At 73.6% G+C, this 42865-nt stretch carries 34 protein-coding genes and 1 pseudogene; 12 read left to right on the forward strand and 23 right to left on the reverse strand.

Annotated features, from left to right (window positions below; translation table 11 throughout):
• The first annotated feature begins 347 nt into the window (after positions 1-347).
• On the forward strand, positions 348-782 hold the full coding sequence (locus tag ABZ805_RS21755; protein ID WP_358443191.1) for an Rv3235 family protein: 435 nt from the start codon (positions 348-350) through the stop codon (positions 780-782).
• A gap of 77 nt (positions 783-859) precedes the next feature.
• On the opposite strand, the gene secA is transcribed toward ABZ805_RS21755, so the two are convergent.
• From secA to ABZ805_RS21790, 7 genes are all read right to left on the reverse strand, one after another.
• The gene (gene secA / locus ABZ805_RS21760) at positions 860-3772 is read right to left on the reverse strand and encodes a preprotein translocase subunit SecA (RefSeq protein WP_358443194.1); all 2913 of its coding nucleotides are present in this window, start codon (positions 3770-3772) and stop codon (positions 860-862) included.
• Between the two features lie 215 nt (positions 3773-3987).
• Positions 3988-4695, reverse strand: coding sequence for a ribosome-associated translation inhibitor RaiA (gene raiA / locus ABZ805_RS21765; RefSeq protein WP_358443197.1), 708 nt, complete (start codon positions 4693-4695; stop codon positions 3988-3990).
• Positions 4696-5161: 466 nt separating this feature from the next.
• Positions 5162-6034: a ComF family protein gene (locus ABZ805_RS21770; protein ID WP_358443200.1), complete on the reverse strand. Its 873-nt coding sequence runs from the start codon at positions 6032-6034 to the stop codon at positions 5162-5164.
• A gap of 387 nt (positions 6035-6421) precedes the next feature.
• Positions 6422-8140 (reverse strand): LpqB family beta-propeller domain-containing protein, encoded by a 1719-nt coding sequence (locus tag ABZ805_RS21775; protein ID WP_358443203.1) that lies wholly within the window; start codon positions 8138-8140, stop codon positions 6422-6424.
• Positions 8137-9999 carry an MtrAB system histidine kinase MtrB gene (gene mtrB, locus ABZ805_RS21780; RefSeq protein ID WP_358443273.1) on the reverse strand — a complete coding sequence of 621 codons (1863 nt, stop codon included), beginning with the start codon at positions 9997-9999 and terminating at the stop codon, positions 8137-8139. Before mtrB ends, ABZ805_RS21775 begins: the two co-directional genes overlap by 4 nt.
• A gap of 58 nt (positions 10000-10057) precedes the next feature.
• Complete coding sequence (mtrA, locus tag ABZ805_RS21785; RefSeq protein WP_224959260.1) at positions 10058-10735, reverse strand: MtrAB system response regulator MtrA; 678 nt, start codon at positions 10733-10735, stop codon at positions 10058-10060.
• 151 nt (positions 10736-10886) lie between these two features.
• Positions 10887-11525 carry a dTMP kinase gene (locus tag ABZ805_RS21790; protein WP_358443207.1) on the reverse strand — a complete coding sequence of 213 codons (639 nt, stop codon included), beginning with the start codon at positions 11523-11525 and terminating at the stop codon, positions 10887-10889.
• 99 nt (positions 11526-11624) lie between these two features.
• Here ABZ805_RS21790 and ABZ805_RS21795 point away from each other — a divergent pair, with 99 nt between their 5' ends.
• From ABZ805_RS21795 to ABZ805_RS21805, 3 genes are all read left to right on the forward strand, one after another.
• A complete protein-coding gene (locus ABZ805_RS21795; protein ID WP_358443210.1) occupies positions 11625-12287 on the forward strand; it encodes a Crp/Fnr family transcriptional regulator in 663 nt (220 codons plus the stop codon).
• A gap of 115 nt (positions 12288-12402) precedes the next feature.
• Complete coding sequence (locus tag ABZ805_RS21800) at positions 12403-13242, forward strand: hypothetical protein (RefSeq protein ID WP_358443212.1); 840 nt, start codon at positions 12403-12405, stop codon at positions 13240-13242.
• A gap of 332 nt (positions 13243-13574) precedes the next feature.
• On the forward strand, positions 13575-16214 hold the full coding sequence (locus ABZ805_RS21805) for a hypothetical protein (protein ID WP_358443215.1): 2640 nt from the start codon (positions 13575-13577) through the stop codon (positions 16212-16214).
• Positions 16215-16426: 212 nt separating this feature from the next.
• Here the strand turns inward: ABZ805_RS21805 and ABZ805_RS21810 are convergent, their stop codons facing one another.
• The 9 genes from ABZ805_RS21810 to ABZ805_RS21850 form a co-directional block, all read right to left on the reverse strand.
• Complete coding sequence (locus ABZ805_RS21810; RefSeq protein ID WP_358443218.1) at positions 16427-16741, reverse strand: transcriptional regulator; 315 nt, start codon at positions 16739-16741, stop codon at positions 16427-16429.
• Entirely contained in the window at positions 16738-17241 is a 504-nt protein-coding gene (locus ABZ805_RS21815) for a hypothetical protein (protein WP_358443221.1), read from the reverse strand. The genes ABZ805_RS21810 and ABZ805_RS21815 overlap by 4 nt, the downstream gene beginning before the upstream one ends.
• A 121-nt stretch (positions 17242-17362) precedes the next feature.
• Positions 17363-18874 carry an amino acid permease gene (locus ABZ805_RS21820; protein ID WP_358443223.1) on the reverse strand — a complete coding sequence of 504 codons (1512 nt, stop codon included), beginning with the start codon at positions 18872-18874 and terminating at the stop codon, positions 17363-17365.
• A 281-nt stretch (positions 18875-19155) separates the two neighbouring features.
• Positions 19156-20166 carry a cation diffusion facilitator family transporter gene (locus tag ABZ805_RS21825; protein ID WP_358443225.1) on the reverse strand — a complete coding sequence of 337 codons (1011 nt, stop codon included), beginning with the start codon at positions 20164-20166 and terminating at the stop codon, positions 19156-19158.
• Positions 20167-20255: 89 nt separating this feature from the next.
• Positions 20256-21494, reverse strand: coding sequence for a mannose-6-phosphate isomerase, class I (manA, locus tag ABZ805_RS21830; RefSeq protein ID WP_358443228.1), 1239 nt, complete (start codon positions 21492-21494; stop codon positions 20256-20258).
• A 149-nt stretch (positions 21495-21643) separates the two neighbouring features.
• Entirely contained in the window at positions 21644-22717 is a 1074-nt protein-coding gene (locus ABZ805_RS21835; protein ID WP_358443231.1) for a hypothetical protein, read from the reverse strand.
• Between the two features lie 6 nt (positions 22718-22723).
• A complete protein-coding gene (locus tag ABZ805_RS21840; RefSeq protein WP_358443234.1) occupies positions 22724-22939 on the reverse strand; it encodes a Trm112 family protein in 216 nt (71 codons plus the stop codon).
• A 52-nt stretch (positions 22940-22991) separates the two neighbouring features.
• Positions 22992-24341 carry a phosphomannomutase/phosphoglucomutase gene (locus tag ABZ805_RS21845; RefSeq protein WP_358443236.1) on the reverse strand — a complete coding sequence of 450 codons (1350 nt, stop codon included), beginning with the start codon at positions 24339-24341 and terminating at the stop codon, positions 22992-22994.
• A 116-nt stretch (positions 24342-24457) separates the two neighbouring features.
• Complete coding sequence (locus ABZ805_RS21850; protein WP_358443275.1) at positions 24458-24808, reverse strand: DUF3499 domain-containing protein; 351 nt, start codon at positions 24806-24808, stop codon at positions 24458-24460.
• 253 nt (positions 24809-25061) lie between these two features.
• Here ABZ805_RS21850 and ABZ805_RS21855 point away from each other — a divergent pair, with 253 nt between their 5' ends.
• Entirely contained in the window at positions 25062-25535 is a 474-nt protein-coding gene (locus tag ABZ805_RS21855) for a metallopeptidase family protein (protein ID WP_184482313.1), read from the forward strand.
• Between the two features lie 66 nt (positions 25536-25601).
• On the opposite strand, the gene ABZ805_RS21860 is transcribed toward ABZ805_RS21855, so the two are convergent.
• Together ABZ805_RS21860 and ABZ805_RS21865 are read right to left on the reverse strand one after the other, a co-directional pair.
• Positions 25602-29285: a glycosyltransferase gene (locus ABZ805_RS21860; protein ID WP_358443240.1), complete on the reverse strand. Its 3684-nt coding sequence runs from the start codon at positions 29283-29285 to the stop codon at positions 25602-25604.
• Positions 29286-29475: 190 nt separating this feature from the next.
• Positions 29476-29808 (reverse strand): WhiB family transcriptional regulator, encoded by a 333-nt coding sequence (locus ABZ805_RS21865; protein ID WP_358443277.1) that lies wholly within the window; start codon positions 29806-29808, stop codon positions 29476-29478.
• A 567-nt stretch (positions 29809-30375) separates the two neighbouring features.
• Between ABZ805_RS21865 and ABZ805_RS21870 the strand changes: the two genes are divergently transcribed.
• The 4 genes from ABZ805_RS21870 (at position 30376) to ABZ805_RS21885 (ending at position 34158) form a co-directional block, all read left to right on the forward strand.
• Entirely contained in the window at positions 30376-31116 is a 741-nt protein-coding gene (locus ABZ805_RS21870) for a site-2 protease family protein (protein WP_358443243.1), read from the forward strand.
• 70 nt (positions 31117-31186) lie between these two features.
• The gene (cofD, locus tag ABZ805_RS21875; RefSeq protein WP_358443246.1) at positions 31187-32194 is read left to right on the forward strand and encodes a 2-phospho-L-lactate transferase; all 1008 of its coding nucleotides are present in this window, start codon (positions 31187-31189) and stop codon (positions 32192-32194) included.
• On the forward strand, positions 32191-33534 hold the full coding sequence (locus ABZ805_RS21880; RefSeq protein WP_358443248.1) for a coenzyme F420-0:L-glutamate ligase: 1344 nt from the start codon (positions 32191-32193) through the stop codon (positions 33532-33534). Before cofD ends, ABZ805_RS21880 begins: the two co-directional genes overlap by 4 nt.
• Before the next feature lie 63 nt (positions 33535-33597).
• The gene (locus ABZ805_RS21885) at positions 33598-34158 is read left to right on the forward strand and encodes an NUDIX domain-containing protein (protein WP_358443250.1); all 561 of its coding nucleotides are present in this window, start codon (positions 33598-33600) and stop codon (positions 34156-34158) included.
• Here ABZ805_RS21885 and ABZ805_RS21890 read toward each other — a convergent pair.
• Complete coding sequence (locus ABZ805_RS21890; RefSeq protein WP_358443253.1) at positions 34143-35045, reverse strand: DNA-3-methyladenine glycosylase 2 family protein; 903 nt, start codon at positions 35043-35045, stop codon at positions 34143-34145. The genes ABZ805_RS21885 and ABZ805_RS21890 overlap by 16 nt on opposite strands.
• Before the next feature lie 4 nt (positions 35046-35049).
• Positions 35050-36156, reverse strand: coding sequence for an NDP-sugar synthase (locus tag ABZ805_RS21895; RefSeq protein WP_358443256.1), 1107 nt, complete (start codon positions 36154-36156; stop codon positions 35050-35052).
• Between the two features lie 665 nt (positions 36157-36821).
• Between ABZ805_RS21895 and ABZ805_RS21900 the strand changes: the two are divergent.
• A pseudogene (locus tag ABZ805_RS21900) lies at positions 36822-37010 on the forward strand (hypothetical protein); the annotation flags it as partial.
• Between the two features lie 515 nt (positions 37011-37525).
• On the opposite strand, the gene ABZ805_RS21905 reads toward ABZ805_RS21900, so the two are convergent.
• Genes ABZ805_RS21905 through ABZ805_RS21915 form a run of 3 tightly spaced genes read right to left on the reverse strand, consistent with a single transcriptional unit; the run spans position 37526 to position 40756 of the window.
• Entirely contained in the window at positions 37526-38401 is an 876-nt protein-coding gene (locus tag ABZ805_RS21905; protein WP_358443258.1) for a glycosyltransferase family 2 protein, read from the reverse strand.
• 53 nt (positions 38402-38454) lie between these two features.
• Complete coding sequence (locus ABZ805_RS21910) at positions 38455-39606, reverse strand: glycosyltransferase family 1 protein (RefSeq protein ID WP_358443260.1); 1152 nt, start codon at positions 39604-39606, stop codon at positions 38455-38457.
• Positions 39607-39655: 49 nt separating this feature from the next.
• Positions 39656-40756, reverse strand: a complete 1101-nt coding sequence (locus tag ABZ805_RS21915) for a glycosyltransferase family 1 protein (RefSeq protein ID WP_358443263.1) — start codon at positions 40754-40756, stop codon at positions 39656-39658.
• 127 nt (positions 40757-40883) lie between these two features.
• Between ABZ805_RS21915 and ABZ805_RS21920 the strand changes: the two genes are divergently transcribed.
• Entirely contained in the window at positions 40884-41912 is a 1029-nt protein-coding gene (locus tag ABZ805_RS21920; protein ID WP_358443266.1) for a glycosyltransferase family 2 protein, read from the forward strand.
• Between the two features lie 335 nt (positions 41913-42247).
• On the forward strand, positions 42248-42865 hold a 618-nt coding region (locus tag ABZ805_RS21925; RefSeq protein WP_358443270.1), incomplete at its 3' end, for a glycosyltransferase family 2 protein.

Raw genomic sequence — 42865 nt, forward strand, 5'->3', positions numbered from 1 at the left:
ACATCCGCCACCGGCCTGCCGTTTAGAGTTGATTCATCAGGTCGCTCACTCTACCAGTCACCTGGAAGCCCGTTTCGCAACCCCCGCCGCACCCGGCCCGATTCGTTTTCGGCCCGTTCCGTGCTGGCAGAAAGAAATCTACAGGACGCCCACAGGGCCCTGAACACCACCCCCCTCTTAATGCGAAATCGCAGGTCACGGTGGATGAACGCCGGGTGTCGCCCGTTCGACCGGTCCTCACACCTTCGGGGCGATCTCGCCGGATCGCGACCGCGATCCGGGTCCGCGCCCCTCTTCCCCACGAGATCGGGCCGATCCGTCGCCGACCACCCCGTCCTGGAGAAGACATGACCGCCGCTGCCCCGCCACTCGATTCCCGTCCGACCGAGATCTCGGCGCTCCCGAGTTCCGGACCTCATTCGCCCGGCCCGTCGCGCACCGAGCTCGCCAACCCCGCGGGCGCGCCCGCCGACCGCAGTTCCGGGGCGCTCGCGAGCAGGCTCGGCGGACCGGTGGTGGACGTGCTGCTCGGGCGGCGGCCGTTGAGCCAGATCAAATCCCGGCTCTCCCCCGCCGTGCACGCCCTGTTCACGTCCACGTCGGTGCGCGAGATCCTCGGCGACTCCCGGACCAGGCTCACCTCGCTGCACGCGTGCGCGGTCCGATCGGACCTCGTCGAGGGCTGCGCGGTCCTCGCCTCCCGCGGCCGCTCTCGTGCGGTCGTGCTGCGCTGGGAGCGGGGTGGGGCGGGATGGCTGTGCACCTTCCTGGCCGTCGTCTGACCTCCGGGCCGGAACGCGACGGCGCCCCGCACTCGACGAGGAGTGCGGGGCGCCGCGGTGGTGCTGCGCGCGGAACGTCAGTTCCGCTTGTTCTTCTTGGCCTCTTCCCGGGCCGCGGCACGGCGCTCGCGCCGGGTACCGCCGTTGGCGTCCTCACCGCCGCCGTGCTCGGTGCTGGTGCGCACCTCGCCGGACTCGCTGGGGCCGGAGTAGTTCAGCCGCGGACGCTGCTGCGGTGCGCCGAAGCCCTGCCCGCCGAACGCGTTCTGCGTGCCGTCGCCACCGACCGTGCCACCACCGAGCTGGCTCATCGCGGGCCCGGCGGCCCTGGCGCGCTTCGACCGCGGCTGCGCGGCCTCACCGGTCGACTGGGCGGCGGCCTGCGGTGCGCGCTGCTCGCGCGGGATCGCGGGCTGCACGTCCGTCGGGAAGTCGGACCCGTCGGAACGGCTCACCGAGACCGGCACCGACGGCTCCTCCGTGACGGGTTCCGGTTCGGCGGCCTCCACCTGCACGTTGAACAAGAAGCTGATCGACTCCTCCTTCAACGCCTCCAGCATCGCGTGGAACATGTCGAAGCCTTCCCGCCGGTACTCCACCAGCGGGTCGCGCTGCGCCATCGCACGCAGGCCGATGCCTTCCTTGAGGTAGTCCATCTCGTAGAGGTGCTCGCGCCACTTGCGGTCCAGCACGCTCAGCACGACCCGGCGCTCCAGCTCCCGGGTGGCGCCGGCGCCGACCTTGCCGTCGACCTCGGCCTCGCGCCGGTCGTAGGCGTCCCAGGCGTCGTTGAGGACCGATTCCTGGAGCAGCTCCTTGCTGACGTCCTCCTCGGACTCGACCAGCTCCTCCCAGTCCAGCCGGACCGGGTACAGCGCCTTCAGCGCCGTCCAGAGCTTTTCGAAGTCCCAGTCCTCGGCGTAGCCCTCGGCGGTGGCGCCGTTGACGTAGGCCGCGGTCACGTCCTTGATCATGAGGCAGACCTGCTCGCGGAGGTCCTCGCCCTCCAGCACCCGGCGGCGCTCGGCGTAGATCACCGTGCGCTGCTGGTTCATGACCTCGTCGTACTTGAGGACGTTCTTGCGGATCTCCATGTTCTGCTGCTCGACCTGGGTCTGAGCACTGCGGATGGCCTTGGTGACCATGCCGTTCTCGATCGGCACGTCGTCCGGCACCTTCAGCCGGGTCATCACCGTCTCGACCATGGCCGCGTTGAACCGGCGCATCAGCTCGTCGCCGAGCGACAGGTAGAAGCGCGATTCACCGGGGTCGCCCTGGCGGCCGGAACGACCGCGGAGCTGGTTGTCGATGCGGCGGGACTCGTGCCGCTCGGTGCCCAGCACGTACAGGCCGCCCGCGGCGCGGACCTCTTCGGCCTCGGCCTTCACCTGGGCCTTGACCCGCTCGACGACACCGGGCCACTCCGCCTCGTACTGCTCGCGGTGCTGCACCGGGTCCAGTCCGTGGCGCCGCAGCTCGGCGTCGGCGATGTGGTCGACGTTGCCGCCGAGCACGATGTCGGTACCGCGGCCGGCCATGTTCGTGGCGACCGTGACCGCACCCTTGCGCCCCGCCTCGGCGACGATGCCCGCCTCCGACTCGTGGTGCTTGGCGTTGAGCACGCTGTGCGGCACGCCCTTCTTCGTCAGCAGCTTCGCCAGGTGCTCGGAGCGCTCGACGCTGGTGGTGCCGACCAGCACCGGCTGCCCGGTGCGGTGCTTCTCCTCGATGTCCTCGGCGACGGCCTCGAACTTGGCGGCTTCGCTCTTGTAGACCAGGTCGGGCTGGTCCTTGCGGGCCATCGGCTCGTTCGTCGGGATGCTGACGACGCCGAGCTTGTAGGTGCCCTGGAACTCGGCGGCCTCCGTCTGGGCCGTACCGGTCATGCCGGCCAGCTTCTCGTAGAGGCGGAAGTAGTTCTGCAGCGTGATCGTGGCCAGCGTCTGGTTCTCGGCCTTGATCTCGACGCCTTCCTTGGCCTCGATCGCCTGGTGCATGCCCTCGTTGTAGCGGCGACCGTGCAGGATGCGGCCGGTGAACTCGTCGACGATGGTGACTTCGCCGTCGCGGACGATGTAGTCCTTGTCGCGCTTGTAGAGCTCCTTGGCCTTGAGCGCGTTGTTCAGGTAGCCGACCAGCGGGGTGTTCGCCGCCTCGTAGAGGTTCTCGATCCCGAGCTGGTCCTCGATGATCGTGACGCCGTCCTCGGTGACGCCGACGGTGCGCTTGCGCTCGTCGACCTCGTAGTGGACGTCCTTCTGCAGCATCGGCGAGAGCCGCGCGAACTCCTGGTACCACCGCGAGGACTGGTCCGCGGGGCCGGAGATGATCAGCGGCGTGCGGGCCTCGTCGATGAGGATCGAGTCGACCTCGTCGACGATGGAGAAGAAGTGCCCGCGCTGCACGCAGTCGGACAGGCTCCACGCCATGTTGTCGCGCAGGTAGTCGAAGCCGAACTCGTTGTTCGTGCCGTAGGTGATGTCCGCTTCGTAGGCGGCGCGGCGCTGCTCCGGGGTCATGTCGGCGGTGATCGCGCCGACCTCGAGCCCGAGGAAGCGGTGCACGCGGCCCATCCAGTCGGAGTCGCGCTTCGCGAGGTAGTCGTTGACGGTGACGACGTGGACGCCCTTGCCCGCGATGGCGTTCAGGTACGCGGGCAGAACACAGGTCAGGGTCTTGCCCTCACCGGTGCGCATCTCGGCGATCTGGCCGAGGTGCAGGGCCGCGCCACCCATGAGCTGGACGTCGTAGTGCCGCTGACCGAGGGTGCGGTGCGCGCCCTCGCGCGCCACCGTGAACGCCTCGGGCAGCAGTTCGTCCAGGGTCTCGCCGTCGTTGTAGCGGCGCTTGAACTCGTCGGTCTTGGCCCGCAGTTCTGCGTCGGAGAGCGCGAGCACTTCGTCTTCGAGCTCGTTGATGTGCTTCGCGATGGCGCGGAGGCGCTTGAGCGTCTTGCCCTCGCCGGCGCGGAGCAGTCGGGACAGGACCATCCGGTCGACCTCACTAGCTGATCGTGATGCGCCCGTCAAGGACGCCTTGTGGTCATCGTATTAGAGCCGGGACGCCCGGTGGGCGATTCCCGAGGAGCGATCGGTCGGTGCCGGGCCCCGGACGGCGACCGTCCCCCGCGCACACGGTACGCGGGGGACGGTCGGCGGGGTCGGGCGCTGGCGCAGACTCGCCGGACGCCCGGTCGATCAGTGCGTCAGGCTGCCAGCCGGATCACCCCGTAGTCGAATCCGCGGCGCCGGTACACCACGCTCGCGCAACCGGTGTCGGCGTCGGAGAACAGGTAGAAGTCGTGGCCGACCAGTTCCATCTCGTAGAGGGCTTGGTCGACGGTCATGGGAACTGCGGTGTGCTCCTTCTCCCGGGCGATCCGTCCCGGCTCGTAGCCGTCGTCGGAGCTGCCGCGCGGCTGGGGAACCCCACGTCCGGTGCCGGTCGCGCCGGTGCCCGCGGGGAGGTCGATGTCCACGTCGGCGTCCACTGCGTCCTCCGCGGGGGCTTCGAGCAGTCCGACGGCGCTGGTCGCGCCCGCCGCTGCGACGGTCTTGGAGGTGTTCGCCGAGGTCGCCTCGGCGACGGAGGTGGACTTGTGCCTGCCGTAGTGGACCTTTCTGCGGTCGTGCATGCGGCGGAGCCGGTTCTCCAGCTTGCTCGTCGCCGAGTCGAGCGCGGCGTAGAAATCCCCTGCGCACGCTTCGGCCCGCACTGCGGGGCCGCGGCTCTTCAGGGTGATCTCGACGCGCTGGCAGCTCTTCGCCTGTCGCGGATTGCGTTCGTGGAAGAGCTCCACGTCCGCCCGAATGGTCTTCCTGTCGTAGCGCTCCAGCCGGGTCAGCTTCTCGGCGATGTGCTCCCGGTAGTGCTCGGGAACCTCAACGTTGCGACCCTTGACGACGATGTCCATTCACGACCTCCGTTCCTCGCGTACATCCCGTGGACGTGTCCGCACGGAGGCGCCGGTGCAGCGGTGTTCTCAGCTCGCTTCCGGCGCCAGGGACATGGGGTTCTCACTCCTTCCCGAAAGCCCGGGTACGACTGAATGCAGGCACGTTAGCTAACTTCGCCAACGGGAAACAGCCCCCGAGATGGGCGACGTCAAGCCGCCACCGAGCGTGATGTGCGGGGCTGAGCGGGCGACGCGCGAGGCTCGCGCAGCGCGTTTCCTCGGCGTGTCCCACCCCACAGGTCTCACTCGTTCGGGGGAAGCAAGATCGACTGGCGATCACGTGCCGCAACGGGCGCGTGTCGCGGTCCGCGCCGGTCGAGAGGACCGCCACCGGATTCTGCCGACTGCTCATACCCCCTGAACGAACGAAGGCCCCGGTGGAGTTCCGCTCGGATGTCGGGCCGTCGGACAACGCACGATCGGGTCAACCTGCGGTCGCGGCCAGCACCAGCACCGCCGTGACGGGGATGCCGTGGCCGGCGAGCGCGCCCACCGAGCTCGCGATCGTGGCGCCGGTGGTGAGCACGTCGTCGATCAGCAGCACCGGGGCGGCGGCGGGAGGTGCGCGGTCCGGCCGCACGGCTGCGCGGCCCGCCAGGTCGCGCAGCCGTTCGTGCGGGCTGCGGCCGGCCGAGTCGCGGGTGCCCGGGCTGGTGGTCAGGCAGTCGGCGACGGTCGCGGCGGTGCCGTCCGCGGCGAGCGCGGCGGCGGTCCGGCGCGCGACCCGGGTCATGTGGGCGCCGCCCCTGCGGCGGGAGGTGATCGGTCGGGACGGGGCGGGCACCAGGTGCCAGCGCGCTGCTTCGGACGCCTGGGCCAGGTCGGCTGACGGGGGGCCGGCTGACGACGGATCAGCGGACGGCGAGTCAGCAGACAGCGGATCAGCAGACAGCGGATCAGCAGACGGCAGACCGGCTGCCGTCGGATCGGCCCGGGCCGCGGCGGACGCGAGTTCCGGTTCCCACCCGGTGATCCCGCGGAGGCCCTCGGCGAGCGCGCGGCCGAAGGGTTCGGCGAGGTCGCGGCGTCCGGCGACCTTGTAGTCGATGATGGCGCGGCGCACCGGGCCGCGGTACCGGCCGAGCGCGAACACCGGGGGCAGCACGACGCGATCGCCCGGCGGCGCGGGCAGTGCCCGCACCACCCTGCGCAGCCCGCCCAGCTCCCGCCCGCAATCCGCGCACCACCCGGTACCGGGCCGCGCGCACCCCGCGCACCGCAACGGCAGCACCAGATCCACCAGCCCGCCCACCGCGGCGGCGACGCCCCCGCCGACCCTCCCCCACGTTCCCGGCATGCCCCGGATCCTGCGCCCTCCCCCGATCCGACACACCGGCGCGAGTCGGCCGGACCGGCGGATCTCGTCAGCGGGGAAGCGCCGAGCAGTGACCGGCCGAGCGACCGGACCGCCCGACGGGTGCTCGGCCACCTTCACGCGAGGAGACGGCGTCGTCGGGGCGGAGCCGGGCGAGAACGATCCCGCGGCGAGCACGCCGCCGAAGTCCGGCCCCGCGCAGAGCAGGGGGCCGAGGCAGCACCGGGAAGAGCGGCACCAGCCGGGCATCGCCCGAGGAAGCGGGGTAAACAGCCGGGGAAGCGCGGTGCCACCCGAGTTAGAAGGGCGCCACCCGGGAACGCGCGGCGTCAGCCGGGGAAGAACGGCATCACCCGGGAAAGAGGGGCGTCAGCCGGGGAAGAGCGGGATCGAGTTACCGCCTATCTGGCCTGGTAGCAGGCTCCACACCGCCTTCGGCTCCCCCGCCTCCCACAGCCAGCTCTGGTCGGCGACGACGACGCGCTTGCCGGGTCCGACGGTGACCGCGTTGATCGGCTGGGTGAGGTTCGCGGAGGCGTACCCGGTCCACTTGAACCCGTCGACGGAGACCTCCATGACCGGCGAGGACCCGTCGGTGGTGGCGACGAGGGACCGGTCGGTGAGCCAGTCGACGTGGGTGACGTCGAAGCCGCGGTCGGCGCCGAGGACCACGGGGTTGCGCAGCGCGACGCGGCCGTCCTCGTCGACGACGCCTGCGACGACGAGGTTGCCGTCGACGACGCCGACGGCCCGGGTCCCGTCGTGCGAGAGGCGCAGTTCCTTGATCTCGCGGCCTGCGGCGAATTCGGCGACGTCGACGGGCCGGACGGTCCAGGTGCCGTTCTCGTCGATCGCGCGGAACACGTCGCGGCCGTTGACGACGGTCCACACCTCGTTGTCGTCGCGCCAGCTCGGCCGGGACATGAAGCTGCCGGTGAGCGGGACGCCGGGCAGGTCCGAGGAGGCGTAGGCGCCGATCCGCAGGTCGACCTGCCCGGTGGGGTTGCGGGTGACGGCGGCGAGCCTGCTGCCGTCGATGGACTGCGCGGCTTGGAGCACTTCGAGCGCGCCGGAGCCCGCGGGTCCGGGGATGGGCCGGGTGTTCTCGTCGAGCACGTGCAGCCGTTCGCCGATGATGACGAGCCCGGGGGTGCCGGGGCGCAGCGCGTTGTCGCTCTCGTGGGAGGCGACGTCGGCGGGTTGCAGGTCCGGCTTGTCGGGCAGCAGCGCGACACCGTCCTCCTGGAGGCGGACGCGGGCCTTGCTGACGCTCTGCAGGGACAGCACGACTTGCGCGGCGATCATGCGGCGGGCTTCGAGGTCGGGTTCGCCGAGTTCGCCGAGGTTGACGACCAGCGCCCCGTCGTCGGCTTCGGTGGCGTTGGTCTTCAGGTTCGCGCCGGCCGGGAGCCTGCTGGCCATCGCCTTCTTGAAGCCCTCGGACGGGCCGCCGATGAGCAGTTCGACGACGCGCCGCGGGAGCGTGCTGTCCGGCTGCGATCCGATCCACCGCAGGTCGGGGACGACGCCGGTGCCGTCGTGGTCGGCGAAGTAGATCGGCACCGGCATGAAGTCGTTCTCGAAGGAGGTGCGGCTGATGACCATGTCGGACGGGGGCGCGGTGATCAGCCACCGCCCGTCGCGGCCGCGCTGCACGGGGACGCGCACTTCGAAGGACCCGGTTTCGGGCACGAAGGAGGAGTCGGCGCGCAGCCGTCCGACGCGGTCGGCTTGCAGGCTGACGACGCGGTCCCCCTCGGGCTGGCCGGGGGCGGGCGGCACCGGGATGGTGTCGATGTTGTCGACGATGAGCACGGAGCTGGCCGGTTCCCAGCGCCGTTCGGCTTCCGGGGTGAGGTGGCTGCGGGCGAAGGCGAAGCCGGTCTCCCTGGTGGAGCCGGAGTCGACGAAGCTGCGCACGATGTCGACGGCGTCGGTGGCGCGCGGCGGTTCGGGCGCGGTGGTGCGGGAGACGCCGTGGTCGACGAGCGGCGGCACGGCCATCGGGTCGGATCGTTCCGGGATGGAGGCGCAGGCGGCGAGCGGCAGCACCGCCAGGGCGAGCACGACGAGCCTGCGACTGATCATCTCGGGTCCTCCCTGCCTCGGCGGGCGGTCTGGTCGCCGCGCTCGTGCTCGGCCTTGGCCTGGTCGACTCGGGCTTGAGCGTCTCCGGCCCGGTCGGAACGGGCCTGTTCGAGGCGTGCCCGGTCGGCGCGGGCCCGGTCCAGCCGAAGGTGGTCGGCGCGGGCCGCGGGCTCGACCGGTTCGGACAGCCGGGCCGGTCCGGTATCGCGGACGGCGGGTTCCCCGTCGGGTTCGCCGTCGGCATGCGCGTCGACGGTGCGGGCGAGCAGCGCGCCGGGGGCGGCGATGCGCCGTCCGGACGGCAGCGCCAGCGGGCTCTCGGTGAAGTCGCGGCCGGGTTCGCGGGGCAGGGTGAGCCGGAAGCAGGAGCCGGAACCCGGTTCTCCCCACGCGTCGAGCAGGCCGCCGTGCAGCCGGGCGTCCTCGGAGCTGATGGACAGGCCGAGCCCGGTGCCGCCGGTGCGCCGGTTGCGGGACGGGTCGGCGCGCCAGAACCGGGTGAACACGAGTTCCGCTTCTCCGGGGCGGAGGCCGACGCCGTAGTCGCGGACGCTGACCGCGACGGCGTCCTGCCCCGCGCCGAACCGCACTTCGACGGGCCCGCCCTCGGCGTGGTCGATGGCGTTGGCGATGAGGTTGCGCACGATCCGTTCGACGCGGCGCGCGTCGGCGACGAGGTCGAGGTCGACGGCGGGCACTTCGACCCGCAGCGGGACGCCGCTGGTCTCGGCGATGCCGCGGACCGAGTCGACGGCGCGCTGCACGATGGCGGGCAGGTCGAGCGGTTCGGCGGCGAGTTCGGCGACGCCCGCGTCGAGCCGGGAGATCTCCAGCAGGTCGGCGAGCAGCGATTCGAACCGGTCGAGTTCGTCGACGAGGAGTTCGGTGGAGCGGGCCAGCCCGGGCGGGAACTGCTCGCGGGAGGCGTGCAGCACGTCGGCGGCCATCCGCACGGTGGTGAGCGGGGTGCGCAGTTCGTGCGAGACGTCGGAGGTGAAGCGGCGTTGCAGCTGCCCGAACTCCTCCAGCTGCTTGATCTGCTGCCGGAGGCTGTCGGCCATCTCGTTGAAGGATTCGGCGAGCCGGGCCACGTCGTCCTCGCCGATCACCCGCATCCGCTGGTCGAGGTCGCCGTCGGCGAGCCGCGCGGCGTTCTCGGCGGCCTGCCGCACCGGGCGCACCACTTGGCGGGTGACGAGGTTGGTGATGGCGCCGAGCAGCACCACCAGCACGAGCCCGCCGACGAGCAGCGTGCTCTGCACGACGTTGAGGGTGTCCTTCTCGGAGGTCAGCGGGAACAGCAGGTAGGCCTGCAGGGACCGGGTGGAGCTGTCCACCGGGGTGCCGACGACGAGCATGGTCACCGGTTCGGGGCCGCGCTGCACGGTGGTGATCTGCTTGGCGAGCTCGCCTTGCTCGACGAACCGGCGCAGTTCCTTCGGCACGTCGTCGATGGGGCCCGCGGAGGGCTGCGCTTCGGATTCGGCGTCGGAGCCGTCGACGAGCACCGGGTCGAAGGCGCCCGCGGAGGCCTCGGTGCTGGGCCGTCCCGAGTTGGGCGTGGTGAGCCGGTTGAGCGCTTGTTCGAGCTGCTGGGAGACGTCGTCGGAGTTGGGGTCGACGGCGGTCAGCTCGCGTTCCAGCACGGGCAGGCTGTAGCGCACCTGCGAGATCGCGGCGTCTTCCTTCGCGGTCATCAGCTGGTAGGTGATCTGCGTCTGCAGCACCATCCCGAGCACGCAGATGACCACGGAGGACAGCGCGAGGGTGCTGACGACGACCCGCAGCTGCATGGACCGGCGCCACACGCGTTCGAAGCGCTGCCAGCGCTCGCGGACCTCGACGCGGGCGCGCGACAGCCACCGGTGCGGCACACCGCCCCGGCTCGCCCACCCGCTCAACGCGCCGGTCTCCGGATCACGGGGGGCCGGCCTTGTACCCGACGCCGCGGACCGTCAGCACCACCTCGGGCCGTTCCGGGTCGCGCTCCACCTTGGACCGCAGCCGCTGCACGTGGACGTTGACCAGGCGGGTGTCGGCGGCGTGCCGGTAGCCCCAGACCTGTTCGAGCAGCACTTCGCGGGTGAACACCTGGCGCGGTTTGCGGGCCAGCGCGACCAGCAGGTCGAACTCGAGGGGCGTGAGCGCGATGGGCACGCCGTCGCGGGTGACCTCGTGGCCGGGGACGTCGATGCTGAGGTCGCCGATGGCGAGGACCTCGGCCGGTTCGGCGTCGGTGCGGCGCAGCCGGGCGCGCAGCCGGGCGACGAGCTCCTTCGGCTTGAAGGGCTTGACGACGTAGTCGTCGGCGCCGGATTCGAGTCCGAGCACCACGTCGACGGTGTCGCTCTTCGCGGTGAGCATGACGATGGGCACCACGGATTCGGTGCGGATCGCCTTGCACACGTCGATGCCGTTCATGCCGGGCAGCATGAGGTCGAGCAGCACCAGGTCGGGTTTCAGTTCGCGCAGCGCGGGCATGGCCTTGGTGCCGTCGCTGACCACGGCTGTCTCGAAACCTTCGCCCCGCAGGACGATGGTCAGCATTTCGGCCAGGGCCGGATCGTCGTCCACCACGAGCACGCGCGCCTTCATGCCCCACATGGTTGCACTTCTCACTCCCGGGTCGTGCAGCACCCGCCGATCGTCACCGCAGGTCGTCGCGCCTGCACCGAACGCGGATCGAGGTGTACCGCCGAACGGGGGAGTCGATCGGCGGCGCGTGCGGCGCGGAGCGCGGTGCAGGTCAGCCGGTGATGCGGGCGGCGATCGCGTCGTGGTCGGGGCGGGCGGAGCCGTCGACGACCAGCCACGGCGACCACCAGCCGGCGGCGGCGAGCCGCGCGTACAGCTCGCCGCAGCGCTGCTGCAGCGAGGAGTCCGCTTCGAACCGGTCGCGGCGGCGGGTCTCGGTGCGTTCGCGGTGCTCGGCGCGCCCGGCGGCCACGTCGGCGGGCACCTGCAGCAGCAGTTGCAGGTCGGGGCGTGGCAGGCCGAACCGGTCGGCTTCGAGTTCCCGCACCCAGCGCACGAAGTCGCCGTCGACGTCCTGGTGCAGCCGGGCGGCACCGTAGGCGGCGTTGGAGGCGACGTAGCGGTCCAGCAGCACCACGTCGTGCGCGGCGAGGTCGGCGCGCAGGTCGTCGGCGGCGCCGCGCCGGTCCAGCGCGTACAGCACGGCCATGCCGTACACCGATCCGCCGAGGTCGCCGTGCTCGCCGTGCAGCGCTTCGGCGACGAGTTCGGCGTGCACGTCGGCGGTGTAGCGGGGGAAGGCGGCGTGCGCGACGCTGCTGCCGCGTTCCCGCAGCCGCGCGGTGAGCCCGTCGACGAGCGTGCGCTTGCCCGCGCCGTCCAGTCCTTCGATCACGATCAGCCGCCCCACGGCGGCGACGATACGCAGCCGAGGGCCGCGGACCGCCATTAGGGTTGACCTGGCGCGAAAACCGTCCACCTCGAATCCGGTGCCGCAGAATCGATCACCGTGGCGCTCGACGAGGACTACCGCAGCTTCCGCGATCACCTGTCCACTTCGGAGTGGGCCGACCTGCTGCGCATCGGCGGACCGTTCCGCTTCCGCCCCGGGGCGACGCTGCTCAACGAGGGCGAGGACGGCGATCACGTGTTCGTGCTGACCGCGGGGCTGTGCCGGGTGGTGGGCGCGCGGGCGGACCACGGCCAGTCGCTGCTGGCGCTGCGCGCCGCGGGCGACACCATCGGCGAGCAGTCCGGCATCGACAAGCGGCCGCGGTCGGCGAGCGTGCACGCGGTGGTGGAGTGCCGCGGGCAGCGGCTGCGCGGCCCCGAGTTCACCGCGTTCATCCGCCGCCGCAGGCTCGACGCCCAATTGACCAGCTACTTGAGCATGAAGCTGCGCTCGAACGGCTCCATGATCTCGGAGCTGTCGCGCTCCTCGGCGCGGTCGAAGGTGGCGTGGCTGCTGCACCGGTTGACCGCGACCACCGGGCAGGACGACTTCGTGCCGCTGCCGCAACGGGATCTGGCGGATCTGCTGGGGCTGGCGCGGAGTTCGGTGGCGGCGAGCCTCGCCGAGTTCCGCGCGCTGGGCCTGCTGCGGACCGAGCAGGGCGGGGTGCACGTGCTCGACCCGGCCGCGTTGCTGGACGAAATCCACCGATCCCGATAGACGTGATCGCGGTCACCCGGCGCGGTGTCCGGAATCGGACCCCGCGCTCCGCGCACCCGCCCGATGCTGATCTCAGCACCGGCCCGCGGGTGCCCCGCTCCAGGAAGGACCCGACATGCCACCCAGTCCGAACACCCGGCGCAGCAGCCAGCTCCCGCCGTACCGCGCGGTGCTCGCCGTGGACACCAAGGGCTTCAGCGAGAGCCCCAGCGCGCACCAGGAACGGCTCAGCCAGGACATCCCGGACCTGCTGGAACGCGCGCTGGAGCAGTGCGGCCTGGCCCGGCTGTGGCAGACGAAGGTGTTCCCCCACTCCACCGGCGACGGCTACTACTTCGGCGTCGACGCCATGGACACCCCGTTCCTGGTGGACCCGTTCCTCGACGAGCTCAACGAGGTGCTCGACGAGCACGACGAGGTCGTCCGCGCCCGCGACCGCGCGCTCAAGCTCCGGCTGCGCGTCAGCATCCACCTCGGGCCGGTCCCGGAGAGCGGTCTGTCCACCTCGATGAACGAGACGCACCGGCTGCTCGACGCCGAACCGGTGCGCCGCATCCTCACCGGCTCCGATCCGGACGTCACCTACGTCGCCGCGATCCTGTCCCAGCGTGTGTTCACCGACGTCGTCGAAGGCGGCTACATCAAGAAGCGCGCCTCCCAGTTCGCCGCGAACGCCGTCAAGGTCAAGAACTTCGAAGCCCACGCCTTCCTGTACACCCCGAAGAGCTCGGTGAACCGGGACCTGTTGGACGGGGTCAACGCCTGGCCCGTCGACCGCGACCGGCTCAAGCAGGAGCAGGACCGGGTGCACGGTTCGGAGCGCCCGGAGGCCGGGGACGAGGGCGGACGCGGGCAGTCGGTGCACGTGCAGAACAACTTCTCCGGCGAGAGCAGCGGCTCGGTGCTGCAGATCGGGCAGGCCCGGGACGTCAGCGGCCTGCGCAACGGGTCCTGAACACCCGCTCCGGAACACCGGCCCGGAGCGCGGGTGGAGCAGCCGCGGAGGGGTCGGCTGCTCCATCCGGCGGCCGCCGTTCACCCCCGGGGCGGGGCGGGCGGCGGCCGCTGCTCGCGCGACACGCCTGCAGCTCACCCGGACGTGCCCGGTTGCGTGCGCGCGCAAGCCCTGCACGCTCCGCTGACCTGGAATTTCGATCGAGCATCGGCGAACCGGGGACAGGCCCGGGCGAAGGCCGTCACAATCGAGTGGCCGAGGGCTCGCCACGAGTCGATCTGCGGTGGACAATCACGGGCAAGTGATCAACACCCGATGGCCAGGAGGCACAAGTGCAGATACCGGGGCCCGACACCCGCGTGGTCGAGCTGCGGGTGCACGGCATCCTCGGGACCACCGGGGACGCGCTCACCGACTCCGTGGCCTCGGTCGACGTGGCGGGTGACGGGGTGGGCCGCATCGTGCGCCCCGCCGACCGGCTGCGCCGTCCCGTGCCGGGCCCGATGCTCACCGCGGGCGACCGCACCGTCCCCCGGATCGTCGAGGGCTACGTGTGGGGCGGCATGACCTCCGGCGGCTGGGCGAAGGCCAGCTGGGCGCTGATGTTCCCGTTCGCGCTGAGCAACGTGGCGCACTGGATGCTGCCGCCGCCGCGGTCCGGCGACGCCGTCGGGGCCGTGCTGTCCCGGTTGCTGCGGGCGCTGCTGCGGGTGGGGGCGCTGCTGCTGACGATGCTGTTCGTCGCGCAGCTGGCCGTGGTGCTGCTGGACCTGCTCGCCGCGCAGTGCCTGCGCCCCGGTTCGCCGTGCCTGGACTCGGTGCCGGAGTCGCTGCGCGCCGTGCCCGCGGTGCGCGCGATGCCCGCGATGCTGCTGCTCGGGCTGGTGGTGCTGCTGATGCACCGGCTGTCCAGCGTGTCCTGGAAGGTCTCCGGTTCGTGGCGCACGTTCGGCGGGCGCACCGAGTCCTCGCCGCATTCGGCGCGAGCTCCGCTGCTGCCGGGCGCGAACGTCGTCGCCGATCCGGACACGCCCGCGCTGCGCGCGCTCCACGTGGTGGGGGCGCTGGCGGTGATCGCGGTGCTCGCGCTGGGCGGGCCGCTGACGCCGAGCCCCGATCCGCGCTGGATGCTGGCGGAACTGCTGCTGGTGCTGTCGGTGAGCGGGACGTTGCTGCTGGACGATCCGAGCGGCATGGGTTCCGGCCCGGTCGCCGCGGTGGTGCGCGGGCTGCTGAGCCGCACCGCCCGCCGCGTCGTGATCGCCACCGCCGCGGTGCTGCTGCTGGCGGTGGCGGTGTTGCCGGGTCCGCTGAACGCACCGCTGCCGGGATCCGGGGCGACGGTGGACGCGATCACCGTGGGACTGCTGCTGACCTGCCTGGCGGTGGCGGCGCTGCTGGTGCCTGCGGCGCTGCTGGCCCGGCCCGGCTGGTCGTCGGTGCCGCGCGAGCTGCGCCCGTGGGCGGGCGGCTGGATGGCGGCGCCGATGCTGATGCTGGCGTGCATGCTCGGCGCCGGTTTCGGCGCCGGCCTCGCGCTGAGCCTCCGGCAGGCGCTGGGCGGTCCGGAGCGGCTTCGGCTGCCGGACGCCTACGACGACGTGGCGCTGTTCTGGGGCAGCGCGGCGGTGCTGCTGCTGGTCGGCGGCCTCGGACTGGGCTGCTGGATGCTGGTCCGCCGCTGGTTGCCGAGCGGGGTCGAGGACGTGCCCGAGCAGGTGTCGCTGCTGCACGCGGGCAGGCAGCAGGACCAGCGCAACGCGGCCGGTTCGTGGCGGACCGCGGACGTGCAGCGGCGCTACTCGCACCACGTGCTGCTGCTGGTGGCGGCGGTGCTGACGGCGAGCACGGTGCTGGCGGTGGGCTTGCGGGCGTGGGGCTTCCCGCGCACCGAGTGGGCGGACTGGCTGCGCGCGCTGGGCGTGCTGGCGCTGGGCCTGCTCGCGGCGGGGCTGCTGCGGATGGTGCAGCTGGCGGCGAAGGAGCGGACCGCCGGGCGCTACCTGGGCATCCTGTGCGATCTCACGTTGTTCTGGCCGCGGGAGGCGCACCCGGTGGTGCCGCCGTGCTACGCGCTGAAGGTGGTGCCGGAGCTGGCGGCGCGCGCCGCCGAGCACCTCGCCGAGCCGGACACCCGGGTGGTGCTCGTCGGGCACAGCCAGGGCAGCCTGCTGGCCGCGGTGGCGACCGCGCGGCTGCTGGAGACGTTGCCGGAGGCCGATCGGGAGCGGGTCGGGCTGGTGACCGCGGGTTCCCAGCTGCAGTGGGCGTATCCGCGGGCGTTCCCCGGGGTGGTGCCGCACGGGTCGCTGCGCGATCTCGCGGGGTCGCTCAACGGGCGCTGGCGGTCGCTGTGCCGCGGCACCGATCCGCTCGGTGGCGCGGTGACCACCTGGAACCGGCAGGTGTTCGACGGGATGCTGATCGGCGTCGGGCTGCGCCCGGACGGGACGCAGGGCCCGCTGCCGCCCGCGACGCGGGGGCCGACGGGCGCGCTGGTCCTCGGCGGGGACCACTGGCTGCCGGACCCGCAGCGCGGGCCGTTCTCGTTCCGCCGCTGGGTGCCCGGCGTGCTCGGGCACACGGACTACAGCGGGGACCCGGAGTGGGATCGCGCGGTCGCGATGGCGGCCGGGCTGGAGATCCCGGTGCGGGGCGCCACGTTGCCGCTGCGCACGCCGACCGCGGTGGCGCAGCAGACCGCTGATCCGCTGGGCGCCCTGACCGAACCGCGGCGCACCGAACCGGAGCCCACCGCCGACGCCGAGCTCGGCGAGGACGAGTCGGCATCCGTGTCGGACCTGCTGGGCTGGGACCCGGACGAGGTGGCGGGCACCGGCGAGGCCGGGGCGGCCGAGACCGCCGCGAACGACGGGAAGCCTTCCCGCTCCGCGCTCCCCGACCTCACCGACCCGCGCGGCCGAGCAGCCCCCTGGGAACGGGGCAACGCCCTCCGAGCCGCAGACCGCTGACACCGAACCCGCAAGCCACCCCCCACCACAGTCCTGTCAGCGGCGAAGCCGCTGAGCAGCGACCACCCGAGCAACCGGACCACCCGCGGGTTCTCAGCGGTCTTCTCGCGAGGACGGCGTTTTCGCCTGTGGCGGAGCCACCGGTGAAAACGATCCCGCAGCGAGAAGACCGCTGAGGTTCCGCCACCCACCCCGCTCGCAACACGACCCCGTCACTCCCGATCCAGGGCAGCCTGAAGACCGGAGAGCCAGGTCAGGTGGTTGCTGATCGCGGTCCTGCCCTCCGCGGTCAGCCGGAACCAGGTCCGCGGCCTGCGCCCGACGGAGCCCTTGCGCACTTCGAGGTGGCCGGCTTCTTCGAGGGCCCGGCTGTGCTTGGAGAGGACGGAGTCGCTGACGCCCAGCATGTCGCGCGCGGTCGCGAAGTCGACCCACTCGGCGCCTTGCAGCAGCGCGCACAGCGCCAACCGGGGCCCGGTCTCGAAGAGGGGCTGGCGCCCTTCGCCTTCCTGGTGCGCACCCGTCACGGCCGGACCCGGCCTTCTTCGATGTCGCGCCGCATCGCCGCCCGGGTCTTCACCTGCGCCACGAAGACCGCGATCGCCACGACGGGCAGCACCAGCAGGGCGATCCCCTGCTGCTCGAACCTGACCAGCGCTGCGATGACGCCGAAGCCGACCACGGTGATGGCGAGCGCGGCCAGCCAGATCGGCCGGGCGCCGGGGTAGGACCCGATGCGCTTGGGCAGGTAGACGCCGGATCGGCGGCGCCGGGCGACGGAGAAGGCGGCCGAGCCGAGGGCGATCGCCGCGAGCCCCCACGACACGTAGGCGTTGTAGTCCGCGCCCAGCAGGTCCATCCAGATCGGCAGTCCGGCCATCGCGACGAGCGCGACGCCGAAGATCACCCAGTAGGCGGTGGGGAACCCGGCGTGGCCGGCGAGGCGGCGGCGCGCGTCGGCGACCTGGTCGAGCTGGCCGAGCTGGCCGAGCTGGTCACGTCCGGAGGCGTTCGATTCATTTTCCATATGGAAAGTGTACGCACATCGGCAAGTAGATGCCAAGCGTGCAGTCCACGCGGTCCGCGGCGCGAAAAAAGCGGGCCCGCTCCCCCGGAGGGGAACGGGCCCGCTGCGCGCGAGCGCAGGATCAGACGGAGCCGCCCGCGGCGATGTCCCGCTGCTGCTGCCCGAGCCGCGAGTGCTTGCGGCTGTACAGGAAGTACACCACCACGCCCGCGATCATCCAGACGACGAACCGCACCCAGGTCAGCGCGGTCAGGTTCAGCATCAGCCACACGCAGGCGATGATCGCCAGGATCGGGATCAGCGGCACCAGCGGCGCCCGGAAACCACGCGGCAGGTCCGGCCGCGACCGGCGCAGGATGATCACGCCGGCGGACACCAGGATGAACGCGAACAGGGTGCCGACGTTGACCATCTCCTCCAGCTTGTCCGCCGGGAAGAACGCCGCGGCCAGCGCCACGATGCCGCCGACGATCAGCGTCGCCCGCACCGGGGTTCCGTGCTCGTCGTGGGTCTTGGCCAGCCCGCGCGGCAGCAGCCCGTCGCGGGACATGGCGAACAGGATGCGCACCTGGCCGAGGAACATGACCATGACGACGGTGGTGAGGCCGGCGAGCGCGCCGACCGTGATGACCCCGGCGGCCCAGGTGACTCCGTTGAGCTGGAATGCGGTGGCCAGGGTGGCCTTCTCGCCGTCCACGGTGGCCAGCTGCTTGAAGTTGACCATGCCGGTCACCACGACGGCGACGGCCACGTACAGCACGGTGACGATGGCCAGCGAGCCGAAGATGCCGCGCGGCGCGTCGCGCTGCGGGTTGCGGGTCTCCTCCGCGGTGGTGGCGACGACGTCGAAGCCGATGAACGCGAAGAACACCAGCGAGGCACCGGCGAGCAGGCCGAAGACGCCGAAGCTGCTCGTCTCACCGCCCAGCAGCAGCGACAGCAGCGACTGGTCCAGCTTGGACGCATCCTCCGCACCGGCCTCGGCCGGCGGGATGAACGGCGTGTAGTTCGCGGTGTTGATGTAGGAGAGGCCGATCACGACGACCAGCAGCACCACGAACACCTTGATCGCGCTGATCACGAGGCTGACCCGCGCCGAGAGCTTGGTGCCCAGCGCGAGCACCGCGGTGAGCCCGGCGATCAGCAGCAGCGCGCCCCAGTCGAACTGCAGCGGCCCGAGCTCGAACTTCGTCGGCACCCCGTTGATGCCGATGAGCTGCAGCACCTGCTGCAGGTAGCTGGACCAGCCCTTGCTGACCGCCGCGGCGGCGACCGCGAACTCCAGGATCAGGTCCCAGCCGATGATCCAGGCGACGAACTCGCCGAACGTCGCGTACGAATAGGTGTACGCGCTGCCCGCGACCGGCACGGTCGAGGCGAACTCCGCGTAGCAGACCGCGGCGAGCCCGCAGGCGATCGCCGCGATGACGAAGGACAGCGATACGGACGGGCCGGTCACGTCCCCCGCGGTGGAGGCGGCGAGCGTGAAGATCCCCGCGCCGATGACGACCGAGACGCCGAAGACCATCAGGTCCCAGGCACCGAGGTTCTTTCGGAGCTTCGTGTCCGGCTCATCGGTGTCTTTGATCGATTGCTCGACCGTCTTCGTTCGCCACAGCCCGGTCCCTGGCACTGTCGCCCTCCTCTTCCAACCCGAATGGTGGAACGCACCCTAGCGGGGGAGTGTTGCACCGGATTAGCTAGGAAACAGTGTGGGGGTCGGGATTCGTTAATGCTCTGTGACCGCCCCGTCCACCCGGAGGACAAGTTGATCCGCCAAATGCTCCGAGGCGATCACCGTCCGCACACAGCAGGGGTGTCACTGCAGGTAGACCGGCGCCCGGCGGGACAATTTCCCGGTTATCCGCAGATCATCGGGAAAGCCCCCGCGAACGGTGCAAGATCTGCGGTGAATCAGTCCCGCGGCGAGTCGATCGACGGTTCCGAGTCGGTCTCGGAAGGCGAGTCGGCGACCGGTTCCGAGACCGCGCCCCGATCCCGATCCGCGCTCCGATCCCCGCTCCGATCCAGGTCCGGTTCGAGGTAGATCAGCCGCGCCGCGGGCACCTTCGCCCGCACCCGCGCCTCGGCGGCGTCGATCTCCGCGGCGACCGCGGCGACGTCCAGCGACGGCTCCAGGTCGATCTTCGCGGCGATCAGCAGCTCGTCCGGGCCGAGGTACTGGGTGCGGATGTGGATGACCCGCCGCACCCGGCCGCCGCGCAGCTCGCCGACGACCTCGTCCAGCACCGACCGGTCGGCGCCCTCCCCGATCAGCAGGCTCTTCGTCTCCACGATCAAGATCACCGCGATCACGCCGAGCAGCAGCCCGATGCCGACCGTGCCGATCCCGTCGAACACCGGGTTCCCGGTGAGCACCGCCAGCCCCACCCCGCCGAGCGCGAGCACCAGGCCCAGCAGCGCGCCCGCGTCCTCCAGCAGCACCACCGGCAGCTCCGGGGTCTTGGCCTGCCGGATGAACTGCCACCAGCTCAGCCCGCCCTTGATCCCGCGGGACTCCTTGATCGCGGTGGTGAAGCTGTAGGACTCCAGCGCGATCGCCAGCAGCAGGATCACCACCGCCACCAGCGGCGAGCTCAACGGCTCCGGGTGCTGGATCTTGTGCACGCCCTCGTACAGCGCGAACACCGACCCGAGGCTGAACAGCAGCAGCGCCACGACGAACGAGTAGAAGTAGCGGTCCCGCCCGTAGCCGAACGGGTGCTCCGCGGTCGGCCGGCGCACCGAGGTCTTCTTCCCCAGCAGCAGCAACCCCTGGTTCGAGGTGTCCGCCACCGAGTGCACCGACTCGGCCAGCATCGACGAGGACCCGGTGAACAGGAATCCGCCGAACTTGGCCACCGCGATGCCCGCGTTCGCGGCCAACGCCGCCAGGATCGCCTTGGTACCGCCACCTGCTGACACGCGTGCTCCCGAGCTCGATTCCCTGCGTTCCGCGGGAAACCTACCGCCGCGATCGCCCGGACGGAGCAGGTATGTCGGGATTGCGCCTGCTAAGTGCCCGCGGCGGCGCGGAACACCTGCGCCGTCCCGTCCGGGCACACCGGGCTCGCCAGCACCGCCGGGTCGGAGGCCGCCAGCCACACCGACTGGCCCTTCCTCAGCTCCAGCTCGGCCGGTTCCGCGCCGGGGCGCTGCGCGGTCAGCCGCAGCGCGCCCTTCGTGCACAGCAGGATCTGCGGACCGTCCGAGTCCAGCAGCACCGCCGTCGAGTTCGCCGGGGACCAGTCCACCCTGGACAGCCGGAACTCCTCGGCGGGCGTCTGGTAGACGGTGCGGTTCCCGTCCAGCGACTCGCCCTTGTGCACCCGCATGTCCCCGCAGGTGAAGTCCAGCACCCGCAGCAGCTCCGGCACGTCCACGTGCTTCGGGGTGAGCCCGCAGCGCAGGATGTTGTCCGAGTTCGCCAGGATCTCCACTCCGGTGCCCTGCAGGTAGGCGTGCAGGTTGCCCGCGGGCAGGTAGATCGCCTCGCCGGGCTGCAGCACCAGCCGGTTCAGCAGCAGGCTCGCCAGCACGCCCGCGTCGTTCGGGTACGCCTCCCCCAGCTCCAGCACCGTGCGGCACTCCAGCGCGAACTCGCCGTGCTCGCGCACGTGCCGCACGCAGGCGTCGAGCAGTTCCGGCAGCAGCCCGCGCAAGTAGTGCTCGGGCAGCGTGATCCACGTGGTGAACAGCGCCCGCAGCCCGTCGGGGTCCGGCTGCGCCGCCAGCAGCGCGGTGTGCGGGCGCAGCGTCGGCACGTCCAGCTCGCCCAGCAGCCGCACCGTGCGGTGCGCCTCCCGAAACCCGGCGAGCGCGTGGAACTCGGTGAGCGCGCAGACCAGCTCCGGCTTCGCCGTGGGGTCCGGGTAGTTCCGGTTCGGCGCGTTGCGCGGGATGCCGGCCCGCTCCTCCCGCTCGAAGCCCTCGGCGGCCTGCTCCGCGGACGGGTGGGCCTGCAGGCTCAGCGGCTCGTTCGCGGCGAGCACCTTGAGCAGGAACGGCAGCCTGCTGCCCCACCGGCCGGTGCACACCTCACCGAGGTGGTGCGCCGGGTCCGCGTCGAGCAGGTCCAGCAGCGACTCCTCGCTGCCGTCCGGGCGCACCAGCTTCGACGAGTCGCCCGGGTGCGCACCCATCCACAGTTCGGCCTCGGGGTGCGGAGTGGGAACGGGCCGCCCGAGCAGATCTGCGATGGCGGTTCGCGAGCCCCACGCGTAGGGGCGCACCGCGTTCCGCAGTAACTCCACAGTCCTTCTCGCTCTCTTCACCGCCGGTCGGGCACGCGTCCTCGGACCGGCACCGTAGGGGCGCCGACCCTGGAACCAGGACATCGCCTCGCCGCCACCAGTGCATCAGGGACGTCCCCGGCAATCACCCAGGTTTCCGCCCCGTCCGGTCAGTGCACGGCCAGCGCCTGCCTGCCCGGGCCTCCGAGCGTGCCCGCCGCGAGGCCCAGGTAGACCGCGGCGAGATCGAACCGCAACGCGAGCACCGCGGCCCGCAACACCGCGTCGGCCCGCGCCGACTCGCCCGGGACGATCAGGTCCGCGCCCGGCAGCGACCGGGTCGCGACGCGTTCGTCCGCCTCGGCCCGCTCGTCGTGCCGGGTGCCGATCAGGAAGACCCGGGGCGTCGCGCCGCCGTCCTCGTCCGGATCGGCGAACAGGTCCGATCCGGTGTCGCGGACCGAGCGGTACAGCGCGTGCCGGGTGACGGCCTGCGGGTGGCTCGCCACGTCGCAGGCCACTCCCGCGTGCACGCCCAGCGCGTAGGCGCCGTGCCCGGCGACGGCGGTGGCGAGCTGGTCGACTCCCCACAGCAGCGCCTCGTGATCGGCGAGCCGCAGCGCCAGCGACTTCGCCGGGTTCATCAGCGGTTCCTGACCGGGGTGCGCGCGTTCCGCCTCCCGGTCCAGTTCGTCCGCCAGCTGATCGGTGTCGCAGCGCAGCAGGCCGAGCGCGATGAGCACGCTGAGCCCCGCGGTGAACACGTGCGCGAACGTCAGCTCGTCGGGCACCGGGATCCGCGGCGGCACCACCTTCGCCCGGCCCGCGCCGGACGCGGCCACCGGGCCGTCCGCCGGCACGGCCAGCACCACCGAGGCGCCTCGCCGGGTCGCGGTCGCCACCCCTTCGGCCAGCGTCGGATCACCCGGGTCGGGGGTGTGCGCGAACACCACGTCCAGCGGCCCCACCCACACCGGCACCGATTCGGCCACGATCACCGGGACCGGGCAGGACGCCCCGGCCAGCGCGGCCAGCAACCCGCACACCGACGGGCCGAGGCCCGGCCGGGACACCAGCACCAGCGAACGCGGCCTGCCGTCGGCGAGGTCGTCGAACCCGATCTCCTGCACCGTCTCCGCGGCCGCCCGCACCTGCGCGCCCGCGAGCGCGGCGGAGCGCAGCAGCCCGCGCGAATCGGCCTCGGTGATCCGCTCGGGATCGTCGAAGAGGCTGTCGTCGAGCACCGGAGGTCACCTCTCCCCGGTCGAGCCAGGATCCTCGGGGCCACCGACGGCCTCGTCCACCAGCAGCACCGGGATGCCGTCCCGCACCGGGTAGCCGCGGCCGCACGAAGTGCACGTCAAGTACTCGTCCTGCGCGGTCCCGCCCCCGGCGCGCAGCGCGCCGTGGTCCGGTGCCGGGCAGGCGAGGATCTCCAGCAATGTCGGTTCCAGGGCCACGGCCACGTTCCCTCCTGAGTCCACACCCGGTCCACGCCCAGCGGGCGATATCACTCGGTCAGCCCCGCACCACGGCGAGCACCTCGTCGCGCAGCGCGGCGACCGCGGCGGCGTCCGGCGCCTCCACGTTCAACCGCAGCAGCGGCTCGGTGTTCGAAGGCCGGATGTTGAACCAGGAGCCGTCCGCCAGCTCCACGGTAAGCCCGTCGAGCTCGTCGGTTCGAGCACCGGAACGTTCCCGGTAGGTTTCGGCCACGGCGCGCATCCGCCCCGCCTGGTCCTGCACCGTCGAGTTGATCTCGCCGGAGGCGGCGTAGCGGGAGTACTCGGCCATCAGCCCGGACAGCCCGCCGTCCTGCCCGCCCAGCGCGGCCAGCACGTGCAGCGCGGCCAGCATGCCGGAGTCGGCCTTCCAGAAGTCCCGGAAGTAGTAGTGCGCCGAGTGCTCGCCGCCGAAGATGGCGCCGGTCTCGGCCATGGTCTGCTTGATGAAGGAGTGCCCGACGCGGGTGCGCACCGGCTTGCCGCCCTGCTCGGCGACGATCTCCGGCACCGCGTGCGAGGTGATCAGGTTGTGGATGACGGTCGCGCCCGGTTCCTTCGCCAGCTCGCGCACCGCGACCAGCGCGGTGATCGCGCTCGGCGCCACCGGGTCGGCGTTCTCGTCCACCACGAAGCAGCGGTCCGCGTCCCCGTCGAAGGCCAGCCCGGCGTCCGCGCCGACCTCGCGCACCTTCGCCTGCAGGTCGACCAGGTTCGCCGGGTCCAGCGGGTTCGCCTCGTGGTTCGGGAAGTTCCCGTCCAGCTCGAAGTACATCGGCACCACCTCGACCGGCAGGCCTTCGAAGACCTGCGGCACGGTGTGCCCGGCCATGCCGTTCCCGGCGTCGACGACGACCTTCAGCGGCCGGATCGCGCTCAGGTCCACCAGGCCGCGCAGGAACTCCGCGTACTCGGCGAGCATGTCGCGCTCGGTGGTGCCGCCCTTCGCGCCCAGGAACTCGGGGACGCCCTGCCCGACGAGCTCCTGGATCTCGGACAGCCCGCTGTCCTGGCCGACCGGCGCGGCGCCCGCCCGGCACAGCTTGATGCCGTTGTAGCGGGCCGGGTTGTGGCTGGCGGTGAACATGGCGCCCGGCAGCTCCAGCGTGCCGGAGGCGAAGTAGAGCATGTCGGTGCTGGCCAGCCCGATGGAGACCACGTCGACGCCCTGCCCGGTGACGCCCTCGGCGAACGCGGCGGCCAGCGCCGGGGAGGAGTCCCGCATGTCGTGCCCGATGACGACGGCCGGGCCGCCGACGAGCCTGGTGAACGCGGCACCGATCTCCCGAACGACGTCGGCGTCGAGCTGCTCATCCACCACCCCGCGGATGTCGTACGCCTTGACGATCTCCGACAGGTCCCGCACGCTGCACATCCCTACGTAGTCCGGCCAACCTCGCTGCGGTCCGAGCCTACCGGCGATCGGTGATCTTGCGGAGAGCTCCCGACGGCCACGAGCGGCACGTCACGTTCGGCGTGGTCCTAGTCGTCCCGGGGGTCGGGCAGCGCCCGCAGGTGCCCGCGCCTGCCGCCGCCGACGGAGAAGTCCGGCGCGTCCACCGGCCGGTCCGAACGCCCCGCTTCGCGTACCGCCTCGGCCAGCGCGGTCAGATCGTCCGCGGAACCGTCCGGCAGCGAGAACTCGCCCTCGTAGCGGACGACCTCCCAGCCCTTCGGCACCGTCAGCCGCAACGCGTGCTCCTCGCACAGGTCGTAGCTGTGGGGCTCCGCATACGTGGCGAGCGGTCCGACCACCGCGGTCGAGTCCGCATAGGCATACGTAAGCGTCGCAACGGCCGGGTTGGTACACCCGGTCCGCGAGCACCGCCTCACGCTCCGCACGACTGGCACGATAGCGCCCCCCGTCCAGCCCGCGCCGGAGGCACGCGGAAACGTCCTCGCCCGTCGATGTCGATCTTCCGGCGCGCACGGCTCTCACCGGCGGATTCGCGCAGGTGGACGGTGTTGTTCGCGCTGCGCTGAACGGGTGCCGGGCGATCCGGTGACGGCGGGTGCTCACATCCGGTGCCGACAGGCGACCCGAACGGGCATCCCCGCGGGGGTCCTGAGGGCGTACCCTCAGCCCGTGGTGACCGCACGTGGATATCGGCGCCGGACGCTCGCCCGGCGGGACCGTCGAGGGCGCGGCCTGCGCGGCCCCCTGTACCCGTCGTCGGTCCCGGTCGCGCGCAGCCGGTCGCAACGGTTCGACGCGATCGTGCTGGAAGCCCTGGAACCGATCGAGCAGCGCTGGCACGCCGAGCTGACCGAGCTCGACGTCGCCGTCGACGAGGTGCCCGAGGTCCAGGTCACCGCCCCCGAGAAGGTCGTCTGGGACGACGACGTGGTGGTGGACGCGAACGTGCCGCTGGCACGCCTCGTCCCCGCCGGGGTGGACCGCCGCGGGCTGCCGACCCGCGCCCGCATCGTGCTGTACCGCAGGCCGCTGGAGGCCCGCGCCCGCGACGGCCAGGACATGGCCGACCTGCTGCACGACGTGCTCATCGAGCAGGTCGCCACCTACCTGGGCTTGGACCCGGACGTCATCGAAGGCCAGTAGGCCCTGCCGAACTCCCCCGCCGGGCGGTGACCGCGAGGCCGCCGGGCACGGCGGGACGGCCGCCGCTCAGCTCTCCTCGGAGCGGCGCCGGGAGGGCAGGGCGCCGATCGCGGTGAACAGCACGGCCGCGGCCTGCACCACGAGCAGCGCGGTGCGGGACGAGTCGCCGTAGCCGACGCGGACCTCGCTCGCCGATTCCGGCACCGGCACCGCGACCTGATGGCCCCACCCCTCGGCCAGCGGCGCCTCCCGCCCGTCGATCACCGCGTGCCAGCCGGGTTCGTGCTCGGCGGCGAGCAGCAGCACCCGCCCCACCCCGCCGTCGGAGACGCGGACCGCGACCTCGGGCAGCGTCGCGGGCACGCCCAGCGGACGCGCCTGCGGGGACGGGGTCCCCGCGAGCCGCGCCTGCCGGGCCAGGTCGGGGCCGAGCAGCTGCACCGGGCCGGACGGCAGCAGCACCCGCAGCACCGGGGTGCCGTCGCCGAGTTCGCCGTGATCCGCCACCAGGTCCCCGGCCGCCACCCGCACCCGGTCGGCGGTCGCCGCGTCCGGCACCGCCACGTGCCCGGTGCCGCGGGCCGCAGCGGTGGCCAGCGCGGTCCGCACCCGCTGCGGGTCGCCGGAGAGCAGGTCCGCCTCGACCTCGCGCAGCCAGCGCATCGCGTCCGGCACCGGCACCAGGTCGTCGTCGCCGAAGCGCGGTGCGCGGCCCTCGACCAGCCGGGCCGGGGCCGGGCCGCGTTCGAGGAGCAGCATGCCGCCGGGCCCGTCGAGCTCAGCGGCCAGCGCCGGAGTCCCGCCGGTCGGCGCGACCTGCAGCGGTCCGCGCCCGGCGAACACCGCGCTCACCCCGGCCAGCAGCAGCACTCCGGTCAGCGCACCCGCGAGGACCCGGCGCGGCACCCGCACCGGCAGCGGTCCCGCGGACAGCGCCGCCCACAGCAGCCCGGCCGCGGCCACCACCAGCGGGGCCCCGGCACCGCCGGTGCCCGCCGGGCCGCCCGCCACCGGGGTCATCGCGATCCGGTCCACGGTGAACGCCACCGCCCACCCGGCGGCCGCCGTGACCGCGCCCGGGATCATCGCCGGGCGCGGGGCGAGCGCCGCCGCCAGCAGCGCGACCAGCACCAGCAGCCCACCGGCCCAAGTCGCCGGAGCCCCGTCGGCGCTGAGCAGCAGCGGCCACCACCCGGCGGGCACCTCGGTGATCCGCGCGCCGAGCCCGTGCAGCAGCAGTTCCGGGTGCTGCACCAGCACGACCGGCCACGGCAGCAGGCACGCGATCGGCAGCAGCACCAGCGCGGCCAGCCCGGCCATCCGGCGCCGCGCCCGCCGCGCCTCGCCGGGCACCGCCACGAACCCGAGCAGCGCCAGCACCACCAGCAGCGCCTGCACCAGCGGGGCGAACGCCCCCAGCACGGCCAGGCCGAGCGCCGTCGCGCAGGCGGTGCCCAGCCAATGCCGGGACTGGGCGAGCATCGCCAGCCGGGACAGCCCGATCACGGACGCGATGCCCGCCAGCAGCGGCGGCACCAGGACGTGTGCGACGACCACGTCGAGCCTGCCCTGCCCGGCGGCGGACGTGGCCAGCGGCAGCAGCGCGTACGCGCCCGCGGCCAGCGCCCGGTGCTCGCCGCGCATCGGCAGCGTGCGGGTCGCGGCGTAGGCGGTGAGCCCGGCCAGCGGCACGCCGAACAGCAGCAGCAACGCCACCACGGCGGGCGGCCCGCCGAGCGGCGCCAGCACCGTGCCCAGCAGCGCCAGCACCAGCAGCGCGGCGGGCGCGGGCGAACCGGTGCCGCCGTGCACCGGATGCCAGGAGGCGAGGTAGTCCCGCCAGGTCGACCCCAGGTCGACGGCGGCGAACAGCCTGCCGCCCTGCAGCTCGGCGCCGAACCGGGCGTGCTCGGCGACCAGGCCGTGCGTGATCAGCGCGATCGCGGTGAGCACCACCGCGAGCACCACCGGCGGCGCCAGCACCAGTTCCCGCAGCACCCGCCGCCGGTCCACCTGCACCAGCAGCAGCCTGCGGTCCGGTTCCGGGACGGAGCCCGCGTCGCGCGGCACCGGCGACGGCCGCCGCTGCTCCGCCGCGGCGGCCGCCGTCTCGACCGGCACCACCACGGGACCGCTGGGACGGCGCAGCCCGCCGACGCTGCGCCTGCGAGTGCCGAGCGCCCCCGCCGGGAGCGCGGCCGGACCGACCGAGCGCGGCGCCACCGGGGTCACCCGCGCCGGCCCGAGCGCGGCGGGCATGCGGCCGAGCACGACCTCGCGGCGCACCCGTTCCCGCACCAGCCCGGCGAACGCGGCCCGGAACCCGTTGCGCAGCCGCGTCACCCGGCTGGTGAGCAGACCGCGGACCCCGGACGGTTCCGGTGTGGTGCTCCGCCGTTCGGCGCGCGCCGTGCGCAACCCCATCCGGCCGGTGACCAGCGCGGTGAACACGGCGAGCTCGGCGGCCGCGTCCCCCCGCCGCCACAGCAGCCCGAACCCGGCGGCGCGCAGCAGCGCCAGCACCGCGAGCCGCGGCACGCCGAGCAGGAACGACCAGCGCGGCGCGTTGGCCAGGAAGGTGCGCACCCCGCCGACCCGCTCGGCGGCGCGCAGCGTGCGCCGGGTCGCGTCCGGTTCCCGGTCGCCGGCGCGCAGCGCGCCCGCGTGCCGCATCCGGGCGCTCGGCACGCACAGCACCAGGTGCCCGTCGGAGTTGGTGCGCCAGCCGAAGTCGATGTCCTCGAAGCCCAGCGGCAACGCCGGGTCGAACCCACCGAGCCGCTCGAAGACCTCGCGGCGGACCAGCGCGCCCGCGGTGGAGACGGCCAGCACCTCGGACACGACGCGGACGTCGGTGGGCGCGCGGCGCTCCGCGTCCGATGTGGACTCGGGGGACGAGCCGGCGCCGTCGGCCGCGGCCTCATCGGCGGCCGGGTCGGCGTCGGTGGGCCGGTCGTCCGGGGCGGATTCACCGACGGGTTCGGCGGGTTCGGTGTCGGCTGAGCCGTCGGGCTGAGCGGCGTCGGCGGTATCGGAAGAAGTGGCGGACTCGGCGACCGCGGAGTCGGTGCGGGCGGACTCGGTGCGGGCGGAGTCGGTTCTGGCGGTGTCGACGGAACCGGCGCCGACGGTGTCGTCGGTGTCGTCGGAGTCGGCATCCGCTCCGGCTCCGGCGGTGGCGGCCGACTCGTCCGCGGACCGCCCCGGACCTCCACCGATCTCCCCGTCCGCGGCGCCCGCCCAGGCGAGCTCCGGGTCGACCTCGGCCGAGCCGATGCCGGTCTGCCGGTGTCCCGAAGCGTCGGTGGACAGCCCGGCGTCCACCACGAGCCGCGGATCGTCCCAGTCCAGGCCGAGCGGCCCCAGCACGGCCGCGGCCGAATCCAGCTCGGCGACGTCCAGCAACCGGCGCAGGCAGTCCGGTTCCGGCGCGGAATCGTCGTGCAGCAGCCACAACCAGCGGCCCGGATCGCCCCAGCGGTCGACGGCGTGCTCGGTGGCCGCGGCGACCGCGGCGCCGAAACCGGTTTCCGGCGGCAGGTCCAGCACGCCGTCCACCAGGTCGGAGGCCGCCGCCAGCAGGTCCGCGGTGCCGTCGGTGGAACCGGTGTCCACCGCGAGCAGGTGCCGGGGCCGGACGGTGAGCTCGCGCAGCGCGGCCAGCACCTCCGGTAACCGGCGATCGCCGTCGTGGCACACGAGCACCGCCAGTGCGGGCGCGGTGTTCAGGCGCGGCGCGGTCCCGGCCACAGTGTCCTCCCCTGCCGTGGTGCGATCACCGCACGACGGTAGTGGACGGAAGCCGAAAAGCTGAGGGCCCGCCGCCGAACCGGGACGGGCGTGCGCGCGGACGTCTCAGGTGATCACCGCAGGTCCCTCCGGCGGGAAGCCGGGCCCTGCGCCGCGCGGGTCCCTCGGACCGGCGGGCGCGGGCCCGGCTTCACACCGCGCGTCGCTTGAGGCGGCGGCGCTCCCGCTCGGACAGCCCGCCCCAGATGCCGAAGCGCTCGTCGTGCTCCAGCGCGTACTCCAGGCATTCGGACCGGACCTCGCAGCCCGCGCAGATGCGTTTGGCCTCGCGAGTGGAACCGCCCTTCTCCGGGAAGAAGGCCTCTGGATCGGTTTGCGCGCACAATGCGCGCTCCTGCCACTCCTGTTCCGGCTCACCCAGTTCGAAGAGCTGGGCGAGCACATCGGCATCCGTGGTCTCGGATTCCTTCGGATCCCCCCATTGCACCAGGTTCCCCTGAAGCAGCGGATGACTCTGTTCCATCAAGCGGCCCTGTTCCATCAGGTGGGCTTGACCTGTCTCCCACATTGGTCCTCCCCCGATCGCTCCCGTTCCCTCCGGCCCTCCCCAGGACCGTTCGGGATGCACTCCGGACGTGAGGCGCACCGCGCCCCGCGTCGCCGCCCGGGCAGCGCACCGGCCCTCTCACCGGACCCGCCCGTTCGACCATGGCCACCTACCGGGACTCCCTTTTCCCGGCCTCCGCTCGAAATCCGGCAGGCGGAAAATCCACGAGGTGGAAATCCGAACCGGACGATTCGTCGGGATTCACCACCGGTGGCCGACCGCGCTGCGGTGGACCGCCCGGTGAACCCGCCGCCGAGCAATCATTTCAGCGGAGAATGACACCGCTGTGATTACACCGGTGTAGCTCCACTCGGTCAAGCGGAGCCAACCCGTTGAGGGACCCCGCGGCTCCCGCCGCATGACGCAACTCCGGCACTCTTTTGTCGGCAGCCCATTACGCCAGGTGGCAGCGCCGCGCAGCACCGATCAGGACTTTTCACCCGGCCGTGCCCGGCCGTCGGGGCGACCGGGGACACTGGGGGCGTGAAGACGCGTGTGAGCCCCCTGTTCCTGGCCCTGCTCGGCGCGACGGTGCTCGGCGGTGTGCTCGCCACCGTCGACCAGCCGTTCGCCCGGACCACCGGAATCGTGCTGATCGTCATCGGCGGGTGGGCGGCGTCGCTGTGCCTGCACGAGTTCGGGCACGCGATCACCGCGTACCGGGGTGGCGACCTGTCGATCCCGGGCAAGGGCTACCTGACGCTCGACCCGCGCCGTTACACCGATCCGGTACTCAGCATCGTGCTGCCGTTGCTCTTCGTGATCGCCGGTGGGATCCCGCTGCCCGGTGGCGCGGTGTGGATCAACCACCACGCGCTGCGCACCCGGCGCGTCGAATCGATGGTGTCGCTGGCCGGACCGCTGACGAACCTGGTGATCGGGATGCTGATCACGGCCGCGGTGCTGCTGGTGCCGATGCCGATCGGGCTCTCCACCGGACTGTCCTACCTGGCGTTCCTGCAGGTGATCGCGTTCGTGCTGAACATCCTGCCGGTGCCGGGCCTGGACGGGTACGGCGCGATCGAGCCGTGGCTGTCGCGCCAGGCCCGGGAGTTCGGCGAGAAGGCGCGGCCGTGGGCGCCGCTGGTGCTGTTCCTGCTGCTGTTCGCGGTGCCGTTCGTGGGCCAGGCGTTCTTCTCGCTGGCGTACCTGGTGTTCGGCGTCGTCGGCGGGAATCCGGTGCTGGCGATGCTGGGCCAGGAGACCTTCCGCTTCTGGCAGTGATCACCGGCCGGTGACGCAGCGGACACCGGTCCGGCCTCGGACGGCCCCGCCCGCGTGCGAGGATCGCGGGGTGAAGGTCGTAGCACTGGTCGGTGGAGTCGGCGGGGCGCGGTTCCTGCTGGGGGTCAAGGCAGCGCTGGGCATGCCCGCGCTCGGCGAAGGCGACGGCGGGTCCCCGCACGAGGTGACCGCCGTGGTCAACATCGGCGACGACGTGTGGATGCACGGGCTGCGGGTCTGCCCGGACCTGGACACCTGCATGTACACCCTCGGCGACGGCATCGACACCGAGAAGGGCTGGGGCCGCGTCGACGAGACGTGGTCGGTGAAGGAGGAGCTGGCCGCCTACGGCGCCGAACCGAGCTGGTTCGGGCTGGGCGACCGGGACATCGCCACCCACCTGGTCCGGTCGCGGATGCTGCGCGCCGGCTACCCGCTGTCCGCGGTGACCGAGGCGCTGTGCGACCGCTGGCGGCCCGGGGTGCGGCTGCTGCCGGTCAGCGACGACCGGGTCGAGACGCACGTGGCGATCGAGGACCCCACCACCGGCGAACCGGCCGCGGTGCACTTCCAGGAGTGGTGGGTGCGCCACCGCGCGGAACCGGCCGCGGGAGCCATCGTGCCGGTCGGCGCCGAGGAGGCCAAGCTCGCGCCGGGCGTCGCCGAGGCGATCGCCGGGGCCGACGTGGTGCTGGTCGCGCCGTCGAACCCGGTGGTGAGCGTGGGGACGCTGCTCGCGGTGCCCGGGTTCCGGGAGGCGCTGCGCTCGACGCCCGCACCCGTGGTGGGTGTGTCCCCGATCATCGGCGGCCGCCCGCTGCGCGGCATGGCCGACGCCTGCCTGACCGCGATCGGCGTGGAGACCTCCGCCGAAGCGGTCGGCAGGCTCTACGGTTCCCGTGCCGAGTCCGCCGACGGCGTGCTCGACGCGTGGCTGGTGCACACCGGCGACACCGCCGACGTGCCGGGCGTGGCGGTGCGCGACGTCCCGCTGCTGATGTCCGACGTGGCTGCGACCGCGGAGATGGCGCGGGCCGCGTTCGACGCGGCCGGGCTCGCGGTTCCGGAGGCGTCATGAGGGATCACGCGGCGACCGCCGGGCTCCAGCTGTTCGCGGTGACCGGGCTGCCCGAGTTCGGGCCCGGCGACGACGTGGCGGCCTCCATCGCGGCGGGCGCGCCGTGGCTGTCCGACGGGGACGTCGTGGTGGTCACCAGCAAGGTCATCTCGAAGGTCGAGGACCGGGTGGTGCGCACCCCGCGCGACCCGGCGGAACGGGAACGGCTGCGCCGCGAACTGGTGCGCTCCGAGGCCACCGAGGTGCTGGCCCGGTTCCGGAACACGCTGATCACCCGGAACCGGCTGGGCATCGTGCAGGCCGCCTCCGGGGTGGACGCCTCGAACGTGGCGCTGGACCGGATCGCGCTGCTGCCGGAGGACCCGGACGCCTCCGCGCGCAGGCTGCGCGCCGGACTGGCCGACCGGCTCGGCGTGCAGGTCGGCGTGGTGATCACCGACACGATGGGGCGGACCTGGCGCAACGGGCAGACCGACGCGGCGATCGGCGCGGCCGGGCTGCGGGTGCTGCACCGGTACGCGGGCAGCGTCGACGCGCAGGGCAACGAGCTGGCCGTCACCGAGGTCGCCATCGCCGACGAGGTCGCGGCCGCCGCGGACCTGGTGAAGGGCAAGCTCGGCGGCGTCCCGGTCGCGGTGCTGCGCGGGCTGAGCACCGAGGACGACGGTTCCTCGGCGCGGGACCTGACGCGGCCGGTGGAGCACGACCTGTTCCGGCTCGGCACCGACGAGGCCATCGCGCAGGGCCGCCGGGAAGCGGTGCTGCTGCGCCGCTCGGTGCGCGCGTTCAGCGCGGAACCGGTGGCCGAGGAGCCGGTGCGCCGGGCCGTCGCCGCCGCGCTCACCGCACCCGCCCCGCACCACACCCGCCCGGTGCGGTTCGTGTGGCTGCGGGACCGGCCGCTGCGGGCGAAGCTGCTGGACGCGATGCGCACGGCGTGGCTCGCGGACCTGCGCGGCGACGGCCGCGAGGAGGCCGCCGCGCAGCGCCGGGTGGGCCGCGGCGACCTGCTGTACGCGGCCCCGGAGCTGGTGCTGCCGTTCCTGGTCCGGGACGGCTCGCACGACTACCCGGACGCGCGGCGCACCGCGGCGGAGCGGGAGATGTTCACCGTGGCGGGCGGGGCGGCCGTGCAGGGACTGCTGGTGTCGCTGGCCGCGGAGGAGCTCGCCTCCTGCTGGGTGTCCTCGACGATGTTCTGCCCGGACGTGGTGCGGGCGGCGCTGGACCTGCCGGAGTCGTGGGAACCGCTGGGCGCGGTGGCCGTCGGCCACCCCGCCGAGCCGGTCGACGGCCCGCGCCCGCCGCGCGACCTGGCCGACGGGCTGCTGGAACTCTGACACCACCGCAGGTCGACGACCCGCCCGCCGAGTGAGCGGGTGCGAGCACGAGGAGGTTCGGTCGTGGGGGCCGAGGTGTTGCACGCGGACGCGGAACAGGTGCTGCGCGGGTGGCGGCCGTCCGACGGCGGGCAGGAGGCGCTGCGCCACGCGTTCCTCGCCCTGCTGGACGCGCGCGAGGACGCGTGCCTGCGCGCCTGCGCGCCGGGGCACGTGACGGCCTCGGCGGTGCTGCTGGACGCGGCCGCCGAGCACGTGCTGCTCACCCTGCACCCCCGGGTCGGGAAGTGGCTGCAGCTCGGCGGGCACTGCGAACCGGAGGACACCTCGCTGGCGGGCGCCGCGCTGCGGGAGGCCACCGAGGAGTCCGGGATCGACGGGCTGGCGGTGTCCGCGGAACCGGTGCACCTGGACGTGCACCCGATCACCTGCTCGCTGGGCGTGCCGACCCGGCACTTCGACGTCCGCTACCTGGTGCGCGCGCCCGCGGGCGCCGAGCCGGTGCGCAGCGACGAGTCGCTGGACCTGCGCTGGTGGCCGGTCGACGCGCTGCCCGCGGACTCCGATCTGGGCCCGCTGCTGGCCGCGGCCGGACCGCACCTCGCGGCTCAGAGCACCCGGTAGTCGCGGGGCGGCAGCCGCGGCCCGAACCGCGGGCGGGTGACCCCGGCAGCGCCGAGGTAGCGCACCGCGCGGTGCCGCTGGCCCGCGTACGGGGCGAGCGCCGCCAGCATCTCCGCGTCGTCCATCGGCCGGCCCGCGAGCCCGATCCCGACGATCGTCGGCAGGTGGTAGTCACCGACGCTGACCGCGTCCGGATCGCCCCAGGCCCGCTGCGCGACCTCCGCGGCCGTCCACGGCCCGATGCCGGGCACGTGCTGGAGCAGCGCGCGGCCCGGCTCGCCACCCAGCTCCACGGCCCGTTCCAGGCGGTGCGCCACCCCGGCCGCGGCGATCAGGGTGCGCCGCCGGGCGCCGTCCACGCCCGCCTTGTGCCACTCCCAGTCGCGGATCTCCCGCACCTGCCGCGGGCTCGGCGGCGCGCACAGGCCGCGCGGCGCGGGACCGGGCGCGGGGGTGCCGAACCGGCGGCACAGCTCGCGCCAGGAACGCCACGCCTCCCGGTTGGTGACCTTCTGCTCCAGCACGGCGGCGACCAGCGCGTCCCACACCCGCCCGGTCGAGCAGAGCCGGAGGCCGCGGGCGGCCCGCATCCCCCGCCGGACCACGTCGTGCGCGGGTGCGAAGCCGCCGTCGTCGTCGGCGGCGCCGAGCAGCCGCGGCACCCGGGCCAGCAGCGGTTCCGCGCCGTCGCCCCACGCCTCGGCGACGACCTCGCCGGCCGGGTCGGCGGCGAGCCGGAGCGTCCCGGCACCGTGCGCGGTGGTCATCGCCAGCCACCACGCCCCGGAGTCCTGCACCGCGCTGGCGGGGTCCCCGCTGCCGCGGCGCAGCGGGGACAGCACCCGCGGGAGGTCCAGCGGGCCGGTCGGCCGCCAGGTGGTGCGCATCAGGTCATCTCCGGTCCGCCGAGAACCGCACGCCACCGGCGGGGATCTCCACGCCCGGCCACACCCGGGCGCCGTCCAGCAGTTCGCACTCGTCGCCGAGCACCACGCCGTCGCCGAGCACCGCGCCGCGCAGCGCCACGCCCGCGCCGATGCGGGCCCCGGCGCCGATCACGCAGCCGTCCACCTCGGTCTCCGCACCGATGTGCGCGCCGTCGAACACCATCGAGCCGGTGACCCGGGCGCGCTCCCCGACGACCGCGCCCGCGCCGATGGTGCTGCCGCCGTCGACGACGGCGTCCGCGGCGACCTGCGCGCCGGGCAGCAGCAGCGCCTCCCCCGGGGTGCCGGGCAGCGCCGCGGACGGCAGCTCGCCGCGCACCAGGTCCGCCGAACCGCGCACGTAGGCGGCGGGCGTGCCCATGTCCAGCCAGTACGAGGAGTCCACGTGCCCCTGCAACCGGGCGCCCGCGGCCAGCAGGCCGGGGAAGGTCTCGCGCTCCACCGACACCCGCCGACCGACCGGGATGTCCTCGATCACGGGGCGGCGGAACACGTAGCAACCGGCGTTGATCTGGTCGACCGGCGGATCCTCGGTCTTCTCCAGGAACGCGGTGACCCTGCCGTCGGCGTCGGTGGGCACGCAGCCGAACTGGCGCGGGTCCGCCACCTTCACCAGGTGCAGCGTCACCTCGGCGGCGCTGGCGCGGTGGGTCTCGACGAGGGAGCGCAGGTCCAGGCCGGAGAGGATGTCGCCGTTGAACACCAGCACGTCCTTCGCCCGCAGCAGGTGCGCCACGTTGCGGATGGCGCCCGCGGTGTCCAGCGGCTCGTCCTCGACGACGTACTCCAGCTCCAGGCCGAACTCGGAGCCGTCGCCGAAGTGCTCGGCGAACACCTCGGCCTTGTAGGAGGTGCCGAGCACGACGTGCCGGATGCCGGCCGCCCGGATCCGCGCCAGCAGGTGGCTCAGGAACGGCACCCCGGCGGTGGGCAGCATCGGTTTCGGCGCGGACAGCGTCAGCGGGCGCAGGCGCATGCCCTTGCCGCCGACGAGCACCACCGCCTCCGCGTCGGGCAGCGGGCCGGGCGAACCATCGGGACCGGCGCTCATACCGGACCTCCTTCCTCGCGCCGGGCTCGTCCCGGCCTCCGGTACCGGCAGGCGACCGCGGTCAGCGGCGGCGGGGGCTCCCCCGCGCCGGTGCCGGGTGCGTGCGGTAGATCCTGACGAAAACCCGTTGGGGGGAATACTGTGACAACGACGGCGGCATAATGGAGGCCGGGTTCCGGCTCAGTGGAATCGGTCACTACCCGGCCGTTCCGCGAGCACGGCACCCCGCACGCCCCCGATCCTCCCGGTGGCACGCGCGGAACGGCGACCGCGACGGCGCGGCGCGGTCCCGGGCGGCCGCCCCCGAATGCGACCGGAGCACCGCGGCTCCACCCCACCTCGGCGTCGCGGATCCGCTCCCGGTGGTGGCACGATGATCGTCGTGCCGCGACGACACCGGGCGCTCGACCACCGCCAATACCGGCCCCGGACCGGGAACGGCGGATACAGTGCGAAGCAGCGGAGCAGGACCGAACCCCGCGCCACGGCGCGGACCGAAGTCGAACCCCGTGCCGGGACGCGGACAGGGCACGCATACCTTGCCGCGGGACGGTGACAACACGAAGGGACCGCGGCGCGACGAGCTCCTCGCCGGCGCCCCGCGGTAGCGCGACGGTCGCGACGCGGCCGAGAAGCCGACGGCGAAAGCATGGAGAGGCACCGCTATGGACCCGCGGGACCGAGCCGACGAAACACTTGCTCGTGCGCGGGCACGGGGCGCGTTCGTCGTGACACCGGACAGCGCCACCTCGCCGATGGACGCCTCGACGACCGTGCGGATTCCGCGCACCGTGGTCGACGCCGCCGATCACGCGCAGGTCGATGCGGACGCGACGACGGCGATCCCGCAGGCCACGGCTCCGCAGCAGTCCCAGCAGGGCGGGCAGCAGCAGGCGGCGTGGCCGCAGCAGCGCGCCGAGCAGCGGCCGCAGCAGACCGGGCAGGGCCACTACCAGCAGAGCGGCCAGCAGGGCCAGCAGCAGAACCGGCCGCAGCAGCAGGGCGGTGACCAGCAGGCCCGGCAGCAGGGCGGCCAGCAGGCCGGTCCCCAGCAAGGCGCTCAGCAGCAGGCGGGCCAGCAGCACGGCGGCCAGCAACAGGCGGGGCAGCAGCAGGGCGGCCAGCAACAGGGCGCTCAGCAGCAGGGCGGCCAACAACAAGCGGGCCAGCAGCAGGGCGGCCGGAACGACCAGTACGGCTGGCCGGACGAGGACTTCGGCCAGCAGCTGCCGCCGAACCCGTACCAGGCGCAGCGCCCCGAGGGCCAGTTCGGCCCGCTCGGTTCCCGCGCCGCTCGCCAGCAGTACTAGCGCCGGCAGCACCGGCCGGAGCCCGGCGGGCGGCGCGGTGCTCGCGCCGCCCGTCCCGGTTACTTCCCGCGCGCCCGCACTTCCAGCCGCGCCCGCACCGCCAGCGCGGCCCGCAGCGCCAGCCGCAGCGGCGCCCACACCGCGCCCCGGTGCCGGTCGGCGAGGTACCGGTAGGCGCTGCGGTGGTGCTCCACCAGCATCTTCGCCGGTGCGCTGGAGGTGGCGTGCCCGCCGATGTGCGTGATCCGCGCGCTGGGCACGAACACGTTCAGCCAGCCCTTGCGGGCGAGCCGGTCCCCCAGGTCCACGTCTTCGAAGTACATGAAGTAGCGCGGGTCGAACCCGTCGATGCCGTCGAAGGCCTCGCGGCGCAGCAGCAGGCAGGAGCCGGACAGCCAGCCTGCGGTGCGCTCTTCGACGACCGCCTCGGACTGCCGGTAGGCGCGGGTCCACGGGTTGCCCGGCCAGATCCGGCCGAACACCGCGTGCCCCGCTCCCCGCCCCAGCGAGGGCAGCAGCCGCGCGGACGGGTAGACGGTGCCGTCGGGCTCGTTGATCAGCGGGCCGAAGGCACCGCCGCGCGGCCAGCGCTCGGCCGCGGCCAGCAGCGCGTCCAGCGCCCCCGGCGCCCATTCGACGTCGGCGTTGCTGATCACCACCCAGCCGTACTCCGCGCCGAGGGCCGCCACCCCGCGGTTCGCTCCCCCGCCGTAGCCGAGGTTCGCCCCGGTCGGCAGGAATTCGACCTCGGAGCGGGTCTCGGCGGCGCGTTCCGGTTCCCCGTCCGTCGACCCGTTGTCGGCCAGGACCACCCGTACCGGGCGTTCGGTGGCAGCGCGGATCGAGTCGAGGTTGCGGTCGAGGGTCTCGCCGGGCGAGTAGGTCACGATGACGATGGCGAGCTGGTCGCCATGGCTGCGGGAAGAGGCGGTCACGCCCGGACATTCTGCCGAACGGCGCGCGGCGGCCGCGGGGCGGTGAGGCCCCGTCAGCGGCGGCGGCGGTGCAGGTGGTGCGCACGGGAGTAGGCCTCGCGGTGCTGCGCCGCGCACGCGGCCCAGGTGAACTCCTTGGCACGGCGCTGGGCGGCGGCCGACAGCGCGGCGCGGCGGGCCGGATCGTCGAGCAGCCCGGTCAGCCCGGTGGCGATCTCGGCGGGCCGCACCCCGCAGTAGGCGACGGCGTCGCCGCCGACCTCGGGCAGGCTGAGGCGTCCGGTGGTGAGCACGGCCGCGCCGCAGGCCATCGCCTCCAGGACGGGCAGCCCGAAGCCCTCGCCGATGCTCGGGTAGGCGACGACGTGCGCGCCGCCGAGGAAACCGGGTAATTCGGCGAACGGCACGTACCCGGCGCGGATCACCCGCACCCGGTGCGGCACCGCCTCCAGCGCCCGCTCCACCCGGGTGTCCCAGCCGGGCTGCCCGGCCAGCACCAGCGCCGGGTCGTCGGAGCGGCCGCGCCCGGCCGCGGTGAATCCCTTGATCAGGGCGGGCACGTTCTTGCGGGGTTCGAGGGCGCCGAGGAACGCCACGTACGGCTGGTCGTGCAGACCCAACCGGTCCCGCACGGCCGTGATCTCGGCGGGCGACGGCGGGTGGAAGTGCTCGGGGTCGACGCCGTGGTACATCACGTGCATCGCCGTGCGGTCGGCTCCGGCGCTGCGGGCGAGCTCGTCGGCGGTGGCTTCGCTCGGCACCACGCAGAGGGTGGCGCGGCGCAGCGCGGCCTTCGTCCAGGAGCGGAAGAAGCGGGCCTTCACCGGCGAGTGCAGCGCGGGGTCGGTGAAGAACGTGGCGTCGTGCAGGGTGACCACGGACGCGGCCGGGTTCGCCAGCGGCGTCGTGTAGTGCGGCGAGTGCAGCACGTGCGCGCCGAGCCTGCGCACCAGCCGGGGCAGCGTCGTCTGCTCCCAGGTGAGGCGGGCGGTGCGGGTCGCGACGGCCTCCGCCGCCGGGATGATCCGGCTGTTCGGGGCGAGCCTGCCGTACAGCGCGGCGTCCCGCGGCTGGCAGGCGACGCTCAGCTGCGCGCCGTCCTGGTCGAGCGCGGCCAACAAGGAATCCACGTAGCGACCGACGCCACCGCGGTCCGCGGGGACGGCGGTGGCGTCGACGAGGAGCTGCGGCTCGCCTCTGTGCACGCGTGCAGCGTACGGGGGTGCCGGTGCGGATCGTGGGGGGTTCCGGAAATCAGGTCTCGAGGTGCGCCCGCCACACCTGCTCGGCCGCGCGCCGCCAGCCGAACAGCTCGGCGCGGCGCGGTCCGGCCGCCGCCATCCGGTCCCGCTGGTCCGGGTCGTCGACGGCGATGCGCAGCGCGCGGGCCAGCGCGCGCGGGTCGGCGCGGCGCGCGGTGAGGCCGGCGGACCCGGCGACCTCCACCAGGGCGGGGGCGTCGGAGTGCACCACGGGCGTGCCGAGCGCCATCGCCTCCAGCACCGGCAGCCCGAAGCCTTCGGCGAGGCTCGGCGCCACCAGGGCGGTCGCCCGCCGCAGCAGCACGGCGAGCTCGGCGTCGCCGATGTCGCGCAGCACCCGCACCCGCCCGGCGGGCAGCCCGTGCCGTTCGGCGAGCCGCACCGGATCGACCCCGCCCCAGCCGGGCACGCCGACCAGCAGCAGCGGCAGGTCGGGGGCCTCCGGGCGGGACAGCGCCTCGATCAGGTGCGCGTGGCCCTTGCGCGGTTCGAAGGTGCCGACGGTCAGCAGGTACCGCGGCGGGAGGCTCGCGGCGGCGGTGCGCACCCGGTCCGGGTCGGGGGCGGCGAGCAGCGCCTCGGGCACGCCTTCGCCGATCACCCGCACGTCGGCGCGCAGCTCGACGCGGGTGGCGAGGTCGGCGGCGACGGCCTCGGTGGGCACCACGATCGCGTCGGCCTCGCGGGCGGCGCGGGTGATCGCGCGGCGGTGCCAGGCGGCGCCGCGCGGGGTGAGCGTCTCGGGGTGCGTCCAGGGCACCGTGTCGTGCACCGTCACCACCAGGCCGCGGCCGCGCTTGCGGGCCGGGGCCAGCGGGGTCATGGCGTGCACCGCGTCGCCGCCCGGCCACGGCGGGAGGCCGTGCTCCCAGGCCGCGGTGAGGGCGCGGCGCGGCAGCGGCAGCACCTTCGGGCCCGCCACCCCGGCCACGGTGGCGCGGGCCGGGTCGCCGCCGCGGCTGATCGCGCTGCTCACCTCCCAGCCCGCGGGGGCGGTGGCGGCGAGCGCGGCGAGCAGTTCGCGGGTGTAGCGGCCCGTTCCGCCGGGCACGCGGGTGACCAGCTGCTCGGCGATCACGACCAACTCGGGCACCTCATCACCTCTCCAGTTCGCGGACGCTGCACTCCGAGCAGAACCCTACGCTGCGAATTCACCGGCCCCGCCGGGAAGCGCGGTGCCGTCGCCTAGGGTTCGGGGCCTGCGGCGGGACGGAGGCGGTGTGCGGAGCACGGTCGTGGTGGTGACGTGGCGCGGGCGGCGGCACCTGACCGCCTGCCTGGACGCGGTAGCCGCACTCGACCGTCCACATCGGACATTGGTGGTGGACAACGCCTCCGACGACGGCACGGCCGAGCTGATCGCCCGGCACCCGTCCCGGCCGGAGGTGCTGCGGCTGCCCCGCAATCTCGGCTACGCGGGCGGGATCGCCGCCGCGCTGCCGCGGATCGGCACCCCGTTCACCGCCTGGCTCAACGACGACGCCGCGCCCGAACCCGGCTGGCTCGCCGCGCTGGAGGACGCGCTCGACGCGGACCGCGGGGTGTGGGCGGCGGCCGCGGTGCTGCGCACTCCCGACGGGGTGGTGCAGTCCGCCGGGGTGCGGTTGAGCGCAGACGGGCACGGCGTCGATTCGGGGGGCGGGGCCGGTGCGCGGGCCGGGGGCGATCCGGGGCCCGAAACCGATCCGAGGGCCGGAGTCGATCCGAGCGCTGATGCCGACTCGGCCGGGACCGGCCCGATCGCCGGAACCGCCCCGGTGCGGGAGGTGTTCGGGTTCTGCGGCGGGGCGGCGCTGCTGCGGACCGCGGAACTGCGCGCCGCGGGCGGAGTTCCCGCGCGGTTCTTCTGCTACTACGAGGACACCGACACCGCGTGGCGGCTGCGGCTCGACGGCGGCCGGGTGCTGCTGGTGCCCGGCGCGCGGGTGGCGCACCTGCACGGCGCGAGCACCCGGCCCGGTTCGGCGCGGTTCCACCGGTGGAACGAGCGGAACCGGCTGCTGATGCTGCTGCGCTGCGCGCCGGGGCGGGTCGCGGTGCGGGAGCTCGCCCGGTTCGCCGCGCTCACCGGGGTGCTGCCGCTGCGGCGGCTGCGCGGAGCTCCGGTGCCGCCGCCGAACTTCCGGTTCGGGCTCCGGCTGCGGGTGCTCGCCGAGCTCGGCGCGCTCGCCCCCGGCGCGCTGCTCGCCCGCCGCGGCCGCACCGCGCGCGCCCGCGCCGAGGTGTGGCGGCGCTGGGCGGGCCGCTGACCCGCACCCGCTCCGCGGGTGAACGGACCGTTCGCCCAACGGCATCGGACGGGCAGCCCGCCCCCGACACCACCGCACGAACCAACGGACCGCTCGCCCGACGAGATCGGACGGCGATCCGCCCACCTCGACACCACGGCACGAACCAACGGACCGTTCGCCCAACGAGATCGGACCGGCGGTCCACGCACCGACACCACCGCACGAACCAACGGACCGTTCGCCCGACGAGGCCGGACCGGCGGTCCGCGCACCCCGGCGGCGGTGGTGCCGGATTCGGGTGGATCTTCGGACTGCGTGCGTTCGGCGGGCACCGATAGGGCACGCTTAGGGGCGTGGCTGATACCTCCGAGTCCGCTGCGCTGCCCGCAGTCTCCGTGATCGTCGTCAACCACCGCGGTGCCGAGGACACGATCACGTGCCTGCGCGCGGTGCGCGACCAACTGGACTACCCGGCGGACCGGCTGGAACTGATCTGCGTCGACAACACCCCGGGCAGCGCCGAAGCCGCCCGCATCCGCGCCGCGGCGCCGGGCGCCACCGTGCTGGAACCGGGCGAGAACCTGGGTTTCGCCGGCGGCTGCAACCTGGGCGCGCGGACCGCGTCGGGCCAGGTGCTGGCGTTCCTGAACAACGACGCCCGGCCGGACCGGGACTGGGTGCGGGCCGCGGTGGCGGTGCTGCGCGCCGAGCCGACGGTGGGCGCGGTCGCCAGCAAGGTCCTGGACTGGGAGGGCGAGCTCGTCGACTTCGTGGACGGCGGGCTCACCTGGTTCGGCATGGGCTACAAGCGGTTCGCGGGCGAACCGGACGACGGCAGCCACGACGCGCCGCGGGACGTGCTGTTCGGCACCGGTTCGGCGCTGCTGGTGCGCGCCGAGCTGTTCGCCGCGCTGGACGGGTTCGACGAGCGGTTCTTCATGTTCTACGAGGACGTGGACCTGGGCTGGCGG

Origin of the sequence: Saccharopolyspora sp. NPDC047091, assembly GCF_040643635.1 — a bacterium.
GTDB lineage: Bacteria > Actinomycetota > Actinomycetes > Mycobacteriales > Pseudonocardiaceae > Saccharopolyspora_C.

Bases quoted from the DNA above. Each gene is read 5' to 3' on its own strand.
- ABZ805_RS21755 (WP_358443191.1), top strand. From the start codon at position 348: ATGACCGCCGCTGCCCCGCCACTCGATTCCCGTCCGACCGAGATCTCG.
- secA (WP_358443194.1), bottom strand. From the start codon at position 3,772: ATGGTCCTGTCCCGACTGCTCCGCGCCGGCGAGGGCAAGACGCTCAAG.
- raiA (WP_358443197.1), bottom strand. From the start codon at position 4,695: ATGGACATCGTCGTCAAGGGTCGCAACGTTGAGGTTCCCGAGCACTAC.
- ABZ805_RS21770 (WP_358443200.1), bottom strand. From the start codon at position 6,034: ATGCCGGGAACGTGGGGGAGGGTCGGCGGGGGCGTCGCCGCCGCGGTG.
- ABZ805_RS21775 (WP_358443203.1), bottom strand. From the start codon at position 8,140: ATGATCAGTCGCAGGCTCGTCGTGCTCGCCCTGGCGGTGCTGCCGCTC.
- mtrA (WP_224959260.1), bottom strand. From the start codon at position 10,735: ATGAAGGCGCGCGTGCTCGTGGTGGACGACGATCCGGCCCTGGCCGAA.
- ABZ805_RS21800 (WP_358443212.1), top strand. From the start codon at position 12,403: ATGCCACCCAGTCCGAACACCCGGCGCAGCAGCCAGCTCCCGCCGTAC.
- ABZ805_RS21815 (WP_358443221.1), bottom strand. From the start codon at position 17,241: ATGGAAAATGAATCGAACGCCTCCGGACGTGACCAGCTCGGCCAGCTC.
- ABZ805_RS21865 (WP_358443277.1), bottom strand. From the start codon at position 29,808: ATGGAACAGAGTCATCCGCTGCTTCAGGGGAACCTGGTGCAATGGGGG.
- ABZ805_RS21880 (WP_358443248.1), top strand. From the start codon at position 32,191: ATGAGGGATCACGCGGCGACCGCCGGGCTCCAGCTGTTCGCGGTGACC.
- ABZ805_RS21890 (WP_358443253.1), bottom strand. From the start codon at position 35,045: ATGCGCACCACCTGGCGGCCGACCGGCCCGCTGGACCTCCCGCGGGTG.
- ABZ805_RS21895 (WP_358443256.1), bottom strand. From the start codon at position 36,156: ATGAGCGCCGGTCCCGATGGTTCGCCCGGCCCGCTGCCCGACGCGGAG.